Source organism: Thalassobacillus cyri (assembly GCF_900107755.1).
GTDB lineage: Bacteria > Bacillota > Bacilli > Bacillales > Halobacillaceae > Thalassobacillus > Thalassobacillus cyri.
In genome coordinates this window covers 288008-345678 of the sequence record NZ_FNQR01000003.1, presented here as the reverse complement: position 1 = coordinate 345678, position 57671 = coordinate 288008, and the positions used below count along the sequence as shown (strand labels likewise).

Annotated in this window: 66 protein-coding genes, 2 pseudogenes and 1 riboswitch (1 of these 69 cut by a window edge); of the genes and pseudogenes, 50 read left to right on the top strand and 18 right to left on the bottom strand. The window is 42.4% G+C overall.

Annotated features, from left to right (window positions below; genetic code table 11):
- The 3 genes in view from metH to metC are tightly spaced (at most 3 nt apart) and all read right to left on the bottom strand, a layout consistent with a single transcriptional unit that may run on beyond the window.
- Positions 1–2041: the 5' portion of a methionine synthase gene (gene metH, locus BLV00_RS05905; protein WP_093043377.1), read on the bottom strand. The gene continues 1412 nt to the left of window position 1, outside the view; the window shows 2041 of its 3453 coding nt (coding positions 1–2041); the start codon lies at positions 2039–2041; its stop codon lies off the left edge, out of view.
- The gene (locus BLV00_RS05900) at positions 2022–3881 is read right to left on the bottom strand and encodes a bifunctional homocysteine S-methyltransferase/methylenetetrahydrofolate reductase (RefSeq protein WP_093043375.1); all 1860 of its coding nucleotides are present in this window, start codon (positions 3879–3881) and stop codon (positions 2022–2024) included. The genes metH and BLV00_RS05900 overlap by 20 nt, the downstream gene beginning before the upstream one ends.
- Positions 3882–3884: 3 nt before the next feature.
- Entirely contained in the window at positions 3885–5066 is a 1182-nt protein-coding gene (metC, locus tag BLV00_RS05895) for a cystathionine beta-lyase (protein ID WP_093043373.1), read from the bottom strand.
- 86 nt (positions 5067–5152) lie between these two features.
- A riboswitch (SAM riboswitch) is annotated at positions 5153–5263 on the bottom strand.
- A gap of 172 nt (positions 5264–5435) precedes the next feature.
- Here metC and BLV00_RS05890 point away from each other — a divergent pair.
- Together BLV00_RS05890 and purU are read left to right on the top strand one after the other, a co-directional pair.
- Positions 5436–5912: a YkvA family protein gene (locus BLV00_RS05890; protein WP_245728846.1), complete on the top strand. Its 477-nt coding sequence runs from the start codon at positions 5436–5438 to the stop codon at positions 5910–5912.
- A 259-nt stretch (positions 5913–6171) separates the two neighbouring features.
- A complete protein-coding gene (gene purU / locus BLV00_RS05885; RefSeq protein WP_093043369.1) occupies positions 6172–7074 on the top strand; it encodes a formyltetrahydrofolate deformylase in 903 nt (300 codons plus the stop codon).
- Between the two features lie 66 nt (positions 7075–7140).
- Here the strand turns inward: purU and BLV00_RS05880 are convergent, their stop codons facing one another.
- A complete protein-coding gene (locus BLV00_RS05880) occupies positions 7141–7872 on the bottom strand; it encodes a MerR family transcriptional regulator (RefSeq protein WP_093043367.1) in 732 nt (243 codons plus the stop codon).
- A gap of 51 nt (positions 7873–7923) precedes the next feature.
- On the bottom strand, positions 7924–8754 hold the full coding sequence (locus BLV00_RS05875) for an ABC transporter ATP-binding protein (RefSeq protein ID WP_093043365.1): 831 nt from the start codon (positions 8752–8754) through the stop codon (positions 7924–7926).
- A gap of 158 nt (positions 8755–8912) precedes the next feature.
- On the opposite strand from BLV00_RS05875, the gene BLV00_RS05870 reads away from it, so the two are divergent.
- The 5 genes from BLV00_RS05870 (at position 8913) to BLV00_RS05850 (ending at position 11718) form a co-directional block, all read left to right on the top strand.
- The gene (locus tag BLV00_RS05870; RefSeq protein WP_093043363.1) at positions 8913–9686 is read left to right on the top strand and encodes a class I SAM-dependent methyltransferase; all 774 of its coding nucleotides are present in this window, start codon (positions 8913–8915) and stop codon (positions 9684–9686) included.
- A 103-nt stretch (positions 9687–9789) separates the two neighbouring features.
- Positions 9790–10272, top strand: coding sequence for a hypothetical protein (locus BLV00_RS05865; RefSeq protein WP_093043361.1), 483 nt, complete (start codon positions 9790–9792; stop codon positions 10270–10272).
- The gene (locus BLV00_RS05860; RefSeq protein WP_093043359.1) at positions 10265–10789 is read left to right on the top strand and encodes a GNAT family N-acetyltransferase; all 525 of its coding nucleotides are present in this window, start codon (positions 10265–10267) and stop codon (positions 10787–10789) included. Before BLV00_RS05865 ends, BLV00_RS05860 begins: the two co-directional genes overlap by 8 nt.
- Positions 10790–10825: 36 nt before the next feature.
- Complete coding sequence (locus BLV00_RS05855; protein WP_093043357.1) at positions 10826–11125, top strand: TIGR04104 family putative zinc finger protein; 300 nt, start codon at positions 10826–10828, stop codon at positions 11123–11125.
- A 92-nt stretch (positions 11126–11217) separates the two neighbouring features.
- Complete coding sequence (locus BLV00_RS05850) at positions 11218–11718, top strand: hypothetical protein (protein ID WP_093043355.1); 501 nt, start codon at positions 11218–11220, stop codon at positions 11716–11718.
- Between the two features lie 37 nt (positions 11719–11755).
- On the opposite strand, the gene BLV00_RS05845 is transcribed toward BLV00_RS05850, so the two are convergent.
- Positions 11756–12040: a hypothetical protein gene (locus BLV00_RS05845; RefSeq protein WP_176791344.1), complete on the bottom strand. Its 285-nt coding sequence runs from the start codon at positions 12038–12040 to the stop codon at positions 11756–11758.
- 147 nt (positions 12041–12187) lie between these two features.
- On the opposite strand from BLV00_RS05845, the gene BLV00_RS05840 reads away from it, so the two are divergent.
- The gene (locus BLV00_RS05840) at positions 12188–12418 is read left to right on the top strand and encodes an excisionase family DNA-binding protein (protein WP_093043352.1); all 231 of its coding nucleotides are present in this window, start codon (positions 12188–12190) and stop codon (positions 12416–12418) included.
- A 542-nt stretch (positions 12419–12960) separates the two neighbouring features.
- Positions 12961–14421 (top strand): NADP-dependent glyceraldehyde-3-phosphate dehydrogenase, encoded by a 1461-nt coding sequence (locus tag BLV00_RS05835; RefSeq protein ID WP_245728844.1) that lies wholly within the window; start codon positions 12961–12963, stop codon positions 14419–14421.
- A gap of 190 nt (positions 14422–14611) precedes the next feature.
- Here the strand turns inward: BLV00_RS05835 and BLV00_RS05830 are convergent, their stop codons facing one another.
- Positions 14612–15373, bottom strand: a complete 762-nt coding sequence (locus BLV00_RS05830) for a cytochrome c oxidase assembly protein (RefSeq protein WP_093043348.1) — start codon at positions 15371–15373, stop codon at positions 14612–14614.
- Entirely contained in the window at positions 15366–15854 is a 489-nt protein-coding gene (locus tag BLV00_RS05825; RefSeq protein ID WP_093043346.1) for a DUF2243 domain-containing protein, read from the bottom strand. Before BLV00_RS05825 ends, BLV00_RS05830 begins: the two co-directional genes overlap by 8 nt.
- Positions 15855–15999: 145 nt before the next feature.
- Here BLV00_RS05825 and BLV00_RS05820 point away from each other — a divergent pair, with 145 nt between their 5' ends.
- Both BLV00_RS05820 and BLV00_RS05815 read left to right on the top strand, forming a co-directional pair.
- Entirely contained in the window at positions 16000–16389 is a 390-nt protein-coding gene (locus BLV00_RS05820) for a YuzC family spore coat inner layer protein (RefSeq protein ID WP_093043344.1), read from the top strand.
- 233 nt (positions 16390–16622) lie between these two features.
- Entirely contained in the window at positions 16623–17219 is a 597-nt protein-coding gene (locus BLV00_RS05815) for a YpjP family protein (RefSeq protein WP_093043342.1), read from the top strand.
- Positions 17220–17331: 112 nt separating this feature from the next.
- On the opposite strand, the gene BLV00_RS05810 is transcribed toward BLV00_RS05815, so the two are convergent.
- Positions 17332–17715 carry a RidA family protein gene (locus BLV00_RS05810; protein WP_093043340.1) on the bottom strand — a complete coding sequence of 128 codons (384 nt, stop codon included), beginning with the start codon at positions 17713–17715 and terminating at the stop codon, positions 17332–17334.
- A gap of 148 nt (positions 17716–17863) precedes the next feature.
- On the opposite strand from BLV00_RS05810, the gene BLV00_RS05805 reads away from it, so the two are divergent.
- The 18 genes and pseudogenes from BLV00_RS05805 to BLV00_RS05720 all read left to right on the top strand — a co-directional run bounded on the left by BLV00_RS05805 (position 17864) and on the right by BLV00_RS05720 (position 30293).
- Positions 17864–19096: an MFS transporter gene (locus BLV00_RS05805; RefSeq protein ID WP_245728842.1), complete on the top strand. Its 1233-nt coding sequence runs from the start codon at positions 17864–17866 to the stop codon at positions 19094–19096.
- 110 nt (positions 19097–19206) lie between these two features.
- Positions 19207–19512, top strand: coding sequence for a PadR family transcriptional regulator (locus BLV00_RS05800; RefSeq protein WP_093043338.1), 306 nt, complete (start codon positions 19207–19209; stop codon positions 19510–19512).
- A 19-nt stretch (positions 19513–19531) separates the two neighbouring features.
- Positions 19532–20704: a chromate efflux transporter gene (gene chrA / locus BLV00_RS05795; protein WP_093043336.1), complete on the top strand. Its 1173-nt coding sequence runs from the start codon at positions 19532–19534 to the stop codon at positions 20702–20704.
- A 126-nt stretch (positions 20705–20830) separates the two neighbouring features.
- A pseudogene (locus tag BLV00_RS05790) lies at positions 20831–21294 on the top strand (OsmC family protein).
- 104 nt (positions 21295–21398) lie between these two features.
- Positions 21399–21824 (top strand): DUF2935 domain-containing protein, encoded by a 426-nt coding sequence (locus BLV00_RS05785; RefSeq protein WP_093043334.1) that lies wholly within the window; start codon positions 21399–21401, stop codon positions 21822–21824.
- Positions 21825–21966: 142 nt separating this feature from the next.
- Positions 21967–22425, top strand: a complete 459-nt coding sequence (locus BLV00_RS05780; protein ID WP_093043332.1) for an ASCH domain-containing protein — start codon at positions 21967–21969, stop codon at positions 22423–22425.
- Positions 22426–22489: 64 nt separating this feature from the next.
- On the top strand, positions 22490–22912 hold the full coding sequence (locus tag BLV00_RS05775) for a DUF1801 domain-containing protein (protein WP_093043432.1): 423 nt from the start codon (positions 22490–22492) through the stop codon (positions 22910–22912).
- Positions 22913–23019: 107 nt separating this feature from the next.
- Positions 23020–23892, top strand: a complete 873-nt coding sequence (locus BLV00_RS05770) for an ABC transporter permease subunit (protein ID WP_093043330.1) — start codon at positions 23020–23022, stop codon at positions 23890–23892.
- Positions 23889–24287: a hypothetical protein gene (locus tag BLV00_RS05765; RefSeq protein WP_093043328.1), complete on the top strand. Its 399-nt coding sequence runs from the start codon at positions 23889–23891 to the stop codon at positions 24285–24287. Before BLV00_RS05770 ends, BLV00_RS05765 begins: the two co-directional genes overlap by 4 nt.
- 13 nt (positions 24288–24300) lie before the next feature.
- A complete protein-coding gene (locus BLV00_RS05760; RefSeq protein WP_245728840.1) occupies positions 24301–24933 on the top strand; it encodes an ABC transporter permease subunit in 633 nt (210 codons plus the stop codon).
- A gap of 4 nt (positions 24934–24937) precedes the next feature.
- Positions 24938–25348 (top strand): VOC family protein, encoded by a 411-nt coding sequence (locus BLV00_RS05755; protein ID WP_093043324.1) that lies wholly within the window; start codon positions 24938–24940, stop codon positions 25346–25348.
- A 198-nt stretch (positions 25349–25546) separates the two neighbouring features.
- Positions 25547–26530, top strand: a complete 984-nt coding sequence (locus BLV00_RS05750) for a ring-cleaving dioxygenase (protein ID WP_093043322.1) — start codon at positions 25547–25549, stop codon at positions 26528–26530.
- 493 nt (positions 26531–27023) lie between these two features.
- Complete coding sequence (locus BLV00_RS21910) at positions 27024–27191, top strand: hypothetical protein (RefSeq protein WP_176791342.1); 168 nt, start codon at positions 27024–27026, stop codon at positions 27189–27191.
- An 89-nt stretch (positions 27192–27280) separates the two neighbouring features.
- Complete coding sequence (locus BLV00_RS05740) at positions 27281–27787, top strand: GNAT family N-acetyltransferase (protein WP_093043318.1); 507 nt, start codon at positions 27281–27283, stop codon at positions 27785–27787.
- A 27-nt stretch (positions 27788–27814) separates the two neighbouring features.
- Positions 27815–28411: a kinase gene (locus BLV00_RS05735; RefSeq protein ID WP_245728854.1), complete on the top strand. Its 597-nt coding sequence runs from the start codon at positions 27815–27817 to the stop codon at positions 28409–28411.
- 29 nt (positions 28412–28440) lie between these two features.
- Complete coding sequence (locus BLV00_RS05730) at positions 28441–28797, top strand: cupin domain-containing protein (RefSeq protein WP_093043316.1); 357 nt, start codon at positions 28441–28443, stop codon at positions 28795–28797.
- Between the two features lie 96 nt (positions 28798–28893).
- Entirely contained in the window at positions 28894–29754 is an 861-nt protein-coding gene (locus BLV00_RS05725; protein WP_093043314.1) for an AraC family transcriptional regulator, read from the top strand.
- A gap of 116 nt (positions 29755–29870) precedes the next feature.
- The gene (locus BLV00_RS05720; protein ID WP_093043312.1) at positions 29871–30293 is read left to right on the top strand and encodes a GNAT family N-acetyltransferase; all 423 of its coding nucleotides are present in this window, start codon (positions 29871–29873) and stop codon (positions 30291–30293) included.
- A gap of 91 nt (positions 30294–30384) precedes the next feature.
- Here BLV00_RS05720 and BLV00_RS05715 read toward each other — a convergent pair whose 3' ends face one another.
- The 5 genes from BLV00_RS05715 to BLV00_RS05695 form a co-directional block, all read right to left on the bottom strand.
- On the bottom strand, positions 30385–31602 hold the full coding sequence (locus tag BLV00_RS05715) for an MFS transporter (RefSeq protein WP_093043310.1): 1218 nt from the start codon (positions 31600–31602) through the stop codon (positions 30385–30387).
- A gap of 252 nt (positions 31603–31854) precedes the next feature.
- Positions 31855–32073 (bottom strand): twin-arginine translocase TatA/TatE family subunit, encoded by a 219-nt coding sequence (locus BLV00_RS05710; RefSeq protein WP_093043308.1) that lies wholly within the window; start codon positions 32071–32073, stop codon positions 31855–31857.
- A 21-nt stretch (positions 32074–32094) separates the two neighbouring features.
- Positions 32095–33531, bottom strand: coding sequence for an alkaline phosphatase PhoX (locus BLV00_RS05705; RefSeq protein ID WP_093043306.1), 1437 nt, complete (start codon positions 33529–33531; stop codon positions 32095–32097).
- A gap of 59 nt (positions 33532–33590) precedes the next feature.
- Positions 33591–34328 (bottom strand): twin-arginine translocase subunit TatC, encoded by a 738-nt coding sequence (gene tatC / locus BLV00_RS05700; protein ID WP_093043304.1) that lies wholly within the window; start codon positions 34326–34328, stop codon positions 33591–33593.
- 11 nt (positions 34329–34339) lie between these two features.
- Complete coding sequence (locus BLV00_RS05695; protein WP_093043302.1) at positions 34340–36094, bottom strand: alkaline phosphatase D family protein; 1755 nt, start codon at positions 36092–36094, stop codon at positions 34340–34342.
- Positions 36095–36611: 517 nt separating this feature from the next.
- On the opposite strand from BLV00_RS05695, the gene BLV00_RS05690 reads away from it, so the two are divergent.
- From BLV00_RS05690 to BLV00_RS05645, 10 genes are all read left to right on the top strand, one after another.
- Complete coding sequence (locus tag BLV00_RS05690; protein ID WP_093043300.1) at positions 36612–37814, top strand: hypothetical protein; 1203 nt, start codon at positions 36612–36614, stop codon at positions 37812–37814.
- 75 nt (positions 37815–37889) lie between these two features.
- Positions 37890–38852, top strand: a complete 963-nt coding sequence (locus BLV00_RS05685; RefSeq protein ID WP_093043298.1) for an NAD-dependent epimerase/dehydratase family protein — start codon at positions 37890–37892, stop codon at positions 38850–38852.
- Positions 38840–39766, top strand: coding sequence for a lysylphosphatidylglycerol synthase transmembrane domain-containing protein (locus BLV00_RS05680; RefSeq protein WP_093043296.1), 927 nt, complete (start codon positions 38840–38842; stop codon positions 39764–39766). Before BLV00_RS05685 ends, BLV00_RS05680 begins: the two co-directional genes overlap by 13 nt.
- A gap of 1 nt (position 39767) precedes the next feature.
- Positions 39768–41264 carry an alkaline phosphatase family protein gene (locus BLV00_RS05675; RefSeq protein ID WP_093043294.1) on the top strand — a complete coding sequence of 499 codons (1497 nt, stop codon included), beginning with the start codon at positions 39768–39770 and terminating at the stop codon, positions 41262–41264.
- Complete coding sequence (locus BLV00_RS05670; RefSeq protein WP_093043292.1) at positions 41227–41985, top strand: glycosyltransferase family 2 protein; 759 nt, start codon at positions 41227–41229, stop codon at positions 41983–41985. Before BLV00_RS05675 ends, BLV00_RS05670 begins: the two co-directional genes overlap by 38 nt.
- Before the next feature lie 66 nt (positions 41986–42051).
- Positions 42052–42816, top strand: a complete 765-nt coding sequence (locus tag BLV00_RS05665) for a hypothetical protein (RefSeq protein ID WP_093043290.1) — start codon at positions 42052–42054, stop codon at positions 42814–42816.
- A gap of 21 nt (positions 42817–42837) precedes the next feature.
- Complete coding sequence (locus tag BLV00_RS05660; protein ID WP_093043288.1) at positions 42838–43782, top strand: FTR1 family iron permease; 945 nt, start codon at positions 42838–42840, stop codon at positions 43780–43782.
- Positions 43783–43850: 68 nt separating this feature from the next.
- Complete coding sequence (locus BLV00_RS05655; RefSeq protein WP_093043286.1) at positions 43851–45332, top strand: glycosyltransferase family 39 protein; 1482 nt, start codon at positions 43851–43853, stop codon at positions 45330–45332.
- A 14-nt stretch (positions 45333–45346) separates the two neighbouring features.
- A complete protein-coding gene (locus BLV00_RS05650) occupies positions 45347–46663 on the top strand; it encodes a UDP-glucose dehydrogenase family protein (protein WP_093043284.1) in 1317 nt (438 codons plus the stop codon).
- Between the two features lie 103 nt (positions 46664–46766).
- Positions 46767–47318 (top strand): P-loop NTPase family protein, encoded by a 552-nt coding sequence (locus tag BLV00_RS05645; protein WP_093043282.1) that lies wholly within the window; start codon positions 46767–46769, stop codon positions 47316–47318.
- A gap of 192 nt (positions 47319–47510) precedes the next feature.
- On the opposite strand, the gene BLV00_RS21905 is transcribed toward BLV00_RS05645, so the two are convergent.
- The gene (locus BLV00_RS21905; protein WP_176791340.1) at positions 47511–47657 is read right to left on the bottom strand and encodes a hypothetical protein; all 147 of its coding nucleotides are present in this window, start codon (positions 47655–47657) and stop codon (positions 47511–47513) included.
- 172 nt (positions 47658–47829) lie between these two features.
- Between BLV00_RS21905 and BLV00_RS05640 the strand changes: the two genes are divergently transcribed.
- The 10 genes and pseudogenes from BLV00_RS05640 to BLV00_RS05595 all read left to right on the top strand — a co-directional run bounded on the left by BLV00_RS05640 (position 47830) and on the right by BLV00_RS05595 (position 54632).
- Positions 47830–48111: a glutaredoxin family protein gene (locus BLV00_RS05640; protein WP_093043280.1), complete on the top strand. Its 282-nt coding sequence runs from the start codon at positions 47830–47832 to the stop codon at positions 48109–48111.
- A gap of 117 nt (positions 48112–48228) precedes the next feature.
- Complete coding sequence (locus tag BLV00_RS05635) at positions 48229–49026, top strand: nucleotidyltransferase domain-containing protein (RefSeq protein ID WP_093043278.1); 798 nt, start codon at positions 48229–48231, stop codon at positions 49024–49026.
- A 112-nt stretch (positions 49027–49138) separates the two neighbouring features.
- On the top strand, positions 49139–49585 hold the full coding sequence (locus tag BLV00_RS05630) for an NUDIX hydrolase (RefSeq protein ID WP_093043276.1): 447 nt from the start codon (positions 49139–49141) through the stop codon (positions 49583–49585).
- Positions 49586–49618: 33 nt separating this feature from the next.
- Positions 49619–50341, top strand: coding sequence for a nucleotidyltransferase domain-containing protein (locus BLV00_RS05625; RefSeq protein WP_093043274.1), 723 nt, complete (start codon positions 49619–49621; stop codon positions 50339–50341).
- 393 nt (positions 50342–50734) lie between these two features.
- Positions 50735–51157 carry a FosM family fosfomycin resistance protein gene (fosM, locus tag BLV00_RS05620; RefSeq protein WP_093043272.1) on the top strand — a complete coding sequence of 141 codons (423 nt, stop codon included), beginning with the start codon at positions 50735–50737 and terminating at the stop codon, positions 51155–51157.
- A 28-nt stretch (positions 51158–51185) separates the two neighbouring features.
- On the top strand, positions 51186–51755 hold the full coding sequence (locus BLV00_RS05615) for a GNAT family N-acetyltransferase (protein ID WP_093043270.1): 570 nt from the start codon (positions 51186–51188) through the stop codon (positions 51753–51755).
- Positions 51756–51819: 64 nt separating this feature from the next.
- Positions 51820–52836 (top strand): annotated as a pseudogene (locus tag BLV00_RS05610) (serine hydrolase domain-containing protein).
- A 258-nt stretch (positions 52837–53094) separates the two neighbouring features.
- Positions 53095–53250, top strand: a complete 156-nt coding sequence (locus BLV00_RS21900; protein ID WP_176791338.1) for a hypothetical protein — start codon at positions 53095–53097, stop codon at positions 53248–53250.
- 15 nt (positions 53251–53265) lie between these two features.
- Positions 53266–53883, top strand: coding sequence for a hypothetical protein (locus tag BLV00_RS05605; protein WP_093043268.1), 618 nt, complete (start codon positions 53266–53268; stop codon positions 53881–53883).
- A gap of 332 nt (positions 53884–54215) precedes the next feature.
- Positions 54216–54632, top strand: a complete 417-nt coding sequence (locus BLV00_RS05595) for a GNAT family N-acetyltransferase (protein ID WP_093043266.1) — start codon at positions 54216–54218, stop codon at positions 54630–54632.
- Between the two features lie 189 nt (positions 54633–54821).
- Here BLV00_RS05595 and BLV00_RS05590 read toward each other — a convergent pair whose 3' ends face one another.
- Positions 54822–55367 (bottom strand): cupin domain-containing protein, encoded by a 546-nt coding sequence (locus BLV00_RS05590; RefSeq protein ID WP_093043264.1) that lies wholly within the window; start codon positions 55365–55367, stop codon positions 54822–54824.
- Between the two features lie 146 nt (positions 55368–55513).
- Here BLV00_RS05590 and BLV00_RS05585 point away from each other — a divergent pair, with 146 nt between their 5' ends.
- Complete coding sequence (locus BLV00_RS05585; protein WP_093043262.1) at positions 55514–56299, top strand: dioxygenase family protein; 786 nt, start codon at positions 55514–55516, stop codon at positions 56297–56299.
- A gap of 53 nt (positions 56300–56352) precedes the next feature.
- Here the strand turns inward: BLV00_RS05585 and BLV00_RS05580 are convergent, their stop codons facing one another.
- Positions 56353–56643 (bottom strand): hypothetical protein, encoded by a 291-nt coding sequence (locus BLV00_RS05580; RefSeq protein WP_218131885.1) that lies wholly within the window; start codon positions 56641–56643, stop codon positions 56353–56355.
- Between the two features lie 185 nt (positions 56644–56828).
- Positions 56829–57614, bottom strand: coding sequence for a formate dehydrogenase accessory sulfurtransferase FdhD (gene fdhD, locus BLV00_RS05575; RefSeq protein ID WP_093043258.1), 786 nt, complete (start codon positions 57612–57614; stop codon positions 56829–56831).
- Between the last annotated feature and the right edge of the window lie 57 nt (positions 57615–57671).

The window sequence follows — 57671 nt, the reverse complement described above, 5'->3', positions numbered from 1 at the left end:
TCAGCTGGTTATCGTTGAAGAGGCGCCCAACTTCTGCCATACCGTCCATCAGCGGACCATTGATGACTGCAAGTGGAGTAGGGTACGCTTCAAGAGCCTGTTCTAAGTCAGGAAGAAGTCCCTCCTTCGTTCCCTCGATGACATAATGTGCAAGCCGTTCGGCAAGTGTCATTGTCTCGGTTGGAACTTTCGTTTCTTTTTTCTTGCCACGGTAAAAGGCGGTAAACGCCGCCAGTGTATCGTCATTAGTATCAAAAAGCAGCTTATTGGCTTGCTCAATTTCTTCTTTCGGAATAGAAGCATACCTTTCTAATTTTTCCGTGTTCACAATCGCGTAATCGAGTCCTGCTTTTGTACAGTGATAGAGATAGACCGCGTTCAGCACCTCACGTCCTACAGGCGGCAGTCCGAAAGAGACATTGCTGACGCCAAGCACCGTCTGGCATTCCGATAAGTCTTCTTTTATCAGGCGAATCCCTTCAATGGTAGCTTCGGCTGAACCGATATACTGCTCATCCCCGGTGCCGACTGGGAAGACGAGTGGATCAAAGATGATATCGGCTGGGTCAAGGTCGTATTCGCCAACAAGGATATCATAGGAACGTTTGGCTACCTCTAGCTTTCGCTCAGCAGTGACCGCCATCCCTTCCTCGTCAATCGTACCTACAACCACCGCCGCTCCGAATTTTTTCACGACCGGCAGCACTTCTTTGAAGCGTTCCTCTCCGTCTTCGAGGTTGATCGAGTTAATAATCGCTTTACCCTGGGAAAACTTGAGCGCTTTCTCGATGACCTCCACATCCGTCGAGTCGATGACTAAGGGCACCTTCACTTTGTTGACGACTTGCTTCATGAATGCTTCCACATCCTGCGCTTCATCACGGTCAGGGTCGGCAAGACAGATATCGATGACCTGGGCACCTTTTTTCACCTGTGCACGGGCAACTTCCGATGCTTCCTCGAACTTCTCCTCAGCAATCAGCCGTTTGAACTTACGGGAGCCGATGACATTAGTCCGTTCACCGACAAGAATCGGCCGGTCATTTTTGTCATCATAAATGAATGGCTCGATTCCCGAAACGGCATGGGGATGAGTATCTGGCGCGGTCCGTGGTTCCAAACCTTCCACAGCTTCAGCGATCGCATTAATGTGGTCTGGTGTCGTCCCACAGCAACCTCCGACAAGATTCAGCCAGCCTTTTTCCGCAAAACCGGCAATTTTTGCAGCGAGTGACTGTGGTGTTTCATGATAGTTTCCTTCTTCATCGGGAAGTCCGGCATTTGGATAACAGCTCGTTGCTGTTGTCGCCAGGTCTGATAAGGAGCGGAGGTGATCGCGCATGAATTCTGGTCCAGTAGCACAGTTCAGGCCGACCACAACCGGGTTCATATGCTCCAGTGAAATATAAAAGGCTTCAATGCTTTGGCCGGCAAGTGTCGTCCCCATCGGCTCGATTGTTCCTGAGATGATTAGTGGCAGTTCAGTGCCAGTCGCTTCAAAAGCTCTTGTGATTCCGAGGTAGGCTGCCTTTACATTCAGCATATCCTGAGATGTTTCCAAAAGCAGCAGGTCGACACCGCCGGTAATCAGGCCGCGAGCCTGTTCTTCATAAGCTTTTGCCAAGGCATCGAAGGTTGTTCCCCCTGTGACGGACAAGGTCTTTGTCGTCGGCCCCATCGCACCAGCTACAAATCGTGGTTTCTCTGCCGTTGTAAAAGAATCAGCTGCCTCTTTGGCTAGCTGTGCTGCTTTGATGTTGATCTCCTCAGCAAAGTGGCCAAGGTCATATTCGTCCAAAACTAGGCTCGTCGCCCCAAAGGTATTGGTCTCGATAATATCAGCGCCTGCTTTCAGGTATTCGGTGTGAATTCGTTCCAGCACATGGGGAGCAGTGATATTCAGGTATTCGTTGCACCCGTCATAAGCTTCCCCGCCAAAGTCTTCCGGGGTCAGGTCTGCCTGTTGAAGCATCGTTCCCATCGCACCATCCAATACTAAAATTCTTCTGGCCAGATGTTCCTTAAATGATGTGGATGCCATTGGAAATCTTCCTTTCCTGCTTTTCAGTTTGTTGTTTGATGTATTCCGTCAATTCTACCGTCATTTCATAACGTAGAAAAGGAGTGATCAGATAGATGCCATTAAATAAATCAAGCGCAGCGTCAATCAACGATTTGGCAATCGCGATCCCTTCTGCCTGGGAAAGTTCTTTATCGTGGCTGTGCTTTTCCATGCTTTCCCGGATTTCTTGTGAAAGCTTGATACCTGGAACTTCATGATGTAAAAATTCCGCGTTCCGTGAACTAGTCAGCGGCATGATGCCAATATAGATAGGTGTTGTGAGGTGTTTCGTAGCTTCATAGACTTCCACCATCTGTTTTTCACAGTACACCGGCTGGCTGATGAAATAGTCGGCGCCATAAGAAATCTTTTTCTCTAAGCGGCCGACAGCCCGGTTCAGGTTACGTACATTCGGATTGAACGCAGCAGCAACCGAAAAATCAGTTTTTTCCCCTAAAGATTTACCAGAAAAGGAGATGCCTTCGTTAAGCTGCTTGATGTAGTGAATCAGATCGAATGACGATAAGTCATACACCGAGGTAGCCCCGGGAAAGTCCCCGATTTTCGTAGGGTCTCCGGTTACGGCAAGCACCTCACGGATGCCAAGCGTGTGCAGTCCCATCAGGTGAGATTGGAGGCCGATCAAGTTCCGATCACGGCAGGCGATATGGACAAGCGGGTTGATCGCGTACTCTTGCTTGATGATTGTCGCCATCGCCGTATTGCTGATACGGGGAGAGGCAAGGGAATTGTCCGCCAGCGTGACCGAATCGACACCGGCATCTTTCAATGCCTTTGCTCCGCGCAGATATTTTTCGGTGTTCAGTTTTTTCGGCGGATCGAGCTCGACAATAATAGAACGTCTTTCCTTTGCTATATCATGGAGGTGATCCTCTCGATTACTGGCGTCCGCCTGTTTCGGGACAGAAGGATGTTTAATAGGGACTACTTTATCAGTAATCGGCTGTCTGCCTTTCACTTCTTTTGCGACCGCTGCAATGTGTTCCGGGGTAGTTCCGCAGCAACCGCCGATCAGACGTGCACCCTGGCGGTATAAATCCAGCGCGCTCGTTCGGAAGTAAGTTGGATCAGTGGGATAAATCAATCTTCCATCCTCGTAATCTGGCAGACTGGCATTCGGATATGCGGAAAGCACTGCTTTATCAGGTAATGGAACGTCTTCCAATGATTGAATCATATGATAAGGCCCAAGCCGGCAGTTGACACCGACAACGTCAGCACCTTTTTGTTCCAACAGTTGAAGCGCATCCATAAGCGGCATGCCATTCTGCATGACGCCGGGCTCATGCATCGATACTTGCGTAATCAATGGAAGATCGGTTTCTTGTCGTGCAATTTCTAAAACCGTCGTCAGTTCTTCCAGGTCATAGAAGGTTTCAAAAATCAGTCCGTCTATATCCTCCATCAATAGGCAATAGAGCTGCTCGCGGAAACTGCGTTTCAATTCTTCCATTGATGGGATTTCTTTTTGTATATCCCGGATGCCACCTATGGTACCTACTACATAGGCGTCTTCACCGGCCGCCTCTTTTGCCAGCTGGACGGCAGCCGTATTGATCGCTTTAACGTGATCTTCCAACCCATAGCGGGATAATTTAATATAATTGGCCCCATACGTGTTTGTCTGAATGACATCTGCGCCTGCACGGACATAAGCTTTGTGAACATTCCGTACTTCTTTGGCATGGGATAAGTTCATTTCTTCGAAACAGCGGTCGACCCCGTAAGAATAGAGGAGGGTTCCCATCGCACCGTCTCCGATTAATGTTTTTTCTTGAAGTGCTTGATCTAATCTCATTCGTTATCCTCCTAGTTCGACTTCCAGCTTGGTGGTTTGCTGCAATGCATGGTCAAAATCTTTGATGATATCTTCGGCTTTTTCGAGACCGACAGATAGGCGCAGCAGTCCGTCGGTGATGCCCCGCTTCAGCCTTTCTTGTTCAGGCATGGATGCATGGGACATTTTCGCCGGGTAGGAAAGAATGGATTCCACAGCTCCCAGACTTACGGCAAATACCGGAATTTCTACGTGTTTAGAAAATTCTCGAACGGCCGCTTCATCTTTTAGCCGGAACGAAAGGACAGCACCGGAACCGTACGCTTGATAATTATGGGTCGAATAGCCCGGGTGAGTAGTAAGGCTTGGATGATATACTTCTTCGACCAATGGATGATCGGCTAGATACTTTGTAATTTTGATTGCTGATTCGGTGGACTGTTTCAACCGGCAGTCCAGTGTCTTCAATCCGCGTAAAACGAGCCAGGAGTCATGCGGGCCAAGAATCGATCCGAACGCATTCTGCAAATATGGGAGCTGAGCGGCGATCTCCGGATGGTTCGTAACTGCAAGACCGGCCACGACATCACTATGCCCCGCAATGAATTTAGTGGCACTGTGCAGCACCAGGTCGGCACCAAGTTCCAGTGGCCGCTGCAGGGCTGGGGTCATAAATGTATTATCGACAAAAGTGTAGCAGCCGTGCGCTTTTGCGAGCTTTGCGACAGCGCTGATATCGGTTATGTTTAAGAGAGGATTTGCTGGTGTTTCGATGTACACTACTTTAGTATTCGGCTGGATGGCTGTCGCAACAGCATGCAGATCCGTCATATTTACGAAAGTATGCTCGATTCCGAACCGGTGCAGGACATCGTGAACCAGCCGGAATGTGCCTCCGTAAACATCTTCTGTAATGACCACATGGTCATTTTTGGACAACATCATGAACGAGGTTGAAATGGCAGCCATGCCGGAGGCGAACGCAAGCCCTTGATTGCCGCCTTCGAGTCTGGCAATCTCTTCTTCCAAGGCTTCTCTTGTTGGGTTTCCGGAGCGGCTGTAATCATATTTTCCCGGATTGTCAAAGTCTGCTTGATGAAAAGTGGACGCCTGCTGGATTGGCACGCTTACTCCGCCCGTAGTCGGGTCGAACTTATGATTTCCATGAAGCACGCGTGTCTGAAAAGAATACGAATGATCGGTCATTTATAATTCCTCCTCGTTGAAAAATCATGGGTAAATATAAAAAAAGCCTTCCCATAAGAAGAAGACTTTGTAATGATAAGTTCCTCTTCTTATCTTCCAAGTTGTTGGTACAACTTGCTGGAATTAGCACCTTTCTGGTATCACCAGTGGTTGCTGAGGCTTCAACGGGCCAGTCCCTCTGCCTCTCTAGATAAGAAATAATCGAGTTAGTATTTAATTGGTTCTCACTAACTTACACTAAAGCGATGAATTTTACAAGGGGAAGAAGTGAATTTTTCGAATTTTCTAGTAGAAGAGAATGATTGACAACGGTGTAATCGGGGAAGGTAAAATAAATGTACTACTTTTTTCGAAAAGGAGAATCAGATGATGAGTAAAGAAAAAGAATATAATGAAAAACTGAAGAATTTCAATCCCGCCAAAGCAGTGAAAACAGGGCGTAAATATTTTTCTGAGAACAAATTTTTTGCCAAAATGGGTCGCTATGCCTTATTGCTCGGCTCCAAGATCGCTTACTATAGTTTTCTTTTGTATTACACATTCAAGAGCCCGAAAACCCCGAAAAAAGACAAGCTTACGGTAGCAGGGGCACTTGGATATTTGATTTTCCCGGCCGATGTTATTCCTGACTTCATTCCTATCGTCGGTTTTGCAGATGACAGCCTTGCTATCATTTATGCCATTTACAGTGTTGTTTCCCACATTGATGAGCCGATTAAAGCACAAGCCCATGCCAGCATGATCAAGTATTTCGGCAAAAACTTCAGCAAAGTTGGTATTGATGAAAGATTCATTCCTAATGATTTCGGTGATGACGAAGAAGGAAATCATTCGCAGGCTCAATAATTAATTGGGCAGTTGCAAATAAATGAATAAAAGCAAATATACCTTTAATCTCGCAAATATATCCGGAAAGTCGCTAATATAAGCGAAACCCAGCAATTTAAATCACGCCTATCCTCCATTAAAAGGGGGCAGGCTTGGTCAAATCAATCCCCTCCTCAAGTGAGGGGATTTTGATTTGCTGTCAGCTGCTATTTTGTTATAGGATAAAGCGAAAAGCTAAAGGCTAAACTAACTTTTAATACATGCAAAGGAGATTACTATGCCTGAAACTACACACCAACACCTACACAATTTTCAAGAAGCGAATAAAGATAAGGGACGACTACTGATCTGTTGTCCAGACCAGCCGGGGATTGTCGGGGCTGTTTCTAATTTCCTTTTTCAAAACGGAGCCAACATCATGGAGTCCAGCCAGTATACGACCGATGCTTATGAGGGCACATTTTTCTTGCGGATTGAATTCGATTGTCCTGGATTACAGGGGAAAGAAGAAGAAATGAAGAGTAAGTTTCGGGCTGTTGCCGAAAACTTCAACATGAAGTGGGATATAAAATTCGTTTATGAACTGAGGAGAACGGCAATTTTTGTCTCCAAACAGCTGCATTGCCTGCGTGAGCTTTTATGGGAATGGCATAGCGGCGAGTTAGTAACTGATATTGCCCTTGTTGTCAGCAATCATGAGGATGCAAGGGAATTGGTAGAATCATTTGGCATCCCGTTTCATCATATCCCAGCCAATAAAGATATTCGCAAGGAAGCAGAGGCGAAACAGTTGGAGCTGCTGGAAGAATATAACGTTGACCAAATCGTTTTGGCTCGTTATATGCAAATCCTGACACCTGATTTCGTAGCCGCTTATCCATCACGGATCATCAATATCCACCACTCGTTCCTGCCGGCATTCGTTGGGGCGAATCCTTATGGGCGTGCTTATGAACGAGGAGTAAAACTGATTGGTGCGACCTCCCATTATGTCACTAATGATCTGGATGAAGGGCCGATCATTGAGCAGGATATCATGCGTGTCGACCATCGTGACCATGCAGAAGATATGAAAAAAATCGGCCGTAAAGTCGAACGTAGTGTACTTGCCCGTGGTGTGAAATGGGATTTGGAAGATCGCATCCTTGTGCATAAAAACAAAACAATCGTATTCAATTAATGATAAAAAATATGGAGGTCCTGGGGTGTTTCACTAATACCCCGGGGCCTCCATATTATGGAATGATTAGTCTGATTGTCGGTTATCGGTATAAACAGCCATGGCATCCGCCATGAATTGGGCCAGGGCTTCACCGAACTGATCTATATTTTTCGTGAAACGTTCGTCGGCGATATACATCTGTCCCAATCCCTTGAAGGCCTCCAGTGAATAGCTGCCGATTTCATTTAAGAGGCCATACCATTTAGCAATAGCTTCCTGAGCTTCCTTAGAAGCAGGGTCCTGGTGACGTATCGATGCCAGTTCCCGGTACAATTCATTGATTTCTTCCTGCTTTGCTTCGCTCATCCCATTGACCTTCCTGTTGGCCTCATCTACTGCCCTATCTCCCCAGCATTCCCGTGCTTCTTTTTCATAAGGATTATGACTGAAATCAAATCCTTTGAATTTATCTTCTGCAGTCATTTCAATTTCTCCCTTCCAATGTTGGAGTGTTTTTTCAACCGTATCAATCACCTGATCCAGGCGTCGGCGTTTTTCCACCAGCATTTTCTGGTGCATTTCCAACGTTTCCTCCCGATCGAAGGAAGGGTCCTCAAGAATCATTTTGATCCGTTTAAGCGGAAAACCAACTTCTTTGAAAAATAGAATCTGCTGCAGCGTTTCGAGGTTGGCATCGGAATAGACCCTGTAGCCGGCATTTGTGGTCATGTCTGGCTTCAACAGCCCGATTTCATCATAATGATGCAGCGTGCGCACGCTTATACCAACCAGTTCAGCAACTTCTTTTACTTTCATATTCGGATCCCTCCCATCGCTTTCACTATAAGCTATCACGTAACGTGAGAGTCAATAACTATTATTAAAATCAATGGATGGATTGATATTGTGTGATTGTACACGAATCCAGGGGCGGCCGTTATCCCACTCAAGAGCTAATGGAAGTTCAAGAGTTTCTTGTAAGCTACCCTCGGTTAACGTTCTGTGTTTTTCTCCACTAGCCACTATACGTCCAGAATGAAGCAGCAGAGCATGTGAAATCGATGGAATGACTTCTTCCGTATGGTGAGTCACGTAGATCAAGGTGGGACCGTCAGCTGAATGATTCATCTGATCAATTGTCTGAAGCAGCTCTTCTCTTGATAAGATATCCAGTCCGCTGCATGGCTCGTCCAGAATCAACAGTTCTGGTGACGCCATCCACGCACGTGCTATCATGGTTTTCCGCTTTTCACCCTGAGATAGGGAAGAGAACTTCTGCCCGGCAAGATGCCCAATTCGGAATTGTTGTAAAAGGTGGTTGGCTCTGTTTATATCTTCTGCTGTGATTTCATCATAAATACCGATGGTGGCATGTTTTCCGCTCAACACCACCTCGCTGGCAGTTTCCCCGCCATGATGCTTGAAGCGTTCATCCAGTGAAGTGCTGACCCAGCCGATAGATTTACGCAGCTCCAGTATATTTGTTTCGCCAAACCGACGGTCTAATACGGTAACTTCTCCATTGGTTGGCCATTGGTAGCCGATAATCATATTGAGAAGGGAGGTTTTGCCTGAGCCGTTCAACCCCAGCAGTGCCCAGTGTTCTCCTTTTTCAACATTCCAGGTAATATCTTTTAAAATGGTTTTATCCTTCTGCTTCCATTCAATTCCTTTCAGCGAAATAATTTGTTCGCTCATGCCTGCACCTCCTAGTCGTTTTTGTTAAGGTAACACATTCTCGAAAGGATGGGAAAAACCTTTTTCATGAGGAATAAGGATATTAATGGAAAAATTATTAGTGTTATATGCTAAAGTATTAAGTGGAATAGTTTTAATTGAAAAGGGAGAAGACGGATATGAAACTAGTAAAACATAATCAAAAAGCTTGGGATAAAAAAGTGGAAGATGGAGTCGTCTACACAAAACCGGTAAGCAGTGAAACAATTGAAAAAGCGAAAGCAGGGGAGTGGGAAATAACAGTCACCACTGAAAGACCAGTGCCAAGATCATGGTTTCCATCCTCTTTAAAAGGGATCAAAGTTCTTTGTTTAGCTTCCGGGGGAGGGCAGCAAGCCCCTGTGTTAGCAGCTGCTGGAGCAGATGTATCGGTAGTCGATATATCCGATATGCAATTGGAACAAGACAGGTTTGTGGCTGAAAGGGGAGGGTTATATCTAGATGCGATACAAGGCGATATGTCTGACTTGTATTTCTTTGAGGATGGTTCGTTTGATCTCATCGTCCATCCGGTTTCAAATGTATTTGTAGAAAGTATATTGCCTGTATGGAAAGAGACTTATAGAGTTTTAAAGAATGGCGGCACGCTTATAGCCGGTTTCACTAATCCACTTTTGTACCTGTTTGATGATGACCAGGAAGAAAAAGGCATCCTCGATGTGAAACACTCGATTCCGTTTTCAGGTCTTACCTCAATTTCGGAAGAAGAACTACAGTGTCATGTGGAAAATAACCGGACGGTCGAATTTGGTCACACATTGGAAGAACAAATTCAAGGCCAAATCGATGCTGGATATGTAATCACTGGTTTTTATGAAGATGATTTCGGTGGAAAACGCCTGATTGATAACTACATCAAAACCTTTATCGCTACAAAAGCCGTCAAAATATGATGGGAAATAGAGATCATTCACTCGAAATTGAAAATTATTGCGCGGGAAATAATTAATATAGTCGGTAATATGGCGATTTTGTTGAAAACGGGGTGGGAATTCTATGAAGTCGAATCAGAGCTTGTATCTGTTTATGCTTATTTTTTTGCTGGTTGGATGTAGTGATAGTAGGGAGGACGCACAACCATACCAATTTCATTTGGTCTTGAGTGGTGAAAGTGAACATTGGGAAATAGAAGGTTATGAGCTCCAATATGACGAGAAACGGTATAAGTCTGGAAATGGCAAGTTGGCAATGAAAAACATAGAGGAATATGTTTCTGATTACTTATCTATGAGAATTCAGGTTGTAACGCATGGAAAGGATAAAAGAATTCAAAGTTATTCCGTATCGGGCAGCGATATGAATATTGTCAATCACCAAATTGGTACGATAGAAGGAATTAAAATGGACAGCGATGAAGTTATCAAAAAGGAAGATATCGATCAGATATATGCAACTATTATTTGGCGGGAAAGTCAAGAAAAAAAGGATTTAAAAGAAAGAATATTACTATATGAGAGAGAGGCCGATAGTTTTGATTGAACTTCAGTATTTTACGCAGGATGATTTTGAACAACTAATTCGGTGGATAGATTCAAAAGAGTTCATGATGCAGTGGGCCGGCCCTTCTTTGCATTTTCCATTAGATGAGCACCAGTTGACAGAATACATTTCAGGGGCCAATCATGACCAGGCAGAAAAATTCATCTACAAAGTCGTACATACAGAAACAGGTGCCGTGATTGGTCACATTTCCTTGGCAAGTATAGATAGAGATAATCGTTCAGCAAGAATTGGCAGAGTTTTGGTAGCCGATGAGAATTATAGAGGGCAGGGAATCTGCCAAGAAATGATTAAAAGAGTTGTGAAATTCGCATTCGATGATTTAGGGATGCACCGTGTTAGTTTAGGTGTGTTCGACTTCAATGCTTCAGCAATTTCTTGTTATGAAAAGGCAGGCTTCAAAAAAGAAGGGCTGCTTCGTGACTACAGGAAAGTCGGGGATGAATACTGGAGCCTGTGGGAGATGAGTATCCTTGAGCACGAATGGACGGGCTAATATTTATAAATAAAATTGGTAAGGGAGGCCATCAACATGCCAGTGTGTGATAATTGTAAAAAGAAATGGACTTGGAGAGAAACGGTTTTCAGTAAATTGATGCTAAGCAGTAAAGCAGCGTGTCCTTACTGTGGAGAAAAGCAGTATGCATCTGCTAAGACGCGGAAGCGTGGAGGCTTTATGGTTTTATCTGTAATAATACCGATGTTTGTCGTGTTACTATTTAATTTTTCTATGTTGTTCTATATTGTTTTTGGAATGATCATATTTATGGTCGTCATGGGTCTTTCTCCATTTTATTATGAGCTTAGCAGTAAAGAAGAACCATTGTGGTAATGATTAACGACTCTCTTCCAGCACTGATTATGCCGGATGGAATTAGTGAAATAGCGTAATTAGCAAGAGCTTGTTGTTCAGAAGGAAAAAAGGTGAAAGTGAAATTTTCGGTGGCTTTGTTGCTCACTATAGGTCTGTTGCTTACTGGATGCACTTCAAAAGATAAAATGGACTTTTATGATCAAACTTACAGCATTGATTTATCTGCAGAAGAAATCCAAGAAGTTTCTTTAGGTGCCTCGGAGCAAAAACTTGTAGCAGTTTTCGGTACACCTGCGAAAGTGGAAGAGGTGGATACCCCACCGAGCCGTTACTATGTCTATAATAATTTAGAATTCAAGGTGGAGGATGGAAGTATCATTGGCTATATTCTTTCGCATGAGCGCCATGCTACCGCCCGTAATGTAACCATTGGGGCTACAAAAGAACGCGTCATTGAATTATATGAAAAAAATTACCATGAACGTACAAAGACAGGAGCTGCAATAATTGGATACTTTGATAAACAGCTGGCGAAGAATATTGAATTTACATTTAATGAGGAAGTTTTGATTGGAATTATGGTTTCTGCTATAAAAAGCGGAGCCCATTAAGATTGCACTCCGCTTAGATTTAAACGGGAGTAAAATATCACGTGAGATCATGATATCGTTTTTCATTAGACCTCCAGCTGACCCAGCCATATAAAGCTCCGGCAATCAGCCCGATGACAATCCGTTGTACAACATAGTCGAAAGTTATGCTGTCTTCCCGGAATGCCTGGAACAGGAGGGAAACCAGTACAAAAACGCCCCCGAACCCAAGCAGGCCATAAAGGGCTATGTATTTCCCTTTTCCTGCCTGTCTCGTTTTCTCCCATTTAGATTTTCTCCGATCGTCTGTCATTTTGTCACCACTCTCTATGAGTTGTCTCATATAAGCAAGCATTATATAAAACAATTATACCAAAATGATAAAGTGATATAATATTCATCAACAGTCTATTTCAGTTTCGACACATACTTTTTAAAGAAAACATAGGATGGTTAGCTGTGATAAATCTTATTAGGAGCAGGTGATCTAATGTATTTGACGATACAGGAAACTGCTGAATATCTGGATGTCCCGGTATCTTATATTCATAAATTGGTTATAGAAAATAAAATAAAAAGTATTGATGATGGTCAACAGGTGTTGATCAATAAGAATCAGTTTTCTAATTATTTTGAACAAGTGGAGAAGTACCGTGCTAAGCTCCAGGAATATTTGAGCGAGCCGCTGCCTCCTGATCCGGACATCAAAGATGAAGACTGAAAAGCAGAGCCTGCGTGCTCTGCTTTTTTGTCTGTCTAGGAAAATATAAAATTTAATGATGGTGAATAACTTTTTGAAGATGACTGAATCCAGCTCCGATGCATAGGACGTGCTAGTGCCGATGTCGCCACACTAGAACTACTTCTTTGAAAGTACTTCGCAGAAAAAGACAAAGTCTTTTTTGAGGACGTGGCGTTTTCATCGGCCAGCGCCTACCCCTCGAGGTCTTTAGTCAATTCTCTCTGTGATTAGGAAAAATCGGCTTATCGCCAATGGTTTATGGCGAAAGCCTTCGTTTTACTTATCCTTTAAACCTTTATTAAACTTAATTGGAATGAAAGTAAACAAAACGTCACGGCGAGTCTTGGCTTAAACTTGTCGGGGGTGAGCAAGGCGCTTGCGCTTTTGTTCCTTATAGTGATACCACACAACCATTCAAATTCCTGGAACTTTATCACATTAACGTGAAAAACTAAGGATAAGCAAGTATAACCCTCGCTATTTGAGCTAGAAGCGGTTATTCCTAAAATGTTACCGCTTTATTGCGGTTTGAGAAATTATGGCTCATCCCTAATAATCAGAATAATCCAATTTTGAAGGAGTGGTACATTATCAGCATGACAGTGGAGAAAGAAAAAGTGGTTTATTCTGTAGCAGGAGAAGAAGCAATCGGGTCATTTTCATTGATGTCTCAAGAAGAAGTCAATCAGGCGATAACAAAGGCGAGTAAAGCCCAACAGGCCTGGGCCGAAACAGAAGTATATAAGCGAGCGGACATTCTACATAAATGGGCCGATCGTTTACTCGAACAACAAGAGAAAATTGGTACGATGATTTACAAAGAAGTAGGAAAAAACAAAGCTTCTGCGATGAAAGAAGTAAAACGAACGGCCGATTTGATTCGCTATACTGCTGAGGAAGGATGCCGTATTCATGGCGACATGCTCCGTGGTGATTCATTCCGAGGCGGAAGCTCTAACAAAATAGCGATGGCGGACCGCGAGCCCCTCGGTGTCGTTTTAGCAATATCCCCATTCAACTATCCAGTTAATTTAGCCGCATCAAAAATTGCCCCAGCATTGATTTCTGGAAATTCAGTAGTTTTCAAACCAGCATCTCAAGGTGCTTTAAGCGGCCGTCTCATGATTGATGCTTTGCTTGAAACTGAAATTCCAGAAGATATTGTCCAACTGGTGACAGGGAAGGGCTCTGAAATCGGAGATTTTATTGTTACCCATCCAGAAATCAGCATGATCACATTTACAGGAAGCACGGAGGTCGGTCAATCCATCTCTGAAAAAGCGAAAATGATTCCTGTTGTTCTAGAATTAGGCGGAAAAGATCCGGCAATCGTTTTGAACGATGCTGATCTTGACTTAGCGGCCGACCAAATCGCAAGCGGTGCTTATTCTTATTCCGGTCAGCGCTGTACAGCCATCAAACGGGTCTTGGTCGCTGATTCAGTCGCCGACCAGCTCTCTGAAAAAATCAAACAGAAAGTGGAAGGTCTGACGGTTGGAAATCCGCAAGACGACGCTGCTGTAACCCCGCTGATCGATGGCAAAGCAGCGGACTTTGTACAAGGCTTGATTAATGACGCTCTTGAAAAAGGTGCGAAATTAGTAACAGGCAACAAACGGGAAGGCAACCTGATTTATCCGACATTGATCGATGAAGTAACATCCGATATGGATATTGCCTGGGAAGAGCCATTCGGTCCAGTACTTCCAATTATTCGAATCACTGATGAAAAAGATTTCGTAGCCGTTGCCAATGAATCTCAATATGGCTTGCAGGCGAGTATTTTCACAGCAGATGTCCAAAAAGCAATGGACATCGGAGGAAAGCTTCACGTTGGATCTGTTCAGTTGAATGCAAAAACGGAGCGTGGCCCAGATCATTTTCCATTCATTGGAGCGAAAAATTCCGGACTGGGTGCACAGGGCATACGCCGAAGCATCGAATCCATGACCCGTGATAAGCTATTTGTTCTAAATATGTAAATTCGTTAAAAGCGCCAGCCGTAAAGTTACCACGGCTGGCGTTTTTGACGTTTAGCCAATAAAATGAGGGATTAGCTAATATATTTAAAAAATAGCCAATATATACGAAATTCAGCCAATAAATCTAAGGTTTGGCCAATAAAACGGAAGCAGAACCCCTCGAGGGCTCTGCTTCCGTTTAACTATCCTGTCATGTTACTTGTGCTGCACGTTTCCGAGGCCGTGCCGCCTGGTACCAATAGAGAAAAAGCAGGAAGATAATTACAACATCGATCATATCACCGCCGTAATACATCAGCCTGCTTCCAGCCTGTGCCTGGTCAGCCGGCACCCCGGAAGGCGGATTGGCGTAAATGAATTTTGATAAAATGCCATGACCAGCAAGAGCAATCACCAGCACAATCGCCCGGTAACGGTAGCTGAAACGGTGCGGGATCGGGTCGATGTAAATCATCGAGATAGTAAATAAGTATCCAGCTAAAAAAACATGAATGTGTATGAAAACATGTAAGATTATACTATGGTGCATCATCATATAAAGATCAGTAGTGTAAAGCAGCCACAGGCCGCCGATATTCAGAATCGTCGCTGTCACCGGGTTGCTAAGTACACCGACAGGCTTACTTCGAAGCAGTCTTGTCAGTCGCCGTGCTCCTTTTACAGGCAACGTTCTGAGGAGCAGAGACATGGGGGCAGCCAGCGCCATTAATAGGGGGGCCAGCATTCCTAAAAACAAGTGACCGAGCATGTGTGCAGTAAAGTCAGTGTGCGCGCGCTCTGCTATTGGTCCGGCAACTGATAGAATGGAAAAAGAGACCCCAGCCGTCCATAAGACACTGCGGTATAATGGCCAACGTCTATGGTGGTTGGAAAGATAGACTGCAAGCATGTAAAACCCAAACAATAATACAAAGGGGACACCCAATACAAAAGCAACAATAGTATTATTCATTGGAAAGTGGGTTGGTCACTCCTCCCGTACCAGCCTGACGCCGTGTCTTTAACAAGATGATGGAACCAGTAATAACCATAAGAATCGCCGTGATATTCCAAACCAAATCATAAGGAAGAATGTCGACGTTGTAACGGATTTGGTGCAGCTGCATGAGTTTGTGCTGGACGGTCCCATCATACAATTGGAAGGCGCCCATTCCGAGTAATACGCCACCCCACCATCTGGTTTTCCATAGCGCCTGCCGCCTTCGGAGATCGGCATACATGAAGAGGCCGCCGATTGTCGCAAACCAGCTGAACGCATGAAAGAAACCATCCGATACGATACCAATTTCGGTAGTTGATTTATCATAAAAATGGTGCCAATTCAGCAATTGGTGGAAAACAGATTCGTCAAAGAAAACGACGAGTCCAAGCCCGAATAAGAAACCTGACCATAGGTTGCGGGAATAATAAGAATTTCGTGCACCGTTGGCCATAGAATTCTCCTTTTTAAAATGATCTGTAATGGTTTATATCCCAATATTGGAAAGATAAAACAATCGCATGAAAGAACAACTTCCGGATGCCATTGTTATGCATATACTTTTAGGAGAGTGAAAAAGAAGGGGAGGACACATTAAGATGTATCCGATCTATTATCCATATGTACCGTACTATCAGTCTGGATATGGGTATCTTCCTTATGTTCCAACGAGGTATCCGGAAGAACCGTCCTATCCACCGGTGGATTCTGCCATGTTTTCTGATTCTGCAGCAGCTATGGAAAAATTATTGGATGAAGCGAGCCTTGTCCTGCACCGCCTTGCTGAATCAAAAACATTCGCCCATGATGTGATGGCGGCAGCCCAGGTCAATGACATGGAAAAAGTCGATGCCCTATTGAAATCGACAGGTATTCATTCCGGTGTCCAAACAAAAGTGAATCCCGATGGGCTCAATCTGCAGCTTTCCTCTGAAGTAGAAGGCATCGATTGCTGTCATTTGACGATTGCCCTCAGGTGGAGGCTTTGAACAAAAAGGGGCCAGGTCGTTCTACTGGTCCCTTAAAACTTTTATACTTCAAAAAAGCTGAATTTTGTTAAAGCAATCAAACTAAGGCTTTCGCTATATGAACTTAGCAATAAGTACAGGTTTTCTAATTTGAAAAAATTTTGAAACTTTTTTATAGGAAACTCGTATAATATATGGACAAGCCTTCGTAACATGGTAGAATTTAAGATAGTACATAAAAGGGAGTAATTCATATGAAGCTCTGGTTTAGAAAAGTTTCTGTCGTATTAATTGCAATTCTTACCCTTGGTTTATATATACCGCCGACATATGCTGATGCGGAGACCCCTACAAAAAAAGAGATAGCATCTCCGAAGGAAAAAGAAGATGCCTACATACCAGCTGAAGCAGTTATACCAGAGGAAGAAACAACCCTGGAACCTCCGTCGAATGATTATTTGGTCAATGTCCTGACAGAGCGTGCCAAAGAGCAGGCGGTCACAAAGTTAGGACCTAAAATCGCCACTAAAGTGGAAGATGAGTTTGCTTCTGTCATCCTGCCTGGCATCGAAGAAGTGGTAACAGCCCTTTTAGAAGAAGCGGAAGAGGAAGTACCGTATTATGAAATTTCAGAGCAGCCTGCGGCAGGATATGGAGAGAAGATTTTCCACCTTTCCGACTATCGTACAAAAGAAGAGATTGCCAGATTTGATGTACGCCGGGAAAAGCGTCCAGGTGAAGGATACTGGTTTAATTTCCACTATCATCTGAGCAAGGATGGATTTGAGAAGCATCATAATATCGGTGAGATATATTGGGATAAAAATACACCACCAAAATGGATGGCCTGAACACCTTCTTTTGTGAGGGTGTTTTTTTATTAAGTTGATTACTCTATAGAGTCGCCCAATAAAAGCACGTTTCGCCTAATTCAAAAAAACCGAGCCCACGGGCCCGGCTTCATTATTTTTCTTTTACGGCAATCGCTTCGATCTCCACTTTCGCACCCTTAGGCAATTTGCCTACTTCAACCGCTGCACGGGCAGGGTAAGGCTCGCTCAAAAAGCTGGCATACACCTCATTTACGACAGCAAAATCGTCCATGGAATCAAGATAGATGTTCGCTTTTGCGATATGGCTGTAATCGAGGCCTGCTTCTTCCAGGATACCACCGAGGTTTTTCATAACCTGCTGTGCTTGTTCTTTCACATCGTCTGAGACGAATTCCTGTGTGGATGGATCGAGTGGAATCTGACCGGAAATATAGATGACATCTCCGACATCGACTGCCTGTGAGTAAGGGCCGATAGCGGCAGGCGCTTTATCTGTAGCGATTGGTTTGAACATGCTTTGTCACTCCTCTTATGTATGATTATTTCTATCCTAACACGAGTATGGAAAATTCGGAATCGATTAACTTTGGTCCTTTAAACTCTTGTAGTGGGAATAACGAAATGATATTTTCATATACAAGAGTGTGATAGGAAGTGATTTTTTGGGACAACAACAGCGTACATATAAAAATGGCTACACTTCAAAGGATAAACCATTCTGGATGGCGATCATCGCACTTGCGGCAGCCTCGATCATGACTTTTTCCAACATCTATATGCTTCAGCCGATCCTGCCGATATTCACCCGGGAGTTTGATGTATCGCCGACAGCATCCAGTTTATTAATCTCGCTTACGATAGTTTCCTTGATCATCGGGCTGCTTGTATTCGGCTTGATGTCTGATCGTTGGGGCAGGGTGAAATTGATGAAAGTCACCATACTTCTCTCAATCATCCCGCTGTTCATCATGCCTTTCCTGGAATCTTTCGCACTTCTGCTAGTACTACGGTTCATTCAGGGTTTTTTTGTTGCAGGATTGCCGGCGGCAGCAATCGCCTATATTGGAGAGGAATTCGAACAGCGCAGCGTCCGAATCGGGATTTCCTTTTATATCGCAAGCAACGCAGTCGGCGGCATGTTCGGGAGGGTATTCGTTGGCTATATAGCCGAGTATGCCTCCTGGCAGATGTCCTTATGGCTGCTGTTTGTGTTAGAAGCGTTATTCTTCCTAGCATTCCTAATCCTTCTGCCAAAGTCGCGGAACTTTGAAACGAGCGAACTTCCAATCAAAGAAGATCTGGCGGGGATGTTCATCCATTTGAAAGATAAAAACCTGATTCCGGCATTTTATATGGGGGTTGTCATCCAATTGGCGTTTACCGGTATCTGGACTTATCTTCCATTCTACTTGAGTGAGGCACCTTTCTATTTGTCGATTGGTACCATTACATTCGCTTATTTTGCTTATGGATTGGGACTGGTAAGCTCGCCGGTTGCCAGTAAACTGTCTCTTTCTTTCGGTATGGGGAAAGTTGTGATTACGAGCGTTCTCGTCATGCTTACAGGGATTGTCCTGACTGCGGTACCGATTGTAGCGCTTATATATACAGGTCTCGGTCTGATGTGTTTCGGTTTTTTCGTCGTCCATTCTATGGTGGCAGCCTCCGTTAATCAGACTGCTACCCATCATAAAGGGGGAGCGTCCAGTATTTATCTCGTAAGCTATTATATCGGCGTTGCAACAGGCGGGACATTGACCGGATTTCTCTGGGGAGCAATCGGCTGGCTCGGAGTCATAGCGTTAGCTGTACTGCTGATTCCAGGGGTGTTATGGGGGTCGACAGACATACCTGCGTACTGTTTGATTCATAATCGCATTGACCTAATCAAATAGAATCGCTCAGGCGTAATGCCTGGGCATTTTTTGTTGACAAGGGTGGTAGTGTTGTATACAATCAATATCGGAAATCGATATTGATATCCGATATTGGAAGGGGCAAACTTATGGATAATAAAATTTTGAGGAAGTTATTCTTGGGTTTTATCCACATTCATATCCTGCATCATGCGAAAGAAGAAGCGATTTATGGCTCATGGATGCTGGAAGAACTTCGGGAGCATGGTTATGATATCAGTCCTGGAACGTTGTATCCGATTCTCCATCATATGGAAGTTGATGGCTTATTAGATAAAGAAGAAAAAAATGTAAACGGAAAAATCAGAAAATATTATCGGATTACCACACAGGGAGAAACCATTCTCGAAGAGGCGCGCACGAAGGCGTATGAATTGTTTAAAGAAATCAAGTGAAAGGCGGGAATAAAGGACGATGAAAAGACTTCTGGAAATCTTAGCAGTATCAACAAAACTCGGGCTTACTTCTTTCGGTGGGCCAGTCGCTCATCTTGCTTACTTTAAAGATGAGTACATCGACCGCAGAAAATGGCTCGACGATAAAACATACGCAGACATCATTGCCTTGTGCCAGTTTCTCCCGGGACCAGCAAGCTCGCAAGTCGGTATATCCATCGGCATGCTGCGGGGAGGTATCCTGGGTGGTTTTGTCGCATGGTTCGGTTTCACTGTTCCTTCGATTATTGTGCTAATTATTTTTGCCATGTTGTACCAGACTTTTACGTTAGGGGATGCCGGGTTCATCCACAGCCTGAAAGTAGTTGCGGCGGCGGTGGTATTACATGCATTAATCGGATTAGGAAAAAAGCTGACTCCGGACAAAACGCGAATAGCAATCGCTCTCGTTGCAGCAGCGATTATGTTATTATATCCGTCCGCATGGATGCAGATCATGGTTATCGTCGCGGCTGGATTGCTCGGAATAAAACTGTTCAAAGACAAAGCAGAATCAAAAGTGCAGACGTTCAAGGTTAATATTTCTAAAAAACTTGGAATCACGTCGCTTGGCATACTTGTGTTTACGCTTGTCATGTTGCCGGTATTAACAAAAATGATAGACAATCCGCTCTTAAGCATTTTTGATACCTTTTTCCGTGTCGGCTCGCTAGTCTTCGGAGGCGGCCATGTTGTGCTTCCGATGATCGAACGGGAAATCGTACCTCAGGGATGGCTGACAGCGGATGAATTTCTGGCTGGCTATGGAATGGCACAGGCAGTCCCTGGCCCGTTATTTACCTTTTCCAGCTACCTTGGAACGATGATGGAAGGAATAGCAGGCGCAATCGTTGCCACCATTGGTATCTTCCTGCCTTCCTTTCTATTGATTATTGCTGCTTTACCATTTTTGAATGAATTGCGAAAAAGAAAGGATTTCCAAGGTATCCTGATGGGTGTCAATGCCAGCGTAGTGGGTATATTGCTGGCGGCATTCTATGACCCGGTAATCAAAAGTTCTATTTTCGATGCCACTGATTTTGCCCTGGGAGCGATACTGTTTGCATTATTGAATATTTGGAAAGTGCCTGCCTGGATGATTGTGATTCTTGGTGTGGCAGGCGGTTATATTTTTAGTTTCATCAATTTTTAAAAGCTGCAGGTAAACTGCAGTTTTTTTTTATAAAACATTGCTCAACATTTCACAATTTGTCCATGGTTTTCTCCTCAGGAATGATTATAATAAAAGTATACGAAGATACCGGAAGGGGTAATCAACATGCCGAATACAACTTTTTATGCAACTGCAGAACTACAAGAAGGAATGCAGGTCAAAGCAACATCCAGAAATTTTGAAGTGACATCGATGAACCAGCACAAATGGGGGGAACCAACACTGGTATGAATCCAGTGGAACTGTTGTTAACCGCCCTGGGTGCCTGTCAGGCGATTGTTGCACGTGCCTATGCCCGACAATTTGATATAGCGTTTGATGATTTCAGGGTGGAGATAGCCGGAGACCTTGATACAGACGGTTTTATGCATAAATCTGACGTACGTAGCGGCTATAGCGACATCCGATATACGATTCACATCGAGACAGACGCACCACGAGAGAAAGTGGCAGAGTTCATAGCTTTCATTGAAAAAACATGCCCGGTAGGCGATACGATAGCTAACCCAGTCAATCTGAAGCTGGATGATTTCGTTATCAACAACAAAAAACAAGCAGCTGCAGGATAAGGACAAAGATAAGGACTAGCGATCACACTCCTCGATTGCTAGTTCTTTTTTTGTCTGTGCCCTTCATATAGTAAAAGAGAAAAATAGGATGGAGGGGTACGTCTATGCAATTTTACTATGGACACCAAATGCCATTGCGTGTCCTTGACGAAGCAGAGTTTTGGAAACATCAGGAAGAGGAGCATACCGTCGTCATTCGGGAATTAGTACCTAACCTGGAACAAAACTATGTACAAGCATTAGCCCAGTGGGAAAAAGATTTCGCGGTTGCTCACCAACAAGTGGTCCGCTATATTGAAACAGTAAACCGATCGAAAGGACAAGTTACAACAAAGCTATACCAGGATATTATGCAGCTCGTCTCATTCTGTCTCTCACAAAGCCAGCAATTCATCAACTTCTGCCGCAGCTTAATGGAAGAAAGTGAACCCATCCGTAATAACCCGACCGCCAAAGTAGTATTGAATCATATCATTGTTGAATCGGAATATTTTATTGGGGTCGCCCAGACAATCTTGTACCAGTGTTAGAATTATCGGTGCATCCTGTTGATAAAGGGGTGCACTTTTTTTATTACTTTTAAAAGGGGATTACAGGAAATAGTAGAATAACTAAATTATTACCTTTTATGGAGAAGGGTGATGGGTAAAGTTGAGAGAGGGAGAATTGGATATGAATATAGCATCACAAAAATATTGGCATGACTACTTAGTTGAACATCCCGAAGCAAAAACAACTTCTGTAACCGCCTGGCAATTTGGGGCTGATCCGGATGAGCTGGCGCAGTTAGTGATTGCCGGTTACAAAACCGCTACATGCTCTGGGTACGTTTTCTATGAATTGGAAAGCGAGCCTCTTCCGGCAACTGGGGAATATAGCATCATCCTGAACAGTGAGGACTTGCCAGTTGCCATTATTAAAACTATACAAGTAGAAATTTTGCCGATGAATGAGGTATCGGAAGAGTTTGCGATTGCAGAGGGAGAAGGCGATCGAACCTATCGTTATTGGCGGGAAGTACACGAAAGATTTTTTAAACAAGAATTAAAAGAAATCGGAATGGAGTTTTCTGAGAATATGCTGCTCGTGTGCGAGCGTTTTGAACTAGTGGATATCAATGAAAAGTATTAATCAACCTTTCGCTGAATGTATCAAGGCATATAAGCTAAATTTCAATGAATGAGGGGTGTGGACGATCGCATATGAACTGAAAACCAAGCAAAACGATCACAGTGTCCTTGATTTTATCGAAAATGTAGAAAGTCCGAAGAAGCGGGAGGATGCCTCCCAGCTATTAGACATATTTACCGAAACGACTGGGTACCAGGCCCACATGTGGGGTACGAGTATCATTGGCTTCGGCAGCTATCATTATAAATATGCTTCTGGCCACGAAGGTGACGCCCCATTGGTCGGTTTTTCTCCACGGAAAGCGAAGATCAGCCTGTACTTTGCCACCGGGGATGACAATGAAGAACTGCTGAAAGATTTCGGTAAACATACCAAAGGGAAAGCCTGTGTTTATATCAATAAATTAGCTGATGTAGATGTAGATGTATTAAAGAAATTGATCCATCAATCTGTGAACTTCCTGCAAAAGCCATATCCTGATCAATAATTCACCGATTAGGGCGGATGGAGTCACAGCCTTTTTTCATTAGGGTAGTCAGTAGGATGATCTTCCTATAAAATAAAAGGAAAAGGTTGTTATCGGAGGATACATCGATGAAATGGGGATCATACATAGCACGAGAGGTGACTAAGCCTCTTTTTTTAATCGTTGGTATATTTATTGTAAGCGTTTCACCCTTGTTTATGTATGTGGAGGGTTTTGTGTGGCCTGGTTTGCAAGTGTTCACTAATGTATGGAAGCAATTGATGGAGCCGGGTTCCTTGATATATGTCAACCCGACATCCGGGGTCGAAAGAGATTTATTTCCTTTCATATTAAAAGCATTCGAAAGTTCCATGACCATTTTGGGAATCGCGCTTTCTGCTTCATTTTGTATCGCGCTTCTTGGAACGATACTCTTATGGCGGGCTCCTAAAAAGGTATATAACGCTTTTGTGGCTACAACCTCTTTTTTGCAAAGCATTCCAGATATAGTGTTTGTAGTAGCAGCACAAATGCTATTAGTCTGGCTGTATCAGAAAACGGGGATAAACGTTGCGAAAGTTTCAGGTGCTGGTGCTGAAGAAGCTGTCCTGGCACCAGCGGTAGTATTGGCGGTATTGCCGACGATGTATTTCTTCCAATCCATGCTGGAACTGGTAGAAGAAGAACGGAAAGAACATTATTATGAACTTGCTGTCAGCAAGGGGTTGAGTAAATCCTACATATTGTTCATGCACATTTTGAGAAATATGTTCGTCCGGCTAGCCTACCAGGCAAAATTTCTGGTCAGTATCATGATCAGCAATCTCCTGATCATTGAGTACCTGTTCAACAATCTTGGAATGACATCCTTTTTATTAGATTATTCCCAGCCTCCAGTATTCTTCGTGACAGCTTTACTTTTTTTCATTCCGATTTACCTTTTTCTTAAGTTGATTGAGTTAGTACTTTACTGGTCAACGAAGCAGGAGGTCTCCTTATGATGGAGAAAACTGTCAGACAACCGCTGCTGGTAGCTGGTCTTGGATTTATTGTTGTTATGTTGGCGGCAAGTTTTATACATATGGGTTTCTTTGATTCTTACGTAGCTAAAACACCTTATCTATATGACAGTGAAAATAATATGATCGGTGCCCCGTTCGCTCCTTTCGACTATTCTATTCTGGGGACAGACTTTAATGGCAATCACCTTATTTATTATATATTGAAGGGTGCCAAATACACGATCTTAGGTGCTTTTTCCATTGGAATGGTGAGCTTTTTTGTTGCTTTTATAATCGGGGTACCTCTTGGTTTTAAATTTAAAGGAACAGCCAAAGTAGTAGAAAACACTATTTCCGGTCCTTTATTTTATACCTGCCTCACTTATTGCTTATAATTTGTTAAAACCTTTGCTTTGGCAACCATTTGAAGGGTTTCCGACAAGCCTTACTTTCCGGCTCACGTTGGAAGTACTGGTTATCAGCATGTTGCTGATTCCACCTGCTGCTATATTGATCGCAAGTGAAACGAGTGTCATTTTAAAAAGAGATTTTGTCATCTCCAGTAGAGTATTAGGAGGGGATCCTTTCCATTTATTCCGCTACCACTTGTTCCCTCACCTGAAGCAGAGTTTCATTAACTTGTTTACCAGGCAAACGATTCAAGCCATTTTAGTAATGACTCACTTAGGAGTATTTGAACTCTTCTTTGGAGGAACGCTTATAGATTACAGTTTGATGGGAGGCCGTCCGGTTCCAGTCACCTACGATTGGGCTTCACTGATTGGTATGTATTATTATAATCTACAGACTCATGCACCCTGGTTAGTAGGGATCCCTTTGATTTTTCTTGTATTGTTCGTCCTCTCCCTGCTTGGGATTGCACGTGGAGCAAAGAATATCATAACCCCCGCACTCCTTCCTGCAGGGCTAAGAGATAAGGTGCCAACAGAAAAGAGCACAGAGCCACAAATGAATCCCTCTAATTTTGTAATGATAAGTGGATCAAATTCACATAAGGAAAACCATGGTGAGGAAGGATGACGTGATGAGGAAAGAAAAACTATTGCGAGTAGGGACTACGTATATACCGGTTGCTGATGTCGAGAAAGCCAAAGACTGGTATGTGAATAATTTGGGTGCAGAATTAAGCTATCAGGATGAAGATAAAGCAATTATCAATCTAGCAGACCAAAGCTTTTTTTTAGTTAAAACGAAAGAAAACGAGACAGCTAATTTCATAGACCAGAAAGGAAAGGAACACTTCTCTTTGACATTTGAAGTGGATGGGTGGAATGCGTTGGAAGCACTACATAAGGAGCTTAGAGACAAAGGAGTAAAGGTGGAGGAAATAGAGGACCGCGGGCATGCTGGAAACAATTTTGTGTTCCGGGATTTAGATGAAAATCTGTTTGATGTCTGGAGCGCGTTAAGCCCTGACTTCAAAAGGAGAAAGTAATAAAAAGAATTTTCTATGCAGTCCATTCATAACTCTTCCCATTCATCTACTGATGGGAGGAGTTTTTTCTGCCAATTGGTTTACTGGCTCCAGCTAAAGTTTATCGTTTGACAGTATTTATTTTGCGTATTATATTTATCTTGAAATCGAAATAATTCAGGGATTCAGATAGATCCAATGGAAACAGGAGGTAAAATTATGAATGAATTAAAAGGGATCCACCACGTTACGGCGATTACGAGCAGTGCGGAAAAGAACTATGAATTCTTCACCTATGTGCTCGGCATGCGCCTGGTAAAAAAGACGGTCAACCAGGATGATATCCGCACATACCATTTGTTTTTTTCTGATGATCAAGGCAGCCCGGGAACCGATATGACGTTCTTCGATTTTCCTGGCATTCCGAAGGGTGTCCATGGCACCAACGAGATTTCAAAAACATCTTTCCGCGTGCCGGATGACGGTGCACTTGATTACTGGGTGAAGCGGTTTGACCGGCTGGAAGTGAAGCATGAAGGCATTCAGGTGCAGTTTGGCAAGAAGGTGCTTCCGTTTATCGACTTTGATGACCAGCAATATCAATTGATTTCTGATGAAAATGATAACGGAGTTGCTCCAGGCACTCCTTGGCAGGACGGACCAATTCCCTTAGAATATGCGATTACGGGGTTAGGGCCATTGTTTGTTCGTGTCGATAATATCGATTATTTCAAAAAAGTGATGGAGAAAGTGCTGCTGTTTAAAGAAATCGATCAGGACGACACATTCCATTTGTTTGAAGTAGGAGAAGGCGGTAATGGCGGTCAGGTAGTTGTCGAATATAATACAGTCCTGCCACCAGCCCGCCAAGGATTCGGCACAGTTCACCATGCAGCCTTCCGGGTAGAAGACCGCTCCGTACTTGACGAATGGCAAGAGCGAATGGAAAACTTTAACTTCCGGACATCCGGCTATGTCAATCGCCACTTCTTCGGATCTCTATATAGCAATGTGGCTCCGCAAATCTTATTTGAATTCGCAACCGACGGACCGGGATTCATGGGGGATGAACCTTATGAAACATTAGGAGAAAAATTATCCCTGCCTCCATTCCTGGAGCCGAAGCGGGAAGCGATTGAAGCTAGAGTGCGGCCGATTGATACCGTAAGAAGTACCAAAAATATTGAAAAAGAATATGAATGATAAATTTAGGCGTCTTCTTGAAATAAGAAGACGCCTTTTTGCAGGAATTAAAAGGGAAAAGGAGAATTTATAAATAAGCGAGTATAAAAATTAAATAAGGAGATGGTGTGGTTGAGCGAGGAGAAGTGCCCGAAATGCAGTGGAACGAAACTTGTGGAAGGTACAGATTACACACATGTAAGGCCCTTGGGTAAACCAATGAGCATGGGATCCAATAAGATATACACCTATTGTGTCAACTGTGGAGAAATTGTTTCCATTCGTATCGAGTATCCGCACAAAATTGGATGATAGCACGCCGTCTTGTTCAACTTACAACAGACTGGGAGGTGAAAGGCTTTTTGAGTACTACCTCTATTGTTATGGTAATAGTAGGAGCAGTAATGGCATGGGGGATTCCTATTGCTCTAATTGTTGTCATTTTCCTCTTGCTTAAGAAAAATATACGTTCATATACAACCAAGAACCATTGATAATGCTGGAGGAATTTTTTATGGGAGTTTTATTATACATATTTTCTATTGTTATTTTTTATTTGGTAGTAAAAATAGCTGTTAGAGATGGTATCAACAGCTCAAAAATCGGTCAATCGATAGAAGAGAAGGACGAGGTAAAACAAAGTCCGAGAGCTTCTTTTTTGGATGATGATTTAGATAATTAAGAAATTGAATTTTTTCCAAAAAGCGGAAGCATTTCGTGTTAAAGCAGAATGACCACAACCAGAAAAATGAGAACAGAGGTGTATAGAAAATGCAAATTTATACAGAAAGAAGATTAGATGTCCGTTCCTATGAAGATGAAGATATGGATTTCCTTGCAGGTATGCTGTCAGATCCTCAGATGGTTCGTTATATTGGTGAGGGAACACCGAAAAATAAGGATGAGGCGAAAGATTTTTTACAATGGATCTATCGTACATATGAGCATGGCGAGGATATGGGTTTTAAGGTTCTCGTGAGGAAAGAAGATAATGTTCCTGTGGGTCATGCCGGTCTGGTGCCCCGGGAATTAGATGGCGCAGAAGAAATTGAAATCGGCTATTGGATAGCCCGTGATTATTGGGGGCAAGGCTATGCGACGGAGGCGGCCAAGGCTTTCCTTGATTATGGTCATTACCAGCTTGGTATTAAACGATTCATCGCCATCATCCAGCCCGCCAACATGGCTTCAAGGCATGTAGCTCAGAAAATCGGCATGCATCTGGAAAAGAGAATGGTGCTGGCCGGCCAGGAAGTTTACGTCTACGCGAAGGATTAAAAAAGGTACCGAAGCAGGTGAGCGGTGTTGAAAGAAGAAGTCGATAAACTGGCAGATGTTATTAAAGATAAGGGGACTGATCATCAAAGATACGTAGTAGGAATAGATGGCTTAAGCCGTTCTGGTAAAACCACTTTTGCCAGTGAACTGGGTATAAGGCTTGAAGCAGAGAATATCCTTTTTCGAACATTCCATATGGATGATCATATTGTGGAACGGGGAAAACGTTATGATACTGGTCAGGAAGAATGGTATGAATATTATCGTTTACAGTGGAATGTAAAAGGTTTGCGTAGAGAATTATTTGAAGAGATCAGGAATTCATCTCAGGTGACATTGGATTTTTATAATAATAACTCAGATACACGTCAAAGACGCACGATCACCCTTCCGGAAGATGGTATTATTATCATCGAAGGATTATTTCTGCAGAGAAGTGAATGGAAAGATTACTTTGATTATATGGTATATCTTGATTGTCCACGGGAAAAAAGGTTCCTTCGAGAGAAAGAGGCAATCAGAGCGAATATCTCGAAGTTCATCAACCGCTACTGGAAAGCGGAAGAATATTATATCGATAAAGAGCAGCCGATGGAAAATGCCGATATGGTGGTGGAAGGCTGAAATGGGTGGCATTATGTAGGAGGAATCTCGTGGACTTTTACCGGTTTGATAAAGAATCAGGGCATACGATTACCGAATTTGAATCAGATTTTATCATGAGTCGTATCTTACAAACAGAAAATCCTCTGGACATAGGAGCCATGCATTTGGAAGCTGGAGGGAAAATAGGTTACCATCAAGCGGTTGTTCCTCAAATCCTGCTTATCGTTAGTGGTGAAGGGGAAGTATATGGAGCTGACAAAGTATTTAACCATGTAAAAAGTGGAGTAGCTGTTTTCTGGGAGCAAGACGAATGGCATGAAACGCGATCTGACCATGGGTTGATGGCTATTGTAATAGAAGGCGAGAAATTAAATCCTTCTAATATGACCCCATTTAAAAGGTGATACTTATCTCCGCTCATACCTCTGACAAAATAAAGCAGAAATTGACCAGAATTCCATTAAGGGCTTTGCTACGATCATGTTAAGGGAGTGAGTAACATGACATGGGTAGAATCATTGCAGAGGGCTATCGATTATATCGAAGAACATCTATATGATCAGATTTCTATGGAAGCTATTGCTGACGAGGCTAATGTTTCCGTCTTTCATTTCCAGCGGGTATTTTCCTTGTTGACAGAAATATCGGTTGGTGAATATCTCAGAAGGAGACGGATGACATTAGCAGCTCAGGAATTGAATAAAACAAACGCCCGTATCATTGATATTGCCTATAAGTATGGTTATGACACCCCCGAGGCTTTTTCGAAAGCATTCCGCAGGCAGCATGGTATATCACCAAGTGAAGCGCGGACGTATACGGGAAAGCTGCAATCTTATAACCGCCTGGTCATCCAGGTGAGTCTGAAGGGAGCAGAGCCCATGCAATATAAAGGGGTGGAACAAGAAGGATTTACAATTGTCGGAATCAAACGTCAATTTCCATTAGTCAATGAAGAGAATCTTACAGGTATTCCGAAAATGTGGGAAGAAGTAAACAAGGATGGCACGGGTGATTTACTGTTTAAGGTGAATAATGGAGCTGTCAAAGGTGTATTGGGAGTCTGTGTCGATAAAAGCAACAGCCAATCTAATCGCATAGACTACTGGATAGCAGCCGCCCGTGAAGGAGATATACCTGATGGACTTTCCAGTAAAGAAATCTCGGCTTCTAAATGGGCAGTGTTCGAAGTGCACGGTGCTATGCCAGATGCGATCCAAAACACATGGAAGAAAATTTTTTCTGAATGGTTTCTATCTAGCGGGTATGAACACGCTGGCACCTCAGAGCTGGAAGTGTATACAGGAGGGGATCCTTATGATTCTCATTATTATTCCGAGGTTTGGATTCCGGTAAAATAACACGCTTAAAGCAGTGGCTTATATGAAGTCCACTGCTTTTTTTGAGTTAAAGTAAGAACCAGCGTATTGCTCAAGCGGAAAGGTATGCTGCAAACACATAAAGGGGAATCGAATTTATGAAAATAGTAGAGAAATGTAGCAAGGAAGATTATGACCTGGTAAAGAAGAAAGTGATCGAACATAATATGGAGCAGTTACCTGACCATATCAAAACGCCCAATGAAACAATTGGCTTCCTGTTGAAAGACGAGGAAGGAATCGTGAAGGGTGGCATCACTGGCAATATGTTCTGGCATCATATGCATATTGAGTTTCTCTGGGTTGATAAAAGCTTAAGGGGGAAGGGATATGGCCGGGAGTTACTCAGAAAACTGGAGGAATTCGCTGTTGAAAGTGAGTGCAGACTGATTTATTTAGATACATTCAGTTTCCAGGCGCCTGATTTTTATCAAAACAATGGATTTCAAGTGTTCGGCGTGATTGAAGACCATCCTAAGGGCTTCAATCAATACTTCTTACAAAAGCGGTTGACTGAATAGGATTGAGATTATTAGAATCCTTCTCTGTTAGGCATAGGGTTGGAAATGAAATAGAAGCTTTGCAAAGAGTAAGCAAAAACACTCGTAGCGATTACGAGTGTTTTTTAAGTGGAGTAGCTTGCATACTCTCTTTCTTTGGCAAAACTGGAATCATTACCCCGATTAAAGCGATAGCTGCGCAAGCCAGGAACATCGGTGTAAATCCGGATAAAGCCATTCCGCTTACGGATAGAAAAATGATGATATCGAATCCTGAATCCAGAATCGATAATAGCGATATGGTAGTCGCCCTTACGTTGGAAGGGATGATGTCGTTGGATAGCTGGGAGTATACGGGATACCTTATGGCGTTAACTACCTTCAGAACCAGTAACATACCTAATACTACCCATAAGTAAGCATGGAAAACAGCTACTGCGGCCAGGGCAGCAACTGCAAGCATGCCAGTTATGAATAATAGTGTTACCCGGCTGATTTTTCCGGTCATCCAGCCAATCGCGTGGGACGTGACAAACCCGCTGAACGCACTGACTGCATATACGATACCGATTAAGTACACCGCTAGACCAGCGTCCACCAGTAATTTCTGGTCGAATTTTTCAAAGATGGCTGCAGCGGGAATGAAAACAAGGGAAACATTCATGAACATCCAGAGCACTTGCGGGTTTTTCTTAATGGCAAGAAATCCTTCTTTTACCTGTGAATGAACATGATCAGTGTAGTTGCCTTGCTTTGATGGGTTTTTAATGAATAAAAGAAATATAAATTCAATCGACATGAAAACTACACCAAGCAGAATCAAACGTTGGAATTGCTCATTCGTCAAATCCTTTGCTAAAAATGCGCCAATGATCACTACGATGATGGATACTAAAAAAGCAGCGGAACCAATCTGCCCCATAGCTTTGTCCATGCGGTGCTGTTCATTGGATAGCGTCAATGATTCATAGATTAACGCTTCATCCGCACCACTGAAAAAAGTGGCTGCCAACCCGGTAAGTGCACTGCTGACAAAGAATATCCATGGTTCATAAGCAGCAAGCAATAAAGCGTGACTCCCGATTCCGAGCAATGACCCGCATAAAAAGGATGCTTTAGCACCAAAGCGATCGGCAAATATGCCCGTGGGAATCTCTCCTATTAAAACTCCTACACTGAAGAATGTCATAACAAAAAGTATTTGTGGTTCATCTAATCCACGTGAAAAGTAAAATAGGGTCAATACCGGCGCGATAAATCGAATGCTGCCGAAAATTTTTGATAAGAATAAAATTTTAATATTATGAGATGCTAACGTAATTTTCTTCATTTTTTCCTCCTGCGTATAGTAGACTTATGGCTTACAGGAGTTAAAGCAGTTTGGTTATATCAGCCGACTTGCTGTCCCTCCTGTTTAATATCCGTTATAATGGTTAGTGTTTTTTGCATGATAGAATTACCTCCTATAATTTGTAACTCCCATTTTACGATAAACCATGGTGGATTAGTATATATTTTTGCGCTATGTTTTTTCTTCACAAAACAAAGAAGCAAGCGGAGTGAAATCCGCTTGCTTCCCGTTTTAACTTCCGGTGTTTTGTTTTTCTTTCTCCACAGCTTTAAGTTTATTCTTTTCTTCCGATGTTTCATCACCATTGACCAGGTCGTTGGTTGCATTCTTGAATTCTTTCAAAGTACTCCCAAACGCTCGACCTATTTCAGGGAGCTTGGAAGGCCCGAAGATTATCAGGGCGATGACGAGTACGAGAATCAATCCTGGTATTCCGATATTAGACAACATTCGCTTCACCTCCGAGTATTTTTATAAAATTGGCATGCCATGACGTTCAAATGCTGCTGCTTCGAGATCGGACATTCCTTGCAGCTCAGCAAATGTAGATAAATTGTCCGATACTTGCGGTGCATATTGTTGAGGTGGGGCCGCATGTCCCATCTGTCTTCTGCGTCCCGCATTTTTCTTTGCGAAAGGCCCCCAGATTGCAAAAGTAAGGCCAGGTGACTGGATATTTACAAAGAAGGTATCACCCTGAGTTGAAAAGGTAGGGCCTGCAAGCTCTGAGCCGTTCAACTTGTTTTCGGCAAAAAGGTAGGTTTCTCCCTCGGGAGTCATCCCGATGATCCGGTCGACGCCGTCACCATCTTCAGCGATCCAGAGATCTCCCCACGGCGTAATGCAAATATTGTCAGGCATTTCTAAGTCGTTGGAGGCGGTAGATTCATAGAATAACTCCAGCGTATTGGTAGCTGGGATGTAACGATAGACTCGTCCCAGGTTTTTATTCCCGGCAGATGTGTCGTCAAACCAGAAGACACCTCCTTCGAAGTATGCTCCTTCCAATCGGCTGAATGGAATACACCCCTTTTGGCCTGCTTCCAGTGTTGGTTTCTCCGGATCAACATTTTTCCACACAATCCCGAAACGCTGCCCCGTATAGAATTCGCTTGTATTATCTAAACTCATCTCCTCGATTGCGGCAGCCTGTAAGGTTCCGCCTTTTTGCAATGCACCCGCTCTTTGGCTACGATCACTTGGGATGAATCGATATAAATAGCTTGGTCCACCGTCTTCAGTCAAATAAACAATACCGGTTGCCGGATCAATTGCGGTAGCTTCATGAGAGAAGGCGCCCATGTCACGGATTGGTGTTTTAGATAGGTTATTTTCTGGATCAGCAGGATCTACTTCAAATACATAGCCATGGCCTTCTTCCAACGTTTCCTCGCAAGTCAGCCATGTGCCCCATGGAGTGGCACCTCCCGCACAATTACGAATGGTACCAGAAGATGACACATATTCCTTCTGTACTTTACGATTTGCATCTATTACAAGTGCTGTCGTCCCGCCAGTATGTTCCCGTTGGTAAGGGTTCCGTCCGATTACAGGATACTTTGTGTTTCCGCTTAATTCATGATTGCGTACCAGGATAGTAGAATTATTTTGGCCGGGAAATGCTGCCATGCCATCAAATTTTTCAGGGATTGGACGACCATCTTCAAGAGTTCCACCTTCTTCTGAGATGATTCGGTATTGAAATCCTTTAGGAAGATCGAGGATTCCACCTGGATCTTTTACTAAAGGACCATAACCGCCGCCGGTACCTTTCACTTTGCTTGGAGAAGCTAGTGCCTTGCTTTCACGGAATGAAAAAAAACCTGTTGAACTTAGTGCTACTGCTGCTGTACTCATACCGCCCACTTTAAGAAAATCACGACGGTTCATATTGCTTTTACTATGCATGATTATGGCCTCCTTTAGAAGATCGTTATCTTATCTACACACAAGTATCTTTTCATTTTTTAAGCTACGGTACGGTCTGAAGGTTCATCGGATGATAACCGTTTTTTATAAACAAAGTTAGACAAGCTGATGCTGATTTCATATAAGGTCAAAAGTGGTAAAATCACCAGGACATCCGATAGAAAATCTGGTGGAGTGATCAAGACTGAAATGACTACCATCACAAAGTAGGCGATCTTCCTCGCTCTTTTCAAACGGATTGGGTTCAAAATACCAAGTCTCGTCAAAAACAATACTACTAAGGGCATCTCGAACAACAATCCGAACGGTACAGTCATGTTGATCAGGAACCGAAAATATTTGTCAGCGGTAAACATCATTTCGAACTGGCCTTCGGATAGGGTCATCAAAAATCCCAGGACCAGAGGAAACAATAGAAAGTAACCGAATGCGATACCGAACAAAAATAGGAAAAACAAAGCCGGGATGAATCTTAGCGTCACTTTCCGTTCTTCCTGACTCAATGCTGGTGCGACGAATCGCCATACTTGAAAAGCCGCTACAGGAATTGTTCCAGCCAGGGCAATCACTGCGGCAATCATCAAATAAACCCAAAGAATCTCACTAGGTCCCAATACAGCAAGCTGTGTATCAAGGTCTTTAATCAACCATCCGTACAGCGGTCTAACAAATACAAATCCTCCAATAAGAAATCCGAGGAAGGAAACGAACGTGATGATAACCCTTTTTCGGAGTTCTTCTAAATGACCGATCAACTGTTGGTTTTTGGCTTCCATGGATTACTCCTTTAGTTCGGTTGCTTTTGTTTTCCCTGATTTGTTTGTTTTTTGTGTGCACGGTCATGGGCTTTATGCCTGTCGTCCTCCACTTCATTGGACGACTGTTTACCTTGTGGCACGATGGTCGCGGACACTTCCTTGAGACCAGCTTGATCTTTTTCATAGACAAAAGAGGCTCGAGTAGAAATATCTGCTCCGGAAACAGATACGAATGGAAGTACGCGATAATCTGTTCTCCACTGGGTCGGAGTGACTTCACAGCGGACATAACCGCGGTAATCATTGAAAAATTTAATGTGTTTATTTTGGTCTAGGATCCGATCGGTGTCTGCGCGTTTGTCTGCTCCGTTCCCACCAGAAGTAATCGAAGTACCGACAAATTCAGCACCTAAAATACGGGATTTCAAGTCATCAAAGTCGGCCAGTAAGTTGGACGCCCAATTGGCATGCACGTCACCTGTCAGAACAATCAAGTTATCCATGTTTTCTATGTTGGCAAAGTCGATGATCCGCTTACGGGCAGGGATGTACCCATCCCAGCCATCCATGCTGTAGCGCGGCTCTTCCGGACTTGGGCCATAGTTCCTTTTCGCAAAGAATATTTGCTGTGCCAGGACATTCCAATGTGTGTTTGACTGGTTCATGTTGTCCAGCAGCCATTGTTCCTGCTTGTCCCCGAGCAGGGTGCGAGAAGGGTCCAATGATTCTTCTGTTTGCGGTGAGCTTTTATCACCATTAGCCTGGTCGGAACGATACTGGCGCGTATCCAATACATAAAAGTCAGCTAAATCTCCGTAAGAAAAGTTACGATACAATTGCATGTCAGGGCCATGGGGCATCGATGATTTGCGGAGCGGCATGTGTTCATAGTAAGCCTGGTAGGCGGCGATGCGACGTTGGACGAATTCCTCGACCGATTGCCCTTTTTCCGGAATAGTATCAGCGTAGTTGTTCTCTACTTCATGGTCATCCCAGGTCACTACCCAAGGGAACGCCGCATGAGCGGACTGCAGGTCTTTATCAGAGCGGTATTGCGCATGACGATTACGGTAATCGTCTAAGGTTTTAATTTCTGGTCCTTTATGGGTGCGGACATTTCCTGTCTTTGCCACGTATTCATTCGGGCCATATTCATAAATGTAGTCTCCAAGGTGGAAAACAAGATCAAGGTCTTCCTTGGCCATATGCTTGTAGGCAGTATAATAGCCATGTTCATATTGTTGGCAGGAAGCAAACGCAAACGTAAGACTTGCAGTCGGTGCTCCACTGGCTGGAAGTGTCTTTGTTTTCCCGACTGGACTGAAATCATTTCCAACCTTGAACCGGTAGAAGTACACGGTGTCCGCCTGCAGGTTCTCTACTTCTGCATGAATGGAGTGGGCCAGCTCTGGACTCGCAATTTCCGTACCTCGTTGGACAAGTTGACGGAAGTGAGCATCTTTGGCCAATTCCCATTTAACAGGGATATTCCTGTTTGGCATCCCGCCACCATTTAGTGGGTCAGTAGCTAATCTTGTCCACAAAACAACACTGTCAGAAAGAGGGTCTCCAGAAGCGACACCAAGTGTAAATGGGTAATCACTAAAGCTTTCTTCCTCCGCTTCGACACTTATTCCGCCCATCGATTGAGCTACTACCATCCCTAGAGAAATTCCGGCAATTTTACCGGCTCCCTGTAGAAATCCTCTTCTGTCGACATCCTTCTGTAACGTTTCTTCGTTCAATCGTTGAATCAATTCATCCATCGATCTTTTTTCAGACATGTGCTCGTCCCCTTTCTTCATTCCTATTGTTTGGAACAATTGCAATTATAGGGAGTAAACATTAACTCCCTGTTAAGGAATGTAAATTGAGGGAATAGCAGGTAGGTATTTAAACGTAGAAGGAAAGAAGCAGAATGAGACGGGGACAGACTAAGACGCACTCAACCCGTGGATAAAGTCCGGTATCTGTTTTGTTTAATGGGTCTAATATCATGGTCGTTATTACCTGTATTTTTTAACATCTACTAAACAATTTTTTTAAATGAAAATAGAGTGCAAGGGTCATCATGGACATACAAAAGAAGAAATAATACTGCTGAGAACAAGCAACAAACCGAAGAGCAGTCTTGTTTTTAAAGCTGCTTCATTTTTATTGATAAGGATGTATTTATGAACAATACGTGAAAACTCTGAATCTAGCTAGCGAGCAGGTTGACAATGAGAATCATTCTCTATATAATTATTTTTGCAAATGAAATTCATTATCAATTAATACATAAGTACAGGGGGAACCGAAATGTTTAAGAAGAGTGTTCTGTTATATCTGTTGTTAGCTATTGGACTGGTACTAGCTGCATGTGGGCAGAGTGATCAGGGTTCTGAGGATAAAAGTAAAGAAGAAGAAACAACGCAAGGCAACGAAGAGGAAAAAGCTTCGGAGGAAAGCGGCAGTGAGAGCGAAGAAGCCAATGATAAAGAAGAAGATGCTGATTTTGTAGCTGCTTACAAGGAAGGTAAAGACGAGCTTGCAAAAGCAGGCGAAGGCGAAGAAGTAGATTACCAAAAAGTGATTGACCTTTATAATAATCAACTACAGCCACTGGTAGCAGAACGTGACGGTAACATTGATCAGCAGATTTCTACAGCTTTAGAAGCTGGGAAAAATGGTGAAATGGATGGTCAGGTCGTCAAACAAATCTTCGATAAATTAACTCAAAAAGTTTTCTATTTAACTATCAAACATGAATTCCAGGAGATCGACGAAAACTGGGGTAAGAAAGAAGAAGTAAACGAAGAGATTGCTGAAGCAAAAGAATATTATGAAGTGTTGAAGGAAACAGTCGAAAAACGTGACGCTGCTTATGAAACCAATATGGTGGATCAAATTGACGCTGGATTCAGTGAAATTGAAAAAGCTGTTGAAAATGATGATAACCTCGGTTTCCAATTAGGTAAGCAAGTGGTCGACAAGACATTGATGAAGACATTCTACCTTGCAGCAGGGGCTGTACCTAATGGATATGCAACGAAGGCCGCTAAAGAAGCGGAAGAAGATCCGGACAAAGCAAAAGTAGAACAAGCAGAAGGCTGGGCATTCTACCAATCTATCTCTGAATATATAACAAAGTATGCCGAAGAAGATGCGAAAATCATTGAAAAGAATTTCAACCTTGAAACAGATGTGAAAGAGCTTGACCCGGAAGCCGTAAACCATGCATTTGTCCGTGGTCTATCTAAAGTAGCTCTTCATGAATATGAAGAAAGTGAAGAATATTGGGGCGAAGATAAATCTGCCATTACTGCTCTTGAAGGTGCACTATTCATTGATATGATCGCCAGTGATATCAAACGTATGCAAGGAGAAGATGCATACAATACCTTGAATGAACAGGCGCAGACATATTTAGATGCGGTCAAGTCTGATGAAAAAGAAAAAGCGATGGAAGTCCTTGAAAAGATTGAAGGAACACTTAATTCCATCATTGAAAAAGCGAAGTAAATCAGCCTGAAATAGGTTATGATAGATGTAAGAAACCTTGTTTCCACAGAACAAGGTTTTTTACTTTGAGAACCGATGATCGAGGTGGCAAGGTTGCGTATATTAGTTACGGGCGGAGCGGGCTTTATTGGATCGCACGTCTGCTCCAGACTCATTAAAGAAAATCATGATATTACCATTGTTGATAATTTTGATCCCTATTATGATCCCGATAGAAAAAAACAGCAGTTGGAGCAAGTGAAAATGATTGGTGATTTTCATTTTGTTCATGCTGATCTGATGGATAAACAGGAGTGCCGGAAAATATTTCAAGCAAAGCAATTCGATGTAGTCATCCACCTGGCTGCACTACCGGGAGTGGCATACTCTGTGAAGGAACCCTTGGCTTATGTTCAATATGACATTGAAATGACGATCAATGTGTTGAGGTATGCAGGGGAAACAGGGGTCTCTCATGTGGTTTTTTCATCATCATCTTCTGTATATGGAAATAAAGCAGATAAGCCGCTATCAGAGGGGATGGCGGATGGGAAAGTAGTATCCCCATATGCAGCTTCTAAATACGGAGCTGAATCTTTCTGTCATTCTTTCCAGCACTTATATGGATTTCAGTTGTCCATCCTGCGCTTTTTCACTGTCTATGGACCATGGGCGCGTCCCGACATGGCGATTCCTAAGTTTACAGAGCGATTATCCAAAGGATTGCCCATAGAGATATATGGAAGTGGGACATCACGGGACTACACCTATATTGATGATATTGTAGATGGAGTCAGTGCTGTTCTGGAAACGCGCCACGAGAATGAAACATTCAATATTGGTTATGGCGATCCCATTTCAATGGAGCGATTACTGGATAACTTCCGAAAGTTTTATCCAACTATGGAAATTATTCAAAAACCGTGGCGTATGGGAGATGTGGTGACCACTTGGGCGGATATAGCAAAAGCGGAAGCTCAACTTGGTTACAAGCCCAAAATTTCCATTGGAGAGGGAATCGAAAAAATGGTTCGTTGGACAGATTCATGCAGCGGGTAAAGCGATATGTATTTTGGGGAGGCAGGCTGGTCGTCGGCATATGCTTTATTTGGTTGACCTACTTGGTTTTCGACCTTTCCTATATTTTATCACAAGTTAAGCAGCTATTTGGAAACTTCTGGTTAGTGACGACGATGACATGCTTTTATTTGGCTGCTTTTATTATTCGAGCAAAAGCCTGGCAGCTGTATGTAGGAAAGCAAATAAGTGTGAAAGTGTTTGTGGATGGAGTAATGTACAGTCTATTCATAAACCATCTCCTTCCCATTAAAGTAGGAGATATTGTACGAACAGGCTATCTGGCTCAGTCGGAAAAAGTGACATGGAAAACTGCTTTGCAATCAGTCGTAGTCATGAGGCTGCTTGATTTGATGGTTTTAGGGCTGATCGCGATTATCGGAGTCCTGTATTTAGGGTTATCGTTATCATACTATTTTCTTATTATGTTGGTTATTGGCGGGGGTCTTCTATTAGGTTTGCTTCTGCTTAAAGAAAAATGGCGAAATGTCCTGATTAATCATGCCAGGCAAATCTTATCTATTTTATTCGCGGCCAAAGGTATGATTATCTTTACCCTTATTATACTAAGCTGGTGCCTGGAAGCGCTGGTTATATTCGCAGTAACTACCGAGTTCAGCCTATCATTATCCTACCTGCAATCCCTTTGGATAAATAGTTTTACCATTGCCGGGCAAGTCTTTCATTTTTCCCCTGGGGGAATCGGTACTTACGAGAGCTTTATGAGTTTTGCATTGGCGGCCTATCGAGTCCCGATAAAGGAAGCCTATACCATAGCAGTCATTACCCACGGGTTTAAATTCATCTTTTCATTTGTAGTAGGTATTTATCTTATTTTAAGTGTTCCTATTTCATGGTCAACGATCAAGCATTGGTTGAAAAGAAAGGAAGATTAATATGAAGCAGGCATCCACATTTGAGGTGATTGCTGCAAGAGGTTGGAACTTGTTGAATGAAGGGAAACCGTTCACACCGATTTTTGTCGTCGGTACGATACTCCTCTTTTATATAGGAGAATGGGGGAATCCTTCTTTCTGGCAAACGGCAGGATTCAGTTTGTTATTAATTGTGCCGTTGCTGGCATTACATTATCACTTTGATTTCCCCTTGCTTTTACGTAATTATTTATGGCTGCCGTTTGTGGCCTACTTAATCCTTTGGGGTGAGGTGAATCTCCCTCTATTAACGTTTGCGCTTGGTCTATATTTCTTTTTTACGGTCTTTTTTTGGGGCACCTTTTATTATCATTTACGTATTGGCACTTCATGGCTCAATTTCACACGTTTCTGGAAGCTTGTATTGAAAAATAGTGATTCGACAAGTGGAAATGCCCAGGAGCAGCTGCCTAAGTTTCTACTGATTCTTTCCGTATGGGATTTGTTTTACGACAAGCTAGGCAACGGCATGGCGGTTGACTATACGTCATACGCTTTGTTCCTGTTGGGAGTATGGGCGTTAAGCTGGATTCTTCACCGCTATTTGTTTGACTGGAAGCCAGAAGTAAAAGAAACCTTAACAGAACCTATTGAGGACACCGGTGAGAAAAGTGATAAAGTAATCATGATTGTCATCGATGGAATGAGAAAGGAACGTTTCCAGGAAGCGAATACTCCTTTCCTGGACAAACTTCGGAAAAATGGTACGGAATATGCTCAGATGGAAACCGTTTACCCCGCAAGGACTGTCGTCTGCTTTTCTTCCATGATGACCGGCACCTATCCTCAGGAGCATGGCATTAAATCGAATATGGTGTGGAAGCTGGGTATCAAGGTGGAATCAATTTTTGACTCTTTACGCAAAATAGGGAAAAAAGGCCGTCTTCTAGGGGTGGCTCATTTGATAGATGCCATGGGAGACGACGTAGATGCCTATACGGCTGTAATGGACAACGATTCTGTCGACAAGGGAATTCTGGAAAATGCAAAACGCATCATGGAAAAGGAAGACTTGGACTTTTTCAATATTCAATTGATCAGTACGGATCAAACAGGTCATAGTCGTGGTGTCCTCTATGATGAATATATCCAAAAAATCGAGGAGGCCGACCACTTGATCGAGGAGTTCGTTTCCTGGATGGATACGAAGGGATATATGAAGAATACCACCTTGCTTATCTGTGCGGATCATGGCCAGGCAGATGGTATCGGAGGACATGGTCACCTTGATGAAGGGGAGCGTTATGTCCCATTCTTCATGTATGGGCCACAGATTGAACAAGGGAAAGTGATTGATGATAAACATAGTTTGATTTCTGTAGCACCGACCGTAGCTCAATTATTAGGAGCCCCTTATCCTGGCCATAGCAGAGGATCCGTACTTACAGATGCACTCAAATATGCAAGAAAGGAACATAAACATGAAACAGAAAGTCATCGTATTTCTACCAGCTCATAATGAAGAAGAATCTATTGGACAGGTTATTCGTAAAGTGCCTCGAAACTTTCACCCGCAAATTGAAGTCGAAATTCTTGTCATCAATGACGGATCGACGGACAGGACGGTGGAAGTGGCGAAGGAAGCAGGAGCCGACCATATTTATACACACACCGTCAATAAAGGGTTAGGGGCCTCTGTGCGGGAAGGACTCAAGCAATCTTATCAGCTGAGAGCGGATGTCGCTGTCATGATAGATGCTGATAATGAGTACCCCGCCTGGGAAATTCCAGAATTGATCCAGCCGATTTTAGATGGAGAATACGACTATACCATGGGTTCACGATTTCTCGGTACAATTGATGGGATGAAGATCCATCGCCGTTTAGGCAATTATTTCTTTACCTTTCTTCAATCCATTCTTCTTAGAAAATGGATCTATGATGGCCAGTCAGGCATGCGCGCGTTCTCAAGACAGGCTATCCAACATGCTGAAATCATTCATGATTATAATTATGCGCAAGTATTGACATTGAACCTGGTGAGAAAAGGCTTCCGTGTCAAGGAAATCCCGATTACGTATCAAGTACGCTCTAAAGGGCAGTCGTTCATCAAGTTCCGTGCCTATATGACTTCTGTGCTTCCTGCGATTGTCAAAGAGATGTCTCGTTGTCACATAAAAGTCGATATTGTACGTAAACCGTTAGAAACCAAGGGTTCGGTCGATAAAAAGACAGGCTGAAGGCGCTTTTTTATTGACATTGATATTGATAATCTTTATCATTTATTTTGACAGGAGTTGCTATCGATGAAAAAATTCAGTTTGTTTATAGCAATCATGGTATTGCTGACATTTTCCATACAATCAAATGCAGCTGCATACTCTTATGGCGACCCGAGTGAAGAGAAAATCGCTCAGGTATATGAAAAGATGGTAGCGAAATTGAACCAGTCTCCGCCAGACTTCGAGGAAGCTGAAGCATTGTTCAATACGGTTAAAGAAGAAGTCGATATGCACATGGGGAAAGAGGCATCAGAGCTGGTCCTGAACTCCATTGAAGAGGAAGACAAAGAAGCTACGATCAATAATATGCAAAAGCTGTTAGGCTTGAATATAGCCAGACGCTTAAACGCGATAGAGAACAATTTTGAAGAGTATGATACGAGTAAAAAGCTTCTGGCCAAGGGGTTTGCTACATATAAAGCTTTATCCCCGGCCATAGAAGAGCAGGATTCTGAGCTTGATGCTCAAATCAGAGAACAATTCGATTTAGCTTTGGATGCTCTTGGAAACCCTGGTTTGTTCGGGGTAGGGGAGAAAGAATCTGATAAGGAACAATATCTTGAAAGCAAATCTTTCATATTAGAAGCTTTGAAAGAACCGTTGAATATTGAAGAATTTAATGCCGGCCATTTTACTGGGAGTGCCACAGCAGAAGAAAACGACAATCAATCCACCAATGATAAGTACACCGATTTCACCGAGTGGAAAAATTGGCTGCCGCTCATTGTCTTAATCGGCGTCATTATTGCCGTTGTACTTTACTTTTTGAAAAGAAGGAAAAGATCTTAAGTCTAAAGAGGTGTGGAAATCATGGAAATCCAGGCGCTGTTAATCACCTTTCGTGAAGTGTTAGAAGCACTCTTGATCATTGGTATTATCACCACCTATCTCAAGAGGACAGAAAATAAGCAATACTCCAAGTTTGTCTGGCTCGGTGCAGGTCTTGCTGTCCTCGCCAGTATCGGTGTGGCGATGTTGTTCCAAGTCGTATTTACGAGTTTTGCAGCAATGGGAAGTGAAATGTACCTAAAAGTCACTATCATGCTTGTATCCTCTTTCTTATTGACTCAAATGGTATTTTGGATGGCAAAACACAGCAAAAACCTGAAAGGTGAAATGGAAGGAAAGATGGGGCAGCTCGTCACAACAGGAAATGTGATTGGGATGGTCATCCACTCTTTTCTAGTAGTGCTTCGTGAAGGTGTGGAAACAGTGTTTTTCTTCGCTGCTATAACTGGCGGAGATATCGGGAAAGGTTTACAGGGCTGGGGCGCGATCACTGGGGTAGTCATCGCAGCCACAGTAAGTTACCTGTTTTTCAAGGGAACCATGCGCATCCCTTTGAAGACCTTCTTCAAAGTAACGGGAGCATTCATTGTATTGATTGCTGCAGGCCTGTTCGTCCAAGGGATTTCTATGATGCAAGACTTGCAGATAATCGGAAGTGTCATGCCGCATGTATATGATATTACATGGCTCTTGCCGGAGCATCCGATTGATTACGCCCATTACTTGCGTGATACTGGTGTGGCACCGGTATTCTCAGGCGATGTAGGTATTTTCCTAAAAGCGTTGTTCGGATATTCATCGATGCCGTCGCTTGAAGAAATCATTGGTTATATCGGCTACTTTGTAGTCATTTACCTGCTTGTTCAAGCAAAGAATGATGAACCGGAAAAACAAAAAGTGACGAAGATGGAAAAACAGTCGAAAGCTGCTTATACCAATAACACTGCAGGACAAAACATTAAATAATTTGATTTTCTACAAGGCGTAATTCAATTACGCCTTGTTTTGTGTTCAATAAAGAAGGAGAAGGACGTATGAATAAGGCGGGATTTCCTACTAACAGAAAGAATTTTTTGGCATGGGCAGCATTCCTGGCATTTATAGGATTAACTTTGTTTTTCCGTCTCCTTTACGTAAGCCCATTTGCCAGATCCTGGGATCAGGTTGATTTTGCATTAGGTGTTACGGACTTCGATCTGTATACGATGCAGCCGCATTTTCCTGGTTATCCTTACTTCGTGTTGGGCGGGATGCTTATCAACGGCTTTTTAGATGACCCTGCCCGAGCGCTTTCCATTTTCAATTCTCTCCTGACAGCTTCTTCTGTCATTCCTATGTACCTGTTGTTCAGACGCCACTATGTGACAACATCTGCTTTATTGTTCGTCGCTGTTACTCATTCGATGAGCTATATGTGGGTGATGAGCACAGAACCGATGAGTGAAGCGGCTGCCGTGGCGGTGCTTTGGTGGTATATTTGGAGTTTATATCAGGCCTGTACAAAGTCGTCCTTTTATTGGATGCTGCTTCCCTTGTTACTATTCAGCATACTTACGGGGACACGCTTGTCTTACCTTCCATTTGGATTGGGTATCCTTTTGCTATGGTGGAATAAGAGGGATCAATTTGATACAAGGAAATCTTATATCCGATTTATCTTAAAGCATACACTCTTGGCGATAGCTTTTCAGTTGGTTTGGGTTGCCGGATTGGTTCTTTCTACTGGCGGTCTCGGTACATTCACGGATCTCGCCTTTGGATTCGTTAATGGCCATTTTACTGAATGGGGCGGAGCCGTTACGGTTGATTCCGTGCCGCTATGGAAGCGGATATATATCCTTTTATTTCATAATCTATTATGGAAGGCATGGTTCGTGGAGGCATGGCCAATCGCTGGATTATATACAGGCTTGATCATATTGGTGGTTTTTTTATCTATCAAAAATAAAGTTAATATAAAAAATTTTGATCGCTGGCTTTTGGTATTATGGATATGCTATTTTTTATGGGCGTTATTTGCACAGAATGTGGAGAAACCGAGGCATATCCTGCCATTGACTGGATTATCGGTGTATTTATTGTTCGTGAACCTGGCGGGACGTGTGAAGCTTTTGACTGTCAGCCTATGTCTTGTTTTGATTACGATCCAGTCTTGGCAAGGACTGGCACTGGCCAAGGAAAAAGCAACAGAGCCACCGGCTGTTTATCAGCTTTCCAATTACTTGTCTCAACTAGAAGAACCTATGATTATCTATACATGGGAGGAATCGAGGGTCATGGAATATCTTGATATTGGCTTTTCCTATAAGAAGTTATACACCTATGATTATTTCCAATCAAGATTATCTTATAGCAAAGAAAAACGGGTGTTTTTGACGGATCACGTAGTGAAGGGATTTGAAATACAGGGACATAAAGTACAGGACAAGATACGAAAAGTAGCTGTATTTCAGTCTGAGGACCTTTTTGATCCGGTTTACAACGATATTCAACTGTACGAATGGCTTGGTGAATGAAGGGGTGGCAACCATTGAAAATAAGCATAATAGGAACTGGGTATGTAGGGTTGGTTACAGGAGCTTGTCTTGCAGAGATAGGCCACCACGTGACATGCGTAGATATAGATGAACAAAAGGTCGGAATGATGCAGGCAGGGCACTCTCCCATCTATGAAGCTGGTTTGGAGGCTTTGATGCAGAAAAATATGGAAGCTGAGAAGTTATCTTTCACGACTGATTCCCGGGGAGGATTCCAACATGCAGACGTCATCTATATCGCCGTAGGAACTCCACAAAACCCAGATGGTACAACTGATCTAACGGCTGTAGAGGTGGCAGCAGAACTTATAGCACAGCACGTTGTCAAAGACGTCATTGTTGTGACAAAAAGTACGTTGCCAGTCGGTACGAATGCCTGGGTTAAAGAGCAGATCAGATTAAATTTGCGGCGTGATGTAACGGTAGAAGTCGTGCATAACCCGGAATTTTTACGGGAGGGGTCGGCTGTATATGACACGTTTAACGGAGACCGGATCGTAATTGGAGCAGAGAGCCGGGAAGCAGCATTGATTATTGAGAAAATTAATGAACCTTTTGATGTTCCTGTTTTTATGACAGACATCAATAATGCGGAGATGATCAAGTATGCCTCCAACGCATTTTTAGCCACCAAAATCAGTTTCATCAATGAAATTGCTAACATATGTGAAAAAATCGGAGCGGACGTGGGAGAGGTGTCCTATGGAATGGGGCTGGATAAACGGATCGGGTCTCATTTTTTACAGGCAGGTATCGGTTATGGCGGTTCCTGCTTCCCGAAAGATACCAGTGCCCTCGTCCATCTGGCAGGTGGAGTGGAGCATGATTTTGAACTGTTGAAGTCTGTCATTCGAGTGAACAATCATCAGCAGGCTACATTGGTTGATAAGGCAAAGCAACGCTTTGGCTCCCTTGCTGGAAAGCGGATTGCGATACTTGGTCTTGCTTATAAACCTAATACAGATGACATGCGAGAGGCAGCATCATTGACAGTCATAGAAAGGCTGGTTGAAGAGAAAGCCGCCGTGATTGCTTATGACCCCCATGCTATAGAAAAGGCAAAACCCATACTGCCACGAAGTATAGCTTATGGAGGTTCTTTGCAGGAAGCACTGACCGAGGCTGATGCTGCATTTATCCTGACAGAATGGGATGAAATCAAGCGTTTTCCGTTAAGTGATGTGGAGAGTTTGATGAACAGTCCAATCCTTTTTGACGGGAGAAATTGCTTCCAGTTGGAAGAAATACGCAAGCATAATATTGAATACCATTCTGTCGGGCGTCCAAGTATAAAAAGAGCGTTCCTGTAATATACAGGAACGCTCTTTTTAGATTCATGCTAATGTGGATAGCTATAAAAATGTATTTTTACTTTTTTATATGGCTTATAATGGAAAATGGAGGTGGGGGAACTTGAAACGAATTATGGTTTTAGGGGTCTCAGCAGGAGTAGGGAAGTCTACTTTTGCGCGAAAAATGGGAGAAGCGTTGCAGCTAAATGTCTATCATCTAGATGCGTTGTATTGGAAGCCGGGCTGGGTGGAAGCCTCATTAGAGGAGTTTAAAGACGCGCAACGGGAAATTGTAAAAAAGGAAAACTGGATTATTGAAGGCAATTACAGCAAAACTTTTGATATCCGTTCAAAACGGGCAGATACCATTATATATTTGGAACTTCCACGTTATATCTGTCTTTATCGTGCCGTTAAACGGTGGCTAATGAACATTGGTAAAACGCGGTCAGATATGGGGGCAGAGTGTAAGGAGAAATTAGATTGGGAGTTCCTTAAATACATATATACCACTTATAAATCTCGTAAAAGGAATATGAAGGAAAGGTTACATACTCTTCAAATATATGATCATATAAATGAAATCATCTACTTAAGAAGCAAATATGAAATTAAGTCTTATTTGGATAGTTTACAACGGGAGAAGGACAGGTCATTTATTATCCATTCATAACTGCTGCTCTGTTTAAACAATTTTATAAAATATGATTAACCGGTCTAGTCAGCATTCGTTTTCGTTCATATAATAAATGTACTATGCCGTATTAAATCACGCGCCGACAAAACCTACTACGCATAACATTCTTAGAGAAAGCTCTCCTATCCGGAGGGCTTTTTCATAAGATCATAAATAACTTTTAACTTTTCAAAGCAGGTTATCTTTGGTATGGGTATTTAATTTTTCGGCCAAATGTTTGGCTTCATTATAATCAGTAAAAATCTTAACTGTTTGATCCATGGGGTTTTTCAATATTTCTGTCTCACGGGAAAGATGCCTTATCAGTTTGTACAAAATTAACAACTCCTCGATTTGTATAATTGTTGTATAACTTAAGTATAACTAATTTTAATAATAATGCAATTATTTTATTTTCCATTAACCAAAAATGATAGGGATTGTTTAGCTATAAGAATTAAAGGAAAAATTATTGGTACAACAGCACTTAACGAGGAGTGAAGCATACATGAAAAATAAAATGGAGCTTGAACTATATACCAGACCGACCTGCTCGGATTGTCAGGCGGCAAAAGAGTATCTGGCCTCTCATGACATTGAGTATGAGCTCAAGGATGTCGAAGGAAATCGCAGCTTAGAAGAGGACTTAAAAGAAGTGTCAGGCACACGAATCGTCCCATCCTTCGCCTTTTACAAGAGAGGATTATTTGGTAAGAAGAAGCTGGTTAAGAACTTCATTGGTTTTGAAAATAACAAAGAAGAAATTAAAAGTATGTTGAACAGTTCATAAAATCTTAAAAGCCCTTTGCCTTTGCAGAGGGCTTTTAAGTTGTATAAAAGTTATTGAAAAGTCAGGGAATTATCGGTACAATGACGTAATATTTTATTTTCATATAGGGGGTAGGAGATGAGACAGGAACTGGCCGTGAAAAAGATTGTCAAGAGTTTGAAAAAGGACTCCAGTGTGAAGAGTATATATTTAAAAGGGTCGATGGGCAGAGGAGAACATGATGAGCATTCTGATGTGGATTTATATTGTCTTGTTAAAGAAGGAGAAGAAAAAGAATTTCTATCACGTCGTTTGGAGCATCTTAAAGTCTACAAAGAAATCATTTTTTATGATGATATTTTTATAATAGCCCCTCAGATAATAGCGGTGTACGATGATTGGCTGCATATTGATTTATTTACCGTGACGGAAAAAAACATACAAAATAAAGATTTTTTTACTGTACTTTACGACCCGGAAGGATTGATGGAAAGCTATGAGTCTAAGCAGCACTTGACATTGACCCAAGAAGAGTTCCATGATCATGTGCTCGATACAGTATGGTTCCTTTTTCAGTATAAGAAGGCTGCTGAACGAGGGAATCTTACCTGGGCAGTAGAAATGCTGCGCTATGTTATGAGACACCTGTCCTATGTGTTGTTACATCACTATGCGCCAGACCGGGCCTTACTGGGATTGAAGGCAGTACATAAATTTTTACCTCATAAGAAGCGATCCAGCTATGAAGGTATATATGAAAAAGTGACACCTTCCTCTCATCAAAAGGCTGTTCAAGAAATCACTCAGTTATTGAATAATGAATTCGAATGGATTCAGTCGCAGCTGAAATCTGATGCTCAAACTCTTCCTTTTCTTAAATTAATGATTGGTACATTTATGGAAAAAGCTTATGCTAAAGGAGAGTCAGAGGTATAGAATAGATTACTATTTTTATAGTATTTTTTAATGAGATGATTAAAACTTATTTGGGAGGTTTCTTTCGATCTGGATGAGAAGGTGAATAAAAGTATAGAAAGGAAGGGTTACCATTTTAGATTACACAAAAGAAATCAGAGGATTAATTGGAACAAGACCATTGATTTTACCTGGTTCTACCTTGCTTGTATTCAATGATTCACAAGAATTATTACTGCAGCACCGCTCTGACACAAAGGAATGGGGATTGCCTGGTGGCAACATGGAGCCAGGAGAAAGTCTGGAACAAACAGCCAGGCGGGAACTATTAGAAGAAACAGGGTTGCAAGCGGAAGAATTACAATTCAGAAATTTGCTGTCTGGTGATGAATTCTATTTCAAGTATCCAAATGGAGATGAAGTCTACAATGTTATTGGAGTTTACCAGGCGATAAACACATATGGAGAATTAGTGATGGAAGATGGAGAAAGTTTGGCACTAGGTTATTTTCCATTGAATGACTTGCCAAAAATAATGGACTATCGAGCACGGCTTATCATCGAAAAGACATTATTATAATATTTTTTGGAAAACGTGGAATAGGGGAAGCGAATGAAACCATATGAAAAGCTGGATCCAGTAAATGCAGCATATAAGTTTTTAGATAAATATTATCCTGGTTGTCAGTGTGCCATATTAGCAGGTAGTGTCGTACGTGGTGAAGCTACAGAAACTTCAGACCTGGATATAGTCATATTCGACCGTACGCTTCCTTCCTCTTATCGGGAGTCATTAATTGAATTTAATTGGCGGATCGAAGTTTTCGTACATAACTTAACTTCTTATAGACAGTATTTTGAAAGTGATTGCGAAAGAGCAAGACCATCCTTGCCACAAATGGTGGTTGAAGGAATTGTCCTAAAAGACGATGGGATAATCGTATCTATTAAGCAAGAGGCCCGAACATTATTAGAAAAAGGACCAGAAGAATGGCCTGCAAAAACAATTGAAATGAAACGTTACTTCATTACAGATATACTGGAAGATTTAATCGGAAGCTCTCAAAGGGAAGAAGAGTTGTTCATTGCGAATACCCTGGCTGAGCTGGTAAGTGATTTTGTTTTACGTACAAACCGAAGGTGGCTTGGCACATCCAAATGGACGGTGCGAGCGCTGAAAAGCTATGATGAACGATTTGCTAAGGAGTTTGTAGAAGTGTTTGATGTATTCTATAAAACTGGCGATAAAAGTAAGATTATTTTCCTTGTCGATAAAATTCTGGAACCATATGGGGGACGGTTGTTTGAAGGGTTCTCATTAGGAAAAGATGGATGATTCACAACATAAAGAGACGCTTGTCCAGTAACGGGGAAGCGTCTTGGAGAAAGTATTGTGTTAATCTTCTGATTTTGAAATAATTGGTATCAGTAGAGAGTATGTGTGTAAGAAAGAACTTCCTTTTCAGAAAGAGTCAAAAGCAATGCTATTAAAAATCTTGAATAAGAGACTTCTTTAATTATAGGGCCGTATAATGGAACACTCGATTTCGAGATGTTTATCTAAATAACGGTGCGGTGGGGAACGACTTCCTTCTCCTGACTCGGCGACCATAAAGGAAATAGTTTCTCTTGAAACTGAGTCTTCAGCAAAAGGGAGCTTTAACTGTAAAATCAATACTGTGATTTGCCAGAGCTAAGCAGCCCTTTAGGTTGGAAGGAGGAGGAGAGCATGACGATAAAAGGGTTGAATCATTTTTTATTTTCCGTATCTAACCTGGATAAATCCATTAAATTTTATCAGGACGTCTTTGAAGCAAAGCTGCTGGTGAAAGGAAGAAAAACTGCTTATTTCGATTTAAATGGAATGTGGCTTGCATTAAACGAAGAAGCTGACATTCCACGTAAGGAAATTGAGTATTCCTATACCCATATAGCTTTCACCATAGAAGAAAAGGAATTTAAAGATATTTATCAGAAGCTTGATGAATTAGCTGTGAATATCCTCCCGGGGCGCTCTAGAACAGATAAAGATAAAAAATCTATTTACTTTACAGATCCAGATGGTCACAAATTTGAATTTCACACAGGGACTTTGCAGGACAGAATCGATTACTATAAACAAGAGAAGGCTCATATGAGTTTTTACGATTGATCCTGGTTAAAGGAGAAGGTTAGAAATCATGGTAGAAATAATCGGAGAAAAAATTACACTTACAGAAGCCACAGAACAATATATTGATGAATTATTTTTTTGGAAATACGAAGAAACAGAACAGGCAGCTAAAAAGTGGAATGGACCTTATATTCCAGAACCAAAACTGACGATGAAAGAGTACCGGGAAAGCTGGGAGAACGATTATTACATCTTTCCCTCTGTGCCAAATACACTGATCATTACCGTAGAGGGTCAGTTGATAGGAACAGTCGGCTCCTATTGGGTGGATAAAAATACGAACTGGTTAGAAACAGGGATTGTCATCTATGATAAAAATTATTGGAACGGCGGTTATGGCTCAGAAGCTTACAGCCGCTGGATCGATTATCTCTTTCAATCTACTGACATAAACCGCTTAGGGATGTCAACGTGGTCAGGCAATATCCGAATGGTAAAAGTTGCTGAAAAAATCGGGATGAAAGAAGAAGCTAGAATCAGGCAAGCTCGCATGGTCGATGGTATCTACTATGATGCCATTAAAATGGGGGTTATGAGAAAAGAATGGGAAGAGCTGCAAATGAGGAGGCGGGATTAGTTGAACTTTGCAACGGAAAGGGCTGGGTTAGTAAAGACGTGCTTTAAGTGAGGAGCTATCATGAATGGAACAAGCCAAATTAAACAAAGTTATCGAAGGTGTTGTCAAGACAGTTGATTTCTCGGGTGTTGTGTATATAAAAGAAAGAGATGAGGTTACTTTCCAATCGGCTTATGGCTTAGCCCACAGGTCGGCAAGACTGTCCAATACCGTCCATACTCGATTCGGGATAGCTTCTGGCTGTAAGTTGTTCACCGCAATTGGTATTTGCCAACTGGTAGAAACAGGGGCTATTAGCTTTGATACTAAATTAAAAGACTGCTTAAATTTGGAATTTCCCAACTTTGATAAAAATATCACCATCCATCATCTTTTGACCCATACCTCAGGTATCTCCGATTATTTCGATGAGGAAGAAATGATGGACTTCGAAGAGTTATGGAAAGACCGGCCAGTTTATGAAATGACAAGTCTCCATGACTTCCTACCTTTATTTCAAGATAGCTAAATGAAGTTTTTACCTGGTGAAAGGTTTCATTACAACAATGCTGGCTATATCATACTGGGATTAATCATCGAACAACAGACCGGTGAAAGTTTTACAGACTTTATCGAAACGGAAATTTTTAAGAAATGCAGAATGAGAGACTCCGGGTATTTTTCTTTGGATCAGCTGCCTGAAAACACGGCATTGGGATACATAGACAACTCGGATGATGGGACCTGGAGGACCAACATTTATTCTGTTCCAGTAAAAGGAGGTGCCGACGGGGGAGCTTTTGTAACCGCTCCGGACATGGTCAAGTTATGGGAGGCACTTTTCAATAACGAGCTGTTAAAAAAAGAAACCACAGCATACTTATTAGAACCTCATGTGGTTGGTGGAGATGTGGATTATGGTTACGGCGTATGGATAAACAGGAAAAATGCGAAGATTTTTAACTATCATGTAATGGGATATGATCCTGGCGTCAGCTTCCATTCAGCTGTCTACCCGGAAACAGATATAAAACTTGCTATTCCCTCTAATAAAGAAAACGGTCCGTTTGACGTAATGAGAGCCATTGAAAAACAATTCTAACAAGGGAGGAGTTATTATTTCTTATAAAGAAGGTCGGCCTACCAATGATGCTATGGAACACTTATCAAAACATGAAGGATATCCCACCAGGCGGGCTAATCTGAATCAGTTGCCCAAAGGGGTACGTTATATCGGCTATTTTATTATCGGCTGCGTTGTGTTGATGTTTCTAAGTGTATTCGTAAGTTTCTTTCTTAAATGATTTCTTAGTAACAATCATGATGAAATTGACAGGGGTGATTTTTCATTTTAGATCTTATGATATTTTTCTTTGTTGCGATAGGTGGAGGGATCGTAGCGCTTATCAGTTTTATCCTTATTTTGGGTCAAAAAATTACTGCACCTAATAAAGAACTGCAGCAAAAGGTCTATGAACTTGAAAACAAAGTGAAGCAGTTAGAAAGAAAAGGATGACAGAAAGGAAATAGGATGAAAAGACTTTATTGGATATCTACGTTCATATTTCTGTTACTGATAAGTGCTGGATGTACGAAAGATATTGAAACCCCGGCGACCATAGCTAAAACGCCTGATTCAGATTACAGAAATACATTTGAAGGCTTGAATTTAGGGATGCTGTGGGATTTTGAATTTTATTTACCTGAGGCGGATAAAAGATGGGTGACTCTATGGGTGGAAAGGTATGAAGAAGGGGAGAAAGAATCAGAGCCTGTCACGCAGTTGTCCTATGGGATGGGCCCTAAGGAAGTAGAAGAGGGACAATTAGGATTGGGCATCATCAGCCCTCATTTAGAAGAACCTTCCGTTTTTCTTTATGCACCTGGGTCGTCCCAATCACCAAGAAAAATGACTGAAGGTTTCAAACCTGAATTTCCAAGTGCATGGGGGTACGCCATCGGGGAAGAAAAAGTAGAACTGAAACTGGGCGAAACAATGGTTTTAGGAGGTTACAGGCAGTCTTCGACAGAAGGCTCTATCCAGGTACAGGATTTTCAAAGCAAAGAATCTATTGAAGAAATGATTAAAGAAGATCATACAATGTTGTTGTTGAAAATTAAAATAGAAGAAAGAACAGATGCAAAGTAACTATTATAAGGAGGAGCTATGGAAAATCATATCACTCTAAAAGCATTGCAAGAATACATTAAGAGGGAAAGACTTCAAAAATGCTTACTTCCAGAAGCTGATTGAAGAAGTGGGAGAGCTTGCTGAAGCAATACGAAAAGATTAGCGGTTGGACAAGCATGATGGGATCAAAGGAACAATCGAGGAAGAATTGTAGGATGCCCTTTATTATATTGTTGCTTTAGCGAACGTGTATGAAATCGATTTAGATAAGGCGTTTTATTTAAAGGAAAAAATCAACGAAGAGAAATATAAGTGAGCACGTAACTTGAGAATAAAGGAAGTAGGTTGTAATGGAATTTAACTTGAAAAATGGAAAAACACTAAGTGTGCATGATTATGCCGACAAATACTTTCCTGCTATCCAAGAGTTGAATAAGCAAGAACAGTGGATGAATCTGTTTGAGAAAGGGAAAGAAACCAGGCAGGCATGGGGAAATTCCAATATCGCCTTTGTCGTGAAGGATAAAGAGAATGTAGTGGGTTATATAAGAGGACTTACAGATAAGCACGTTTCCCTGTATATTTGTGAACTCTTAATAGCTAAGGATTATCGAGGAAAAGGAATTGGTGGAGGATTGCTGGATTACGTACATAAGCTGTATCCCAAGACCAGGATGGAAATGCTCGCAACGAGCGCCTCACACACTTATTATGAATCGCATAGATTCCGACCATTTTATGGTTTCAGAAAGACATACCATGAGTAATGGCAACTAGTCACACTCAAAACCTAACACCTTATGAACGTTAGGTTTTGAGTGTTTTCTACGTTAATGGAGTAATAGCTTAAAGCTGTGACAGTTATACAAAATAACAACCACTTCAATCGTTTGAACTATATAAGGCAGCGTATCCGCCTTTTTTCGTTGTAACAGCCTCCGAAATTTAACGTGACATTATAGGATATCTTCCAGTTCCATATCCGTGTGCTGCCCAATCAACACCACGGCTGGTTTGTCCCCGATATTTTTCACAAAATGGGGTACGCTTGCGTTCCAACTGAATGAATCCCCATCCTCTAAAACATAGGATTCTTCTCCTTGCTGGGCGAACACCTTTCCTTCCAGCACTAGATGAACCTCTTCTCCTTGGTGCGCATGTCCTTCAGCTGTAGAGACTCCAGGAGGAATTTCAACTCGTTTCATTCGTAGGCCACCCTTGGAAGTTAAATGTTCGACCTTCAATTTTCCTTTATTATGAGTAGTGATTTGACGTTCAGTTTTTCTCACTACACCCATACGCTGATTTTTCTCTAACAATAGATAGGGCAGTGGAATCCCCAGAAATTGTGCAACTGTCTGTAATGTAGAAATAGACGGTGAAGTGTTGTTATTTTCCATGTTGCTGATAAATCCTTTAGACAGGCCGGTTCCTTCACTCATTTGGGCAATGGTAATCTGTTTTCTTTTTCTGATTGCTCGAATTGTTGACCCTATTTCCATGACATTTACCCCCGATTGTTCACTTATATGAAACTTATATCTATATTAACAAAATAACCATTGACATTCCAGTTGTCTTGGTGTTATCCTATAGAAAATTAATATTCATATTAAGAAACACTACAATATGGAGGTGAAGTAACGATATGATGCCATCTTACTTTGTTGCGCATGGTGCACCGTTACTGGCTCTTGAAGATAATTCGTACACCAGATTTTTGAAAGAGTTAGGGGGTGCTTTGCCTCGGCCTAAAGCAATTGTGATATTTTCCGCTCATTGGGAATCAAGGACCCAACAGGTGAGTGAGGTAGAAGAATATAGCACGATTTATGATTTCGGGGGATTTTCAGAAGCTTTATATCAGATCAAGTATCCGGCAAAAGGAAATCATCGTGTGACCGAAAAAATTACAAAAGCATTTTCACAGCATGATGTGCCATTTGAAGTGGAAACAACAAGAGGGTTAGATCACGGTGCCTGGGTGGTGCTCCGGCTGCTTTATCCCGAGGCCGATGTCCCAGTCATTTCTATGTCAGTGAATCCAGCATTATCACCGCAACAACAGTACGCAATTGGAAAATCTCTGGCTGCTTTGCGGCAGGAGGATATTCTGATTGTAGGAAGCGGCGGGACCGTCCACAACCTGGGAGCTGTAAAATTGCATCAGGACAACGGGCAAGTTGATAACTGGGCCGTAGAATTTGATGACTGGCTGGAGCATCAATTGCAGCACTGGAATTTGGAGGCCTTGTTCAATTATAAACAGGAAACTCCTGTGGCTGAGTTGGCGGTACCTCCATATGGAAACGAACATTTCATACCGATTTTTTATGCAATGGGAGCGGCCGATGACGAACAAAGCGCCAGGTTAGCACATAGAAGTTACCGGTATGGCAATCTAAGCCACAGCGTCTGGCAGTTCGGTGAGTGAATTTCCTGGGGAATATGGTAAGAGCAGCGGCATAGACCGCTGCTCTTATTTGGTTATTGACCACGACGCTCTTCTGAAGGTTCTTCATCAGGGTCTGGTTCTTCTTCATCCATGTTATTAGGAGTGTCACCCTCATCAGGATCCCTAACATCGCGAGGGTCAGTGTCCATATCCGGCCCTTGGTTGTTATTCATGTCGTTGTTTCTCATATCGTTATCTCTCATATCATTATCCCCGTTGTCGTAACGTACTGGATCGTAATCAATGTCTTCAGGTTGCTCGTTCATTTCATTGTCATCTACGTTACATGCAGTCAAGATACCAGTTGAGATAGCGAAAGACATCATTAGAAGCATCCATTTCTTTTTCATCATTTCACCTCCAAACGTATAAAAATAACATCATTTTTAATGTTTGCATGTCTGGCTTTTTTACTCTTTTTAGATTGGAATTATGAAAAATATTTTTGAGGGAAATATAAAAAGGCAGCGATTCCGCTGCCTTACCAGGAAATTGTATATTCAGATTTTTAATGGGTAATACGTTCGGGGTGTGTATAGACATTAAATGATCCACCGCGGATAAATCCTACAGCAGTGATATTCAAATCATTAGCCAGTTCAATCGCTAAATCTGTCGGCGCAGATTTCGATAGCACGATGCCGACTCCGATCTTGGCGGCTTTCGTCAACACTTCGGAAGAAATCCTTCCACTGAACACAAGAACTTTGTCGCGAACGGAAATTTTATTCAACAGGCAATGCCCATATAACTTGTCCAGCGCATTGTGTCTTCCAATATCAGCTCTTCCGACGATCATTTCTTCGCTGGAGCAAATCGCTGCATTATGCACACCACCAGTTCCTTTGAAAACATGACTGGTCGCTTGCATTATATCCATCAGCTTGATGCACTGATCTGCTGAAATGGTAGTAGTTGAGGTAGAGGTTTTGGTTGTCTTGACATCATTTTGAAAATAAAACTGTCTGCTTTTCCCGCAACAGGAACCGATAAATCGTTTGGAAAAATCACGTTGTGTATTGATGGTTCCCTCAATTTCAATATAGGCGAAGCCTTGTTCTTCATCAATTTGGAAATTTTTAATTTCTCTTCGAAACCGAATGACCCCCTCTGATGCCAAAAATCCGATCACCATTTCTTCGAGGTGAGCAGGGGTACAGACCATTGTTGCGAATTCCTCATCATTAATATAAATCGTCAATGGGAACTCCGTAACGATGTCATCTTCAACAGATTGGAACTCTCCATCATCGTATCTTATAATTGGTTTTTTTATACTTTTTTGGTCTCTCACTTCTTTCACCTCACTTGTAACCGGCGTTGTAAATTTCTCGTTATTAAAATATACCGA

Coding starts and splice junctions, on each gene's coding strand:
- BLV00_RS05900 (WP_093043375.1), bottom strand. CDS start 3,881: ATGAGATTAGATCAAGCACTTCAAGAAAAAACATTAATCGGAGACGGT.
- metC (WP_093043373.1), bottom strand. CDS start 5,066: ATGACCGATCATTCGTATTCTTTTCAGACACGCGTGCTTCATGGAAAT.
- BLV00_RS05890 (WP_245728846.1), top strand. CDS start 5,436: ATGAGTAAAGAAAAAGAATATAATGAAAAACTGAAGAATTTCAATCCC.
- purU (WP_093043369.1), top strand. CDS start 6,172: ATGCCTGAAACTACACACCAACACCTACACAATTTTCAAGAAGCGAAT.
- BLV00_RS05880 (WP_093043367.1), bottom strand. CDS start 7,872: ATGAAAGTAAAAGAAGTTGCTGAACTGGTTGGTATAAGCGTGCGCACG.
- BLV00_RS05875 (WP_093043365.1), bottom strand. CDS start 8,754: ATGAGCGAACAAATTATTTCGCTGAAAGGAATTGAATGGAAGCAGAAG.
- BLV00_RS05870 (WP_093043363.1), top strand. CDS start 8,913: ATGAAACTAGTAAAACATAATCAAAAAGCTTGGGATAAAAAAGTGGAA.
- BLV00_RS05865 (WP_093043361.1), top strand. CDS start 9,790: ATGAAGTCGAATCAGAGCTTGTATCTGTTTATGCTTATTTTTTTGCTG.
- BLV00_RS05855 (WP_093043357.1), top strand. CDS start 10,826: ATGCCAGTGTGTGATAATTGTAAAAAGAAATGGACTTGGAGAGAAACG.
- BLV00_RS05845 (WP_176791344.1), bottom strand. CDS start 12,040: ATGAGACAACTCATAGAGAGTGGTGACAAAATGACAGACGATCGGAGA.
- BLV00_RS05840 (WP_093043352.1), top strand. CDS start 12,188: ATGTATTTGACGATACAGGAAACTGCTGAATATCTGGATGTCCCGGTA.
- BLV00_RS05830 (WP_093043348.1), bottom strand. CDS start 15,373: ATGAATAATACTATTGTTGCTTTTGTATTGGGTGTCCCCTTTGTATTA.
- BLV00_RS05825 (WP_093043346.1), bottom strand. CDS start 15,854: ATGGCCAACGGTGCACGAAATTCTTATTATTCCCGCAACCTATGGTCA.
- BLV00_RS05820 (WP_093043344.1), top strand. CDS start 16,000: ATGTATCCGATCTATTATCCATATGTACCGTACTATCAGTCTGGATAT.
- BLV00_RS05815 (WP_093043342.1), top strand. CDS start 16,623: ATGAAGCTCTGGTTTAGAAAAGTTTCTGTCGTATTAATTGCAATTCTT.
- BLV00_RS05810 (WP_093043340.1), bottom strand. CDS start 17,715: ATGTTCAAACCAATCGCTACAGATAAAGCGCCTGCCGCTATCGGCCCT.
- BLV00_RS05800 (WP_093043338.1), top strand. CDS start 19,207: ATGGATAATAAAATTTTGAGGAAGTTATTCTTGGGTTTTATCCACATT.
- chrA (WP_093043336.1), top strand. CDS start 19,532: ATGAAAAGACTTCTGGAAATCTTAGCAGTATCAACAAAACTCGGGCTT.
- BLV00_RS05785 (WP_093043334.1), top strand. CDS start 21,399: ATGCAATTTTACTATGGACACCAAATGCCATTGCGTGTCCTTGACGAA.
- BLV00_RS05780 (WP_093043332.1), top strand. CDS start 21,967: ATGAATATAGCATCACAAAAATATTGGCATGACTACTTAGTTGAACAT.
- BLV00_RS05770 (WP_093043330.1), top strand. CDS start 23,020: ATGAAATGGGGATCATACATAGCACGAGAGGTGACTAAGCCTCTTTTT.
- BLV00_RS05765 (WP_093043328.1), top strand. CDS start 23,889: ATGATGGAGAAAACTGTCAGACAACCGCTGCTGGTAGCTGGTCTTGGA.
- BLV00_RS05755 (WP_093043324.1), top strand. CDS start 24,938: ATGAGGAAAGAAAAACTATTGCGAGTAGGGACTACGTATATACCGGTT.
- BLV00_RS05750 (WP_093043322.1), top strand. CDS start 25,547: ATGAATGAATTAAAAGGGATCCACCACGTTACGGCGATTACGAGCAGT.
- BLV00_RS21910 (WP_176791342.1), top strand. CDS start 27,024: ATGGGAGTTTTATTATACATATTTTCTATTGTTATTTTTTATTTGGTA.
- BLV00_RS05740 (WP_093043318.1), top strand. CDS start 27,281: ATGCAAATTTATACAGAAAGAAGATTAGATGTCCGTTCCTATGAAGAT.
- BLV00_RS05725 (WP_093043314.1), top strand. CDS start 28,894: ATGACATGGGTAGAATCATTGCAGAGGGCTATCGATTATATCGAAGAA.
- BLV00_RS05720 (WP_093043312.1), top strand. CDS start 29,871: ATGAAAATAGTAGAGAAATGTAGCAAGGAAGATTATGACCTGGTAAAG.
- BLV00_RS05715 (WP_093043310.1), bottom strand. CDS start 31,602: ATGAAGAAAATTACGTTAGCATCTCATAATATTAAAATTTTATTCTTA.
- BLV00_RS05710 (WP_093043308.1), bottom strand. CDS start 32,073: ATGTTGTCTAATATCGGAATACCAGGATTGATTCTCGTACTCGTCATC.
- BLV00_RS05705 (WP_093043306.1), bottom strand. CDS start 33,531: ATGCATAGTAAAAGCAATATGAACCGTCGTGATTTTCTTAAAGTGGGC.
- tatC (WP_093043304.1), bottom strand. CDS start 34,328: ATGGAAGCCAAAAACCAACAGTTGATCGGTCATTTAGAAGAACTCCGA.
- BLV00_RS05695 (WP_093043302.1), bottom strand. CDS start 36,094: ATGTCTGAAAAAAGATCGATGGATGAATTGATTCAACGATTGAACGAA.
- BLV00_RS05690 (WP_093043300.1), top strand. CDS start 36,612: ATGTTTAAGAAGAGTGTTCTGTTATATCTGTTGTTAGCTATTGGACTG.
- BLV00_RS05685 (WP_093043298.1), top strand. CDS start 37,890: ATGATCGAGGTGGCAAGGTTGCGTATATTAGTTACGGGCGGAGCGGGC.
- BLV00_RS05680 (WP_093043296.1), top strand. CDS start 38,840: ATGCAGCGGGTAAAGCGATATGTATTTTGGGGAGGCAGGCTGGTCGTC.
- BLV00_RS05675 (WP_093043294.1), top strand. CDS start 39,768: ATGAAGCAGGCATCCACATTTGAGGTGATTGCTGCAAGAGGTTGGAAC.
- BLV00_RS05670 (WP_093043292.1), top strand. CDS start 41,227: ATGAAACAGAAAGTCATCGTATTTCTACCAGCTCATAATGAAGAAGAA.
- BLV00_RS05665 (WP_093043290.1), top strand. CDS start 42,052: ATGAAAAAATTCAGTTTGTTTATAGCAATCATGGTATTGCTGACATTT.
- BLV00_RS05660 (WP_093043288.1), top strand. CDS start 42,838: ATGGAAATCCAGGCGCTGTTAATCACCTTTCGTGAAGTGTTAGAAGCA.
- BLV00_RS05655 (WP_093043286.1), top strand. CDS start 43,851: ATGAATAAGGCGGGATTTCCTACTAACAGAAAGAATTTTTTGGCATGG.
- BLV00_RS05640 (WP_093043280.1), top strand. CDS start 47,830: ATGAAAAATAAAATGGAGCTTGAACTATATACCAGACCGACCTGCTCG.
- BLV00_RS05635 (WP_093043278.1), top strand. CDS start 48,229: ATGAGACAGGAACTGGCCGTGAAAAAGATTGTCAAGAGTTTGAAAAAG.
- BLV00_RS05625 (WP_093043274.1), top strand. CDS start 49,619: ATGAAACCATATGAAAAGCTGGATCCAGTAAATGCAGCATATAAGTTT.
- fosM (WP_093043272.1), top strand. CDS start 50,735: ATGACGATAAAAGGGTTGAATCATTTTTTATTTTCCGTATCTAACCTG.
- BLV00_RS05615 (WP_093043270.1), top strand. CDS start 51,186: ATGGTAGAAATAATCGGAGAAAAAATTACACTTACAGAAGCCACAGAA.
- BLV00_RS21900 (WP_176791338.1), top strand. CDS start 53,095: ATGATATTTTTCTTTGTTGCGATAGGTGGAGGGATCGTAGCGCTTATC.
- BLV00_RS05605 (WP_093043268.1), top strand. CDS start 53,266: ATGAAAAGACTTTATTGGATATCTACGTTCATATTTCTGTTACTGATA.
- BLV00_RS05595 (WP_093043266.1), top strand. CDS start 54,216: ATGGAATTTAACTTGAAAAATGGAAAAACACTAAGTGTGCATGATTAT.
- BLV00_RS05590 (WP_093043264.1), bottom strand. CDS start 55,367: ATGGAAATAGGGTCAACAATTCGAGCAATCAGAAAAAGAAAACAGATT.
- BLV00_RS05585 (WP_093043262.1), top strand. CDS start 55,514: ATGATGCCATCTTACTTTGTTGCGCATGGTGCACCGTTACTGGCTCTT.
- BLV00_RS05580 (WP_218131885.1), bottom strand. CDS start 56,643: ATGTCTTTCGCTATCTCAACTGGTATCTTGACTGCATGTAACGTAGAT.